Origin of the sequence: Phreatobacter sp. AB_2022a, from assembly GCF_026847585.1 — a bacterium.
In the GTDB taxonomy this organism is placed as follows: Bacteria; Pseudomonadota; Alphaproteobacteria; order Rhizobiales; family Phreatobacteraceae; genus Phreatobacter.
In genome coordinates this window covers 1-57,349 of sequence record NZ_JAPSET010000026.1, presented here as the reverse complement: position 1 = coordinate 57,349, position 57,349 = coordinate 1, and the positions used below count along the sequence as shown (strand labels likewise).

Annotated in this window: 47 protein-coding genes (1 of these 47 cut by a window edge); 30 read left to right on the top strand and 17 right to left on the bottom strand. The window is 69.2% G+C overall.

The features are described from left to right. The 11 genes from OZ671_RS18955 to OZ671_RS18905 all read left to right on the top strand — a co-directional run. Positions 1-797, top strand: the 3' portion of a protein-coding gene (locus OZ671_RS18955; protein WP_268862192.1) for an ABC transporter permease. It extends 106 nt beyond the left edge of the window; 797 of the gene's 903 nt are visible here — the last part of the coding sequence; its start codon lies beyond the left edge, outside the window; it ends in the stop codon at positions 795-797. After that, entirely contained in the window at positions 794-1,588 is a 795-nt protein-coding gene (locus OZ671_RS18950) for an ABC transporter ATP-binding protein (RefSeq protein ID WP_268862191.1), read from the top strand. Before OZ671_RS18955 ends, OZ671_RS18950 begins: the two co-directional genes overlap by 4 nt. A gap of 15 nt (positions 1,589-1,603) precedes the next feature. After that, positions 1,604-3,160, top strand: a complete 1,557-nt coding sequence (hutH, locus tag OZ671_RS18945; RefSeq protein WP_268862190.1) for a histidine ammonia-lyase — start codon at positions 1,604-1,606, stop codon at positions 3,158-3,160. 34 nt (positions 3,161-3,194) lie between these two features. Further along, positions 3,195-3,803: a carboxymuconolactone decarboxylase family protein gene (locus tag OZ671_RS18940; RefSeq protein ID WP_268862189.1), complete on the top strand. Its 609-nt coding sequence runs from the start codon at positions 3,195-3,197 to the stop codon at positions 3,801-3,803. Then, on the top strand, positions 3,796-4,902 hold the full coding sequence (locus OZ671_RS18935; RefSeq protein ID WP_268862188.1) for a pyridoxal phosphate-dependent aminotransferase: 1,107 nt from the start codon (positions 3,796-3,798) through the stop codon (positions 4,900-4,902). The genes OZ671_RS18940 and OZ671_RS18935 overlap by 8 nt, the downstream gene beginning before the upstream one ends. After that, on the top strand, positions 4,899-6,305 hold the full coding sequence (locus OZ671_RS18930) for an FAD-binding oxidoreductase (protein ID WP_268862187.1): 1,407 nt from the start codon (positions 4,899-4,901) through the stop codon (positions 6,303-6,305). Before OZ671_RS18935 ends, OZ671_RS18930 begins: the two co-directional genes overlap by 4 nt. A 241-nt stretch (positions 6,306-6,546) precedes the next feature. Continuing rightward, positions 6,547-7,767 (top strand): NAD(P)/FAD-dependent oxidoreductase, encoded by a 1,221-nt coding sequence (locus OZ671_RS18925; RefSeq protein ID WP_268862186.1) that lies wholly within the window; start codon positions 6,547-6,549, stop codon positions 7,765-7,767. Positions 7,768-7,865: 98 nt separating this feature from the next. Next, a complete protein-coding gene (locus OZ671_RS18920; RefSeq protein WP_268862185.1) occupies positions 7,866-9,143 on the top strand; it encodes an aromatic ring-hydroxylating oxygenase subunit alpha in 1,278 nt (425 codons plus the stop codon). A 3-nt stretch (positions 9,144-9,146) separates the two neighbouring features. After that, positions 9,147-9,638 carry an aromatic-ring-hydroxylating dioxygenase subunit beta gene (locus OZ671_RS18915; RefSeq protein ID WP_268862184.1) on the top strand — a complete coding sequence of 164 codons (492 nt, stop codon included), beginning with the start codon at positions 9,147-9,149 and terminating at the stop codon, positions 9,636-9,638. A gap of 15 nt (positions 9,639-9,653) precedes the next feature. After that, the gene (locus tag OZ671_RS18910) at positions 9,654-10,487 is read left to right on the top strand and encodes an enoyl-CoA hydratase/isomerase family protein (RefSeq protein WP_268862183.1); all 834 of its coding nucleotides are present in this window, start codon (positions 9,654-9,656) and stop codon (positions 10,485-10,487) included. Between the two features lie 4 nt (positions 10,488-10,491). Next, a complete protein-coding gene (locus tag OZ671_RS18905; RefSeq protein WP_268862182.1) occupies positions 10,492-11,238 on the top strand; it encodes an SDR family NAD(P)-dependent oxidoreductase in 747 nt (248 codons plus the stop codon). On the opposite strand, the gene OZ671_RS18900 is transcribed toward OZ671_RS18905, so the two are convergent. Then, positions 11,239-12,141, bottom strand: a complete 903-nt coding sequence (locus tag OZ671_RS18900; RefSeq protein WP_268862181.1) for an alpha/beta hydrolase — start codon at positions 12,139-12,141, stop codon at positions 11,239-11,241. A 194-nt stretch (positions 12,142-12,335) separates the two neighbouring features. Here OZ671_RS18900 and OZ671_RS18895 point away from each other — a divergent pair, with 194 nt between their 5' ends. Beyond that, a complete protein-coding gene (locus OZ671_RS18895; protein WP_268862180.1) occupies positions 12,336-13,085 on the top strand; it encodes an NAD(P)H-dependent oxidoreductase in 750 nt (249 codons plus the stop codon). A 39-nt stretch (positions 13,086-13,124) separates the two neighbouring features. Here OZ671_RS18895 and OZ671_RS18890 read toward each other — a convergent pair whose 3' ends face one another. Further along, a complete protein-coding gene (locus tag OZ671_RS18890) occupies positions 13,125-13,718 on the bottom strand; it encodes a TetR/AcrR family transcriptional regulator (protein WP_038301876.1) in 594 nt (197 codons plus the stop codon). Positions 13,719-14,048: 330 nt separating this feature from the next. Here OZ671_RS18890 and OZ671_RS18885 point away from each other — a divergent pair, with 330 nt between their 5' ends. Genes OZ671_RS18885 through OZ671_RS18850 form a run of 8 tightly spaced genes read left to right on the top strand, consistent with a single transcriptional unit; the run spans position 14,049 to position 22,284 of the window. Beyond that, complete coding sequence (locus OZ671_RS18885) at positions 14,049-15,350, top strand: phytoene desaturase family protein (RefSeq protein ID WP_268862179.1); 1,302 nt, start codon at positions 14,049-14,051, stop codon at positions 15,348-15,350. Further along, on the top strand, positions 15,350-16,195 hold the full coding sequence (locus OZ671_RS18880; protein ID WP_268862232.1) for an ABC transporter ATP-binding protein: 846 nt from the start codon (positions 15,350-15,352) through the stop codon (positions 16,193-16,195). The genes OZ671_RS18885 and OZ671_RS18880 overlap by 1 nt, the downstream gene beginning before the upstream one ends. Next, positions 16,192-17,004: an ABC transporter ATP-binding protein gene (locus OZ671_RS18875; RefSeq protein ID WP_268862178.1), complete on the top strand. Its 813-nt coding sequence runs from the start codon at positions 16,192-16,194 to the stop codon at positions 17,002-17,004. Before OZ671_RS18880 ends, OZ671_RS18875 begins: the two co-directional genes overlap by 4 nt. Positions 17,005-17,009: 5 nt before the next feature. Continuing rightward, entirely contained in the window at positions 17,010-18,944 is a 1,935-nt protein-coding gene (locus tag OZ671_RS18870) for an AMP-dependent synthetase/ligase (RefSeq protein WP_268862177.1), read from the top strand. Continuing rightward, on the top strand, positions 18,941-19,813 hold the full coding sequence (locus OZ671_RS18865; RefSeq protein WP_268862176.1) for a branched-chain amino acid ABC transporter permease: 873 nt from the start codon (positions 18,941-18,943) through the stop codon (positions 19,811-19,813). The genes OZ671_RS18870 and OZ671_RS18865 overlap by 4 nt, the downstream gene beginning before the upstream one ends. After that, a complete protein-coding gene (locus tag OZ671_RS18860; protein ID WP_268862175.1) occupies positions 19,813-20,859 on the top strand; it encodes a branched-chain amino acid ABC transporter permease in 1,047 nt (348 codons plus the stop codon). Before OZ671_RS18865 ends, OZ671_RS18860 begins: the two co-directional genes overlap by 1 nt. Before the next feature lie 55 nt (positions 20,860-20,914). Further along, on the top strand, positions 20,915-22,072 hold the full coding sequence (locus OZ671_RS18855; RefSeq protein ID WP_268862174.1) for an ABC transporter substrate-binding protein: 1,158 nt from the start codon (positions 20,915-20,917) through the stop codon (positions 22,070-22,072). Positions 22,073-22,077: 5 nt separating this feature from the next. Continuing rightward, complete coding sequence (locus OZ671_RS18850; RefSeq protein WP_268862173.1) at positions 22,078-22,284, top strand: hypothetical protein; 207 nt, start codon at positions 22,078-22,080, stop codon at positions 22,282-22,284. An 84-nt stretch (positions 22,285-22,368) separates the two neighbouring features. Here the strand turns inward: OZ671_RS18850 and OZ671_RS18845 are convergent, their stop codons facing one another. Then, positions 22,369-23,568 carry an acyl-CoA dehydrogenase family protein gene (locus OZ671_RS18845; RefSeq protein WP_268862172.1) on the bottom strand — a complete coding sequence of 400 codons (1,200 nt, stop codon included), beginning with the start codon at positions 23,566-23,568 and terminating at the stop codon, positions 22,369-22,371. A 198-nt stretch (positions 23,569-23,766) separates the two neighbouring features. Between OZ671_RS18845 and OZ671_RS18840 the strand changes: the two genes are divergently transcribed. Together OZ671_RS18840 and OZ671_RS18835 are read left to right on the top strand one after the other, a co-directional pair. Then, positions 23,767-24,549 (top strand): enoyl-CoA hydratase/isomerase family protein, encoded by a 783-nt coding sequence (locus OZ671_RS18840; RefSeq protein WP_268862171.1) that lies wholly within the window; start codon positions 23,767-23,769, stop codon positions 24,547-24,549. Between the two features lie 35 nt (positions 24,550-24,584). Beyond that, positions 24,585-24,929 carry a winged helix-turn-helix transcriptional regulator gene (locus tag OZ671_RS18835; protein ID WP_268862170.1) on the top strand — a complete coding sequence of 115 codons (345 nt, stop codon included), beginning with the start codon at positions 24,585-24,587 and terminating at the stop codon, positions 24,927-24,929. 16 nt (positions 24,930-24,945) lie between these two features. Here OZ671_RS18835 and OZ671_RS18830 read toward each other — a convergent pair whose 3' ends face one another. The 6 genes from OZ671_RS18830 to OZ671_RS18805 all read right to left on the bottom strand — a co-directional run bounded on the left by OZ671_RS18830 (position 24,946) and on the right by OZ671_RS18805 (position 36,468). Further along, entirely contained in the window at positions 24,946-26,298 is a 1,353-nt protein-coding gene (locus OZ671_RS18830; protein ID WP_268862169.1) for a S8 family serine peptidase, read from the bottom strand. Between the two features lie 11 nt (positions 26,299-26,309). Further along, complete coding sequence (locus tag OZ671_RS18825) at positions 26,310-28,856, bottom strand: nSTAND1 domain-containing NTPase (RefSeq protein WP_268862168.1); 2,547 nt, start codon at positions 28,854-28,856, stop codon at positions 26,310-26,312. 2 nt (positions 28,857-28,858) lie between these two features. Next, positions 28,859-30,598: a trypsin-like serine peptidase gene (locus OZ671_RS18820; protein ID WP_268862167.1), complete on the bottom strand. Its 1,740-nt coding sequence runs from the start codon at positions 30,596-30,598 to the stop codon at positions 28,859-28,861. Next, positions 30,599-33,373, bottom strand: a complete 2,775-nt coding sequence (locus OZ671_RS18815) for a phospholipase D-like domain-containing protein (RefSeq protein WP_268862166.1) — start codon at positions 33,371-33,373, stop codon at positions 30,599-30,601. A 52-nt stretch (positions 33,374-33,425) separates the two neighbouring features. Beyond that, on the bottom strand, positions 33,426-35,177 hold the full coding sequence (locus OZ671_RS18810; RefSeq protein WP_268862165.1) for a peptidoglycan-binding protein: 1,752 nt from the start codon (positions 35,175-35,177) through the stop codon (positions 33,426-33,428). A 487-nt stretch (positions 35,178-35,664) separates the two neighbouring features. Further along, positions 35,665-36,468, bottom strand: a complete 804-nt coding sequence (locus tag OZ671_RS18805) for a cobalamin-binding protein (protein ID WP_442957102.1) — start codon at positions 36,466-36,468, stop codon at positions 35,665-35,667. 178 nt (positions 36,469-36,646) lie between these two features. Here OZ671_RS18805 and OZ671_RS18800 point away from each other — a divergent pair, with 178 nt between their 5' ends. The 5 genes from OZ671_RS18800 to OZ671_RS18780 all read left to right on the top strand — a co-directional run bounded on the left by OZ671_RS18800 (position 36,647) and on the right by OZ671_RS18780 (position 43,905). Further along, the gene (locus OZ671_RS18800; RefSeq protein ID WP_268862164.1) at positions 36,647-38,902 is read left to right on the top strand and encodes a TonB-dependent receptor family protein; all 2,256 of its coding nucleotides are present in this window, start codon (positions 36,647-36,649) and stop codon (positions 38,900-38,902) included. 2 nt (positions 38,903-38,904) lie between these two features. Then, positions 38,905-42,798 carry a cobaltochelatase subunit CobN gene (gene cobN, locus OZ671_RS18795; RefSeq protein WP_268862163.1) on the top strand — a complete coding sequence of 1,298 codons (3,894 nt, stop codon included), beginning with the start codon at positions 38,905-38,907 and terminating at the stop codon, positions 42,796-42,798. After that, positions 42,795-43,274, top strand: coding sequence for a MotA/TolQ/ExbB proton channel family protein (locus OZ671_RS18790; protein WP_268862162.1), 480 nt, complete (start codon positions 42,795-42,797; stop codon positions 43,272-43,274). Before cobN ends, OZ671_RS18790 begins: the two co-directional genes overlap by 4 nt. Then, positions 43,271-43,618: a DUF2149 domain-containing protein gene (locus OZ671_RS18785; RefSeq protein ID WP_268862161.1), complete on the top strand. Its 348-nt coding sequence runs from the start codon at positions 43,271-43,273 to the stop codon at positions 43,616-43,618. Before OZ671_RS18790 ends, OZ671_RS18785 begins: the two co-directional genes overlap by 4 nt. Before the next feature lie 74 nt (positions 43,619-43,692). After that, a complete protein-coding gene (locus OZ671_RS18780) occupies positions 43,693-43,905 on the top strand; it encodes a DUF4287 domain-containing protein (protein ID WP_268862160.1) in 213 nt (70 codons plus the stop codon). A 34-nt stretch (positions 43,906-43,939) separates the two neighbouring features. Here the strand turns inward: OZ671_RS18780 and OZ671_RS18775 are convergent, their stop codons facing one another. Beyond that, entirely contained in the window at positions 43,940-44,974 is a 1,035-nt protein-coding gene (locus OZ671_RS18775) for a Bug family tripartite tricarboxylate transporter substrate binding protein (protein WP_268862159.1), read from the bottom strand. Positions 44,975-45,288: 314 nt separating this feature from the next. Here OZ671_RS18775 and OZ671_RS18770 point away from each other — a divergent pair, with 314 nt between their 5' ends. Next, positions 45,289-47,112, top strand: a complete 1,824-nt coding sequence (locus OZ671_RS18770) for a methyl-accepting chemotaxis protein (protein ID WP_268862158.1) — start codon at positions 45,289-45,291, stop codon at positions 47,110-47,112. 167 nt (positions 47,113-47,279) lie between these two features. Here OZ671_RS18770 and frc read toward each other — a convergent pair whose 3' ends face one another. After that, positions 47,280-48,542: a formyl-CoA transferase gene (frc, locus tag OZ671_RS18765; RefSeq protein WP_268862157.1), complete on the bottom strand. Its 1,263-nt coding sequence runs from the start codon at positions 48,540-48,542 to the stop codon at positions 47,280-47,282. Between the two features lie 139 nt (positions 48,543-48,681). Here frc and OZ671_RS18760 point away from each other — a divergent pair, with 139 nt between their 5' ends. After that, positions 48,682-49,665, top strand: a complete 984-nt coding sequence (locus tag OZ671_RS18760; RefSeq protein ID WP_268862156.1) for a GlxA family transcriptional regulator — start codon at positions 48,682-48,684, stop codon at positions 49,663-49,665. A 47-nt stretch (positions 49,666-49,712) separates the two neighbouring features. Here OZ671_RS18760 and OZ671_RS18755 read toward each other — a convergent pair whose 3' ends face one another. Continuing rightward, complete coding sequence (locus OZ671_RS18755) at positions 49,713-51,173, bottom strand: catalase (RefSeq protein ID WP_268862155.1); 1,461 nt, start codon at positions 51,171-51,173, stop codon at positions 49,713-49,715. Positions 51,174-51,242: 69 nt separating this feature from the next. Continuing rightward, positions 51,243-51,884 carry an HD domain-containing protein gene (locus OZ671_RS18750; protein WP_268862154.1) on the bottom strand — a complete coding sequence of 214 codons (642 nt, stop codon included), beginning with the start codon at positions 51,882-51,884 and terminating at the stop codon, positions 51,243-51,245. A 110-nt stretch (positions 51,885-51,994) separates the two neighbouring features. Here OZ671_RS18750 and OZ671_RS18745 point away from each other — a divergent pair, with 110 nt between their 5' ends. Continuing rightward, entirely contained in the window at positions 51,995-52,969 is a 975-nt protein-coding gene (locus tag OZ671_RS18745) for a GlxA family transcriptional regulator (protein WP_268862230.1), read from the top strand. A gap of 144 nt (positions 52,970-53,113) precedes the next feature. Here the strand turns inward: OZ671_RS18745 and OZ671_RS18740 are convergent, their stop codons facing one another. The 4 genes from OZ671_RS18740 to OZ671_RS18725 all read right to left on the bottom strand — a co-directional run. Then, positions 53,114-53,356, bottom strand: a complete 243-nt coding sequence (locus OZ671_RS18740; protein WP_268862153.1) for a hypothetical protein — start codon at positions 53,354-53,356, stop codon at positions 53,114-53,116. Positions 53,357-53,440: 84 nt separating this feature from the next. Beyond that, on the bottom strand, positions 53,441-54,829 hold the full coding sequence (locus OZ671_RS18735) for a sensor histidine kinase (protein WP_268862152.1): 1,389 nt from the start codon (positions 54,827-54,829) through the stop codon (positions 53,441-53,443). Continuing rightward, positions 54,829-55,503, bottom strand: a complete 675-nt coding sequence (locus OZ671_RS18730; RefSeq protein ID WP_268862151.1) for a response regulator — start codon at positions 55,501-55,503, stop codon at positions 54,829-54,831. Before OZ671_RS18730 ends, OZ671_RS18735 begins: the two co-directional genes overlap by 1 nt. Before the next feature lie 36 nt (positions 55,504-55,539). After that, on the bottom strand, positions 55,540-57,349 hold a 1,810-nt coding region (locus OZ671_RS18725; protein ID WP_268862150.1), incomplete at its 5' end, for an NHLP bacteriocin export ABC transporter permease/ATPase subunit.

Here is a 57,349-nt window from a genome sequence, read left to right as displayed (position 1 = left end):
CGGTCGAGGGCAGCTTTCCGCTCGGCGCAGCCGTCGTCGCCGTGCTGATCGTCAATTTCGGCTGGAATCCGTGGGTCGCGACACTGGTCGCCGCCGCCGCCGGGTTCTGCGCCGGCTTCGTCACGGCCTATCTCAATGTGCGCTTCAACATCCTGCACATCCTCTCGGGCATCCTGATCTCGATCTCGCTCTATTCGATCAATCTCAGGATCATGGGCGGACCGAACAAGCCGCTGCTCGGCGCGAACACCATCTTCTCGGTGGCGCAGGGCTTCGGCCTGCCGCCCTATGTGCTGACCCCGCTGCTGGTCGGAGCGATCGTCGGCGCGCTGAAGCTCACGCTCGACCTGTTCCTGAGGACCGGCATCGGCATGAACATGCGGGCGGCCGGCGCCAATCCCGCCATGGCGGCGGCCAATGGCGTCAATGTCGGCCGCATGAAGCTTCTGGGGCTCGGCATGGCCAACGGCCTCACCGCGCTTGCCGGGGCCATGTTCGCGCAGAGCTTCGGCGCTGCCGACGCCTATATGGGCATCGGCGTCATCATCATCGGCCTCGCCTCGGTCATCGTCGGCATGTCGCTGCTGCCGGTGCGGTCCATGGCGCAGGCGACGCTCGCCTGCCTTGTCGGCGCGCTGCTTTACCGCTTCGCGGTCGCCTTCTCGCTGAATGCTGAATTCCTCGGCCTCAAGGCCTCGGACGTGCAGTTCGTCACAGCCGTCCTCGTCGTCGTGACGCTGATCAGCCAGGGGTCGCGGGCCGGCGTGAGCCGCCTCATCCGGAGGAAGGCAGCATGATCGACGTCAGCGACATCAGCGTTACTTTCGGCAAGGGCACGCCGCTCGAATCGACCGCGCTGCGCGGGGTCAGCCTCGCCGTGCCGCAAGGCCAGTTCCTCGCCATCATCGGCACCAACGGCGCGGGCAAGTCGACCTTCCTCAATGCGATCGCCGGTCTTGTCAGGCCGGATCGCGGTTCGGTGTCGGTCGACGGCAACAACGTGACCGACTGGCCGATCTACCGGCGCTCGCGGCTGATCTCGCGGGTGTTCCAGGATCCCAAGATGGGCACCTGCGAGGATCTCACCATCCTCGAAAACTTCGCGCTCGCCCATGGCCGCACGCATCCGCGCGGCTTCCGTCTCGCCATCGACAATACGATCCGCAAGGACGCGCGCGAGCGGCTGGCGCTGCTCAAGCTCGGCCTCGAAAACCGGCTCGACGACAAGGTCAGCCTCCTCTCCGGCGGCCAGCGCCAGGCGGTAAGCCTGCTGATGGCGACATCGGGTGAGACGCGCGTGCTGCTGCTCGACGAGCACACCGCGGCGCTCGACCCGAAGACCGCCGATTTCGTGATGGAGCTGACGCGCAAGATCGTGGCCGAGCTGCGCCTGACCTCGGTCATGGTGACCCATTCGATGGCGCAGGCGCTGCACTATGGCGACCGCACCGTGATGTTCCACCGCGGCCAGGTGATCTTTGACGCCGCAGGCGCCGAGCGCGCCGCCATGCAGGTCTCCGACCTTCTCGCGCTGTTCAAGCGCGACCAGGGCGAGGAGCTGAGCGACGACGCGCTGCTGCTGGGCTGAAGGAAGGAATAAGACATGGAACAGCAATCCAGCCGGACGGCGGATCTGACGATCGAGCCGGGCGCGGTGCCGCTCGACATCTGGCGGCGCATTCTGAAGGCGCCCTGCACGGTGCGTCTTTCCGCTGGCGCCCGCGCGACCGTCGAGGCCTCGCACGCGGCGATCCTGGACCTCATCGGCGCGGGCCGGCCGATCTATGCGGTCAATACCGGCTTCGGCAAGCTCGCGGCGGTGCGCATCGCCGACGACCAGCTCGAAGACCTGCAGCGCAACTTGATCTTCTCCCACAGCGCCGGTACCGGCGAACCCTTGAGCGACGACCTCGTGCGCCTCATCCTGGTGATGAAGGCGACCGCGCTCGCGCAGGGCCATTCCGGCGTGCGCTGGCAGGTGGTGGAGGCGCTCCTCGCGCTCGCCAATGCTGGCGTCTATCCCTGCATTCCCGCCAAGGGGTCGGTCGGCGCCTCCGGCGATCTCGCGCCGCTGTCGCACATGGCGGCGGCGCTGATGGGCATGGGCGAGGTCAGGTTCGAGGGCAGGCTGCTTCCGGCTGCGGAAGGGCTGCGCCATGCGGGCTTGAGCCCCATGCGCTTCGGGCCGAAGGAAGGCGTCGCGCTGATCAACGGCACGCAGGTCTCGACCGCCCTCGCGCTGGCCGGCCTGTTCGCGGCCGAGGACCTGCTGCGCAGCGGCCTCGTCGCCGGCGCGCTGTCGCTCGAAGCCTGCCGCGGCAACGACACGCCTTTCGACGCCCGCATCCAGGCGGTGCGCCGCCATCCCGGCCAGCAGGACGTCGCGGCGGTCTATCGCAGGCTCGTCGCCGACAGCGCGATCCGCGAGGCGCACCGGGCGCAGCTGAAGGTGCAGGACCCCTATTGCATGCGCTGCCAGCCGCAGGTGATGGGCGCGTGCCTCGACAGCCTGCGTCATGCCGCGACCGTGCTCGAGATCGAGGCCAATGCGGTGAGCGACAATCCGGTGGTGTTTCCGGCCGAGCGCGAAGTGCTCTCGGGCGGCAACTTCCATGCCGAGCCGGTGGCCTTCGCGGCCGACATCATCGCACTCGCGGTCTGCGAGATCGGCTCCCTGTCCGAGCGCCGGCAGGCCATGCTGCTCGACGTATCGCTGTCCGGCCTGCCGGCTTTCCTGGTCGAGAATTCGGGCCTGAATTCGGGCTTCATGATCGCCCAGGTCACGGCCGCCGCGCTGACCAGCGAGAACAAGATGCTCGCCCATCCGGCTTCCGTCGATTCGATCCCGACCTCGGCCAACCAGGAAGACCATGTCTCCATGGCCTGCCACGGCGCCTATCGCCTGGCGCAGATGACCGAGAACCTCAATGGCATCCTGGCGCTGGAATGGCTGGCCGCCGCGCAGGGCGTCGAGTTCCATCGCCCGCTCGAACCCGCGCCCGCGCTGGGCGCGGCGATCGGCCGGCTCCGGCGCGAGGTCGCGCGGCTCGACCAGGACCGCTATTTCGCGCCCGACATCGCCGCGGCGAAACGGCTGATCGCGGCGGGGGCGCTGTCCGATCTTGCCGGCACGCCGCTGATCCGGACGGCTCTGGCCTGACGGCTGCGGGCGACCTCGAGGGACATTCAGGACCATGTGGATCAGGCACATCCCCTATGGCGAGGCCGAAGGCCGGCTGAAGACGCTGTATGACCGGGTCAAGGGCCCGGACGACAATGTCGACAACATCATGCTGGCGCACAGCCTGCGACCGCACAGCATGGAGGGCCACATGGCCCTCTACAAATACGTGCTGCACCACGCCTCCAACACCACGCCCAAATGGTTCCTGGAGACGATCGGCGTGCTGGTCAGCAGCCTCAATGCCTGCGACTATTGCGTCGAGCATCATTTCGCCGGCCTGAAGCGGCTGCTGCGCGACGACGACCGCGCGGCGGCGATCCGCCGCGCTCTTGCGGCGGGCGCCTATGACGAAACCTTCACCGCCGCCGAGGCTGCGGGCCTGCGCTATGCCGAGACGCTGACGCTGCGTCCACGCGAGCGGGAGACGGTGAAGGCTTGCGTCGAGGCGATGCGCAGCCATGGCGTCGACGACGGCCGCATCCTCGAGATCAATCAGGTCGCCGCCTATTTCAACTATGCCAACCGCACGGTGACGGGGCTCGGCATCACCACCGACGGCGACATTCTCGGCCTCTCCCCGAACAACAGCAACGATCCGAACGACTGGTCCCATGCCTAAATCAACGGCTGACGAAGTGATCGTGCCGCGCATCCGCCGGCTGGCGATCGTGCCGCCCGCGGCGACCCCGCCCGACCGCGGCGAGAGCCTGCCGGTGCGCAGCCTCCATCTCAACGAGGCGCCGTTTCCGCCGGCCCCCGCGGTGATCGCGGCGATGCAGCAGGCCGCGGCCGGGCTCAACCGCTATCCCGACCACGATGGCGCCGAGCTGATCGCCGAGCTTGCCCGGCGCACCGGCGCGCCCGCCGAGACGATCGTCATCGGTTCGGGCTCGAACGAACTGCTCTATGCCAGTGCCGACATCGCGCTCGACCCGGGCGACGAGGCGGTGGCGCCGGTGCCCGGCTTTCCGACCTATGCCAAGACCATCAGCCTGCGCGGCGCGACCCATGTCGGCGCGCCGGTCCGTGCCGACGGCGTCGTCGACGTGGCGGCGACGCTGGCGGCCGTCACCGACAGGACGCGGCTGGTCTTCGTGGCGACGCCGCACAATCCGACCGGCGGCCTGATGGGCGCAGGCGAGATCGAGCATCTGGTGCGGGCCCTGCCGGATCATCTGCTCCTGCATTTCGACGAGGCCTATTACGAGTTCGGCCGGCATGCCGGCGCGGCTGAAAGCCTGCCGCTGATCGCCCGCCGGCGAGGCCCGTGGATCGTCACGCGCAGCTTCTCCAAGGCCTATGGCCTGGCCGGCGCGCGCGTCGGCTATGGCATCACCTCGGACCGGGCGCTCGCCGACGCCTACCGCAAGATCCGTGTCAATTTCAGCGTCAATGCGGTGGCGCTCGCCGCCGCGCGTACCGCGCTCGGCGAGACCGATCACCTTGCCCGCCTGCTCGACCATACCGCGGCGGAGCGGCAGCGGCTGAGCCGCGGCCTTGCCGAGCTCGGCCTCAAGCCGCTGCCGAGCGCCGCCAATTTCGTCAGCGTGCTGACGCCCGCGCCGGCAAGGCTCGCGGCGGCGCTGGCGGAGCGCAACGTCTTCGTGCTGCCCTTCCCCTGGCCGGGGACCGAGGGGGCGCTGCGCATCACGATCGGCAGTCAGGCGGATACCGATGCCGTGCTGAACGGCCTGCGCGACGCCTTGGCATCGCGATGACGGCGGGCCTCAAGGCCCGGCTGCGCGCGCTCGTCGGCGAGACCGGCCTCGTCGACACGGCGGCCGATGTCGCCGGCTATCGCGGCGATCTCGCGCTGACGACGCAGGGAGAGATCGTCTGCATCGTGCGGCCGCGTACCGCGGCGGAGACCGCGGCCGTCGTCAGGGCCTGCGCGGAAGCGGGCATCGCCATGGTGCCCCGCGGCGGCGGCACCGGACTTGCGGGCGGCGCGGCGCCGCCGTCCGACCGTCCGGCCGTGGTCGTGTCCTTCGAGCGGATGCGGGCCATCCGCAGCATCGATCCGGTCGGCGACATCATGATCGTCGAGGCCGGCTGCACGCTCCACGATGCGCGCGAAGCCGCCGCTGCGGCGGACCGGCTGATCGGGCTCGACCATGGCGGGCTCTCCAGCCAGATCGGCGGCAATCTCTCGACCAATGCCGGCGGCAACAATGTGCTGCGCTACGGCATGGCGCGCGAGCAGGTGCTGGGCCTGGAGGCGGTGCTCGCCGATGGCGAGGTGCTCAGCCAGCTCGCACCGCTGCGCAAGAACAATGCCGGCTACGACCTGAAGCAGCTCTTGCTCGGCGCCGAGGGCACGCTCGGCCTGATCACCGCCGCGGCGCTGAAGCTGAGGCCCCGGCCGGCCGTGCGCGTCACTGCCTGTCTCGGCCTTGCGACGCTCGACGCCGTGCTCACCCTGTTCACCCGGGCCCGCGCCGGCTTCGGCGAGGCCGTCACGGCCTTCGAGCTGATCCCGCGCGCGGGGCTCGACCTGCATTTTTCCCATATCGGCAGCAGGCGCGAGCCGTTTCCGACCGAAACGCCCTGGGCCGTGCTGATCGAGGCGGACAGCGCCAGCCCCCATTTCGACCTTGCCGGCGCGATGGAGGCCTTTTCGTCGTCGGCGATCGAGGACGGGATCGCCCAGGACGGCACGATCGCCGCCTCGGAGGCGCAGCGGCAGGCCCTGTGGACGATCCGCGAGGGCATTGCCCTCGCCATGATCGAGACGCCGGGCAGCCTGAAGAACGATGTCGCCGTGCCGGTGCCGGCGATCGGGACCTTCGTCGTCCGGTCGGCCGCGGCGGTCGCGGCGCTGGCGCCGGGCTGCCGTCCCGTGCCCTTCGGCCATGTCGGCGACGGCAACATCCACTTCAACGTCCTGCCGCCGGAAGGCATGCCGGCCGCGGCCTTCAAGGCGCGCTGGGCCGACCTCACGCAAGCGATCGAAACGGTTGCGCTCGGCCTCGGCGGCACGGTCAGCGCGGAGCACGGCATCGGCGCGATCAAGCGGGCGGCGCTCCGGCGCATGCGCAGCACGGCCGAGCTCGACGCGATGCGGCGGCTGAAGGCGGCCTTCGATCCGCAAGGCCTGCTCAATCCGGGCAAGATCCTCTAAGGCGCGATCAGTCCCGGCCGGTCCGCGCCCCAGCGCCGGCCGGCCCTGGTTCGAGGCTCTGCGCCGCGCTTCCTGCGCAGCCGAACTGCCACGACTCCTTCTCTGGCGGTTCCAGCCGCGCACGCTCGACCGCCGAAGAGCCTGTCGGCCGCTTCGGCTTGACGCGCGTCGGCTAATAAAATAAACCGGACATATGTCTTATTAATTGCCGTAGATCAAAGCAGGCCGGGAAGGGGGTGTCATGACCGGCAGGGCCATCATCGTCGGAGCAGGCCAGGCGGGCAGCGAATGCGCCCTGCGGCTGCGCGCGCTCGGTTTTGCCGGCGAGGTGATGCTGTTCGGCGACGAGGCCTTCCCGCCCTATCAGCGGCCGCCCCTGTCGAAAGGCTTTCTCGCCGGTGAGCTCGCGGCCGAGCGGCTGTTCCTGCGCGGGGAGGCGCAATATCGCGAGGTCGGCATCGGCCTGCACCTGGCGACGGCCATAGGAGCGCTCGACACCGGCGCGCGGACCATCACGACCACCGACGGCACGACGCATCGCTTTTCCCATCTGGTGCTGGCGACCGGCGCCCGTCCGCGCCGCCTGGACCTGCCCGGGGCCGGGCTCGCCGGCATCCATCATCTGCGCGGGATCGCCGATGTCGAGCGGCTGCGGCCCGGCATCCGCCCGGGCGCGCGCCTCGTCATCCTCGGCGCGGGCTATGTCGGGCTCGAAGTCGCTGCCATCGCGGTCAAGCTCGGTCTGGCCGTGACGGTGCTGGAGGCCGCCGAGCGGGTCCTCGCGCGGGTGACCAGTCCCATCGTTTCGGCCTTCTATGCCGATGTGCATCGTGCCGCGGGCGTCGATTTGCGCCTCGGCGCCCGCCCGGTCGCCTTTCAGGGCAACGGACAGGTCACCGGCGTGCGGCTCGCCGACGGCGCGGTCATTGCCTGTGACAACGTCCTGGTCGGCATCGGCGCCGTGCCGAACACGGAGCTCGCCGCAGGCGCGGGGCTCGCCGTCGAGGACGGCATCCTGGTCGATGCGGCCATGCGCGCGAGCGCATCCGGCGTCTATGCGATCGGTGACTGCGCGCGCGCCGTCAGCCCCTTCGCCGGCGAGCGGGTGCGGCTCGAATCCGTGCCGAACGCGCTGGAACAGGCCCGCATCGCCGCCGGAACCATTTGCGGCGGCGCGCCCGGGGCGCCCGAACCGCCCTGGTTCTGGTCCGACCAGTTCGACCTGAAGCTGCAGACGGTCGGGCTCGGAGCCGGCAGGCATGACGAGATCGTGCTGCGCGGCGCGCCCGACAGCCGAGCCTTCTCGGTCTTCTATCTCAGGGAGCGCGAGCTGGTCGGGCTCGACGCGGTGAACAGCCCGGTCGCCTTCAATGTCGGCAAGCGGCTGGTCGGCCGCGGCATCAAGCTCGATCCCGGCGAGCTCGGCGATGCCGGCTTCCCGCTCAAGTCGCTGCTGAACTAGCCGAGTGGCGGAGTGGCGCGGCTTCATTTGTCTTGTTATAAACCGAACGACCGTTTTAATTATTGCCGCAACCGCGGCGCCACCCACAGGGTCGAGACATGTCCATTGAGACGGCACCGATGACGTCAGGCGCGCCGGCGCGCCGATGGGATGAGCTGATCGAGCCGGACCGCGTGCACGGTTCGCTTTATGCGGACGAAGCCATCTTCCGCGAGGAGCTGGAGAAGATCTGGTTTCGCGGCTGGGTCTATGTCGGGCATGTCAGCGAGGTGCCGGAGATCAACGACTATGTGACCAAGTCGATCGGGCCCATGCCGGTGCTGATGGTGCGCGACCGGACGGGTGCCATCAACCTCCTGCTCAACCGCTGTCCGCATCGCGGCAACCAGGTTTGCGCCATCGAGCGCGGCAACCGGGCAAGCTTCACCTGCCCCTACCATTCCTGGACCTTCTCCAACGACGGCCGGCTGATGGGCTATGCCTATCCCGACGGCTACGAGGGCGTCGACAAATCGGCCCTCGGCCTCGGCCGCGTCGCCCGAACCGGCATCTACAAGGGTTTCGTGTTCGGCTCGATGGCGGCCGACGGGCCGAGCCTCGAGGAGCATCTCGGCGGCGCGCGCGAGGCGATCGATATCCTCGTCAGCAATTCGCCCGAGGGCGAGGTGGAGATCACCGCCGGCTTCCTCAAGCACAAGGCCAAGGCGAACTGGAAGTTCATCCTGGAGAACGAGGTGGACGGCTATCATCCCGCCTTCGTGCACACCTCCATCTTCCAGGTGGCGGAAAGCGGGATCGGCAATCTCTACGGCCCGGACTCGACCGCGGTGACGCGCGACTTCGGCAACGGCCACACGGAGGTCGACCTGCGTCCCGAATTCCGGCGCATCGGCCAGCCGCTCGGCTGGTTCGGCACGAACGAGAAGCGGCTGCCCGACTATGTCGCGCGCATGAATGCCGCCTACGGCAATGACAGGGCGCGCGAGATCATGATCGCCGGCACGCCGCACACCATGATCTTCCCGAACCTGTTCATCGCCGAGATCCAGCTCTTCGTGCTCCAGCCGATGGCGGTCGACGAGACGATCCAGCATGTCACGGCGCTGCAGTTCAAGGGCGCGCCCGACCTCAACCGGCGCATGCGCCAGCAGACCATGGGATCGGTCGGGCCGGCGGGCCTGCTGCTTGCCGACGACACCGAAATGTACGAGCGCAACCAGCGCGGCCTCGCCGCACGCAACCCGGAATGGCTCTACCTGAAGCGCGGCCGCCACCGGGAGAGGCATGACGAGCAGGGCTATCTGATCGGCCACTCGACCGATGAGGTGCCCTCGCGCGGCATCTGGCGCCACTACCGTTCGCTGATGGAGGCGTGAGTCATGGCCGCAGACGCCGACAAGACCGAGCTGATGCACGAGGTCACCCAGTTCATCCATCGCGAGGCCCGCCTGCAGGACGCCCACGAATATGACGACTGGGAGGCCCTGTGGACCGACGACGCGGTCTACTGGGTGCCGGCCAATGGCGAGGACATCGATCCCGAGCGCGAAATGTCGATCATCTACGACAACCGGTCGCGCATCGCGCTCAGGATCAAGCAGTTGCATACCGGCAAGCGCCATTCGCAGACGCCACGCTCGCGGCTCGCCCGCGTCGTCTCGAACATCGAGCTGCTGGACAGCGGGGCGGCGGAGATCCGGGTCGCCGCCAATGCCATGGTGTTCGAATCCAACATGCGCGGCGAGACGCTGTGGGCGACCCGCAACGAATATACGCTGCGCCGGATCGACGGCGCCCTGCGGATGGCGCGCAAGAAGGTGGTCCTGGTCAACAACGACAAGGCCCTGTTCACCCTGTCCTTCCTGATCTGAGCCGTGGGGTCCGTGATGACTGACGATATGGCCAACGAGGCGCCCCGCAAAACCCTGATCGGCGAAGGGCCGGTGCTGCTCGATCTGGCCGGCGGCATCGCCCGTCTGCGGCTCAATCGGCCGGACGCTTCCAACGGGGTCAGCATCGCGCTGCTCAAGGCGCTCTACGAGGCGGTCATGGCCTGCCACGGCAATCCGGACATCCGCGTGGTCGTGCTGGCCGGGGAGGGGCCGAATTTCTGCGCCGGCGGCGACGTGCGAGAATTCGCCTCCAAGGGCGAGGCGCTGCCCGACTTCCTGCGCCAGGCGACGAGCTATCTGCAGATCGCCGCCGCCGCCCTGATCCGCCTCGAGGCGCCGGTCATCGCCCGCGTCCAGGGTTTTGCCGCCGGCGGCGCCGGGCTCGGCCTCGTCTGCGCGGCCGATCTCGTGGTCGCCGCCGATACTGCGCGCTTCATGGCCGGCGCGACCCGCGTCGGCATGGCGCCCGACGCCGGCGTTTCCGTGACGCTGCAGCGGCTCGTCGGCTTCCGCCGCGCGGCGGAGATCCTGTTCACCAACCGGATCGTCGGCGCCGAGGAGGCGCTGGCGATCGGCCTCGTCAGCCATGTCGTGCCGGAGGCCGAGCTCGATGGACGCACATTCGCGCTCGCCCGCGAGCTTGCCGCCGGCGCGCCGCGCGCGCTCGCCGCCACCAAGCGGCTCCTGTGGAACGGCGTCGGGCTCGGGGTCGAGGCCTGCCTGCCGGAAGAGGCGCGCACGGTCTCGGAACTCTCGGGAACCGCCGACGCGCGCGAGGGGCTCGCCGCGGTCATCGGCCGGCGCCCGCCGCTTTTCACCGGACGCTGACGCGATGACCGTCGCGGCCTTCGTGGAACGGCTGCGCGGCCAGCGGGCGCTGGTCACCGGCGGCGCCAGGGGCATCGGCGCGGCGATCGGGCGCCGCCTTGCCGCCGAGGGCGCGCAGGTGGTCATCGCCGATCGCGATGGCACGGCAGCGCGAGAGCTCGCCCGCGAGATCGGCGCGGCCGCCATGGTCCTCGACCTCACCGACCTCGACGCCGTCGCCGGGGCGATCGCCACGGCGGATCCGTTCGCCATCCTCGTCAACAATGCCGGCGCCGACCAGCATGCCTTCTTCACCCGGACCGGGCCGGCCGACTGGCGGCGCCTCATCGGGATCAATCTGGAAACGGCTCTCGCCTGCACCCATGCCGTGCTGCCGGCGATGCAGGCGGCCGGCTATGGCAGGATCGTCACCATCGCTTCCGAGGCCGGCCGGCAGGGGTCGAAGGGCGGCGCCGTCTATGCCGCGGCCAAGGGCGGGCTGATCGCGTTCACCAAATCGATCGCCCGCGAGAATGCCCGCTTCGGCATCACCGCCAATGTCGTGGCACCCGGTCCGATCCGCACGCCCATGCTGGACGCGGCGGTGGCCGGCGGCGGCGCGGGCCTGCGCGAGGCGATGGAACGGGCCACCCTGCTCGGACGCCTCGGCGAACCGGACGAGGTCGCCGCGGCGGTCGCCTTCCTCGCCTCGCGCGAGGCGAGCTATGTCACGGGCGAGACGCTCGGCGTTTCCGGCGGCATGGGCTGCTGACTAGGGCGCGGCAAACCGGCCGTGCAGAAAGGCCCCGGCAGCCTCGATCGACGCCTGGGCCTCGGGGATGTCGCCGGCGAAGACCTGGAACTGGTGGATCATCCGGTCCCAGATCGTGAGCTCGACCGCAACCCCCGCCGCGCGGGCCCGGTCGGCGAAGACGCGGGAATCGTCGAGGATCGTCTCGTGGTCGCCGACGTGGATGAGCATCGGGGGCAGGCCTGAGAGATCGGCATGGATGGGAGAGGCGAGCGGATCGCGCGGATCGCCGCCGCGGCCGAGATAGGCGCGTGCCATCAGAAGGATCTTGTCGCGCTGGGTGAGCGTGTCGACGGCCGCGCGCGTCTCGTAGGTCGCGCCGCTCGCCTCCATGTCCGTCCAGGGCGAGAACAGGGCGGCGGCGGCCGGCAGGGCCAATCCTTCGGCGCAGGCCTTGAGCAGAACGGCGACCGCGAGGCCGCCACCGGCCGAGTCGCCGGCAAGCGCAATGCTGCCGGTGGCGAAGCCCTGCTCCAGCAGCCAGCGATAGGCGGCCAGGCCGTCGTCGACCGCGGCCGGGAACCGGTTCTCGGGCGCGAGCCGGTAGTCGATGCCGAGCACGGCCGCGCCCGCCGCGCGCGACAGCCGCCGCATCAGGTCGCGATGCGAGCGCACCGAACCGATCTGATAGCCGCCGCCATGCAGGAACAGGATGGCGCGCCCAGGATCGGCGCCTTCGGCAATGATCCATTCGGCCGGCATGGCGCCGATGGCGAAGGGCCGGCCGGCCTCGACCGCAGGTGCGGCCAGCATGGCCTCGTAGTCGGCGCGCATCTCGGCCATCGTCGTCTCGCGTGACCAGCGGCCGAAGACCGCGGCGATGCGGGACTTCACGCGTTCCACCGGTGCCGTCTCAGCCGTCATCGCCGCATGCTCCCTGTGCCAGGCCGTCGTTCCGGCGTCCAGTCGATGCGATCAAATAAAACCGGACGATTGGATTTCTTATATCGGTTATTTGCGGGCGACGCGAGCCATCCGACATGCCTCATTTGACCGAGTGGCTCGCCTCGGCTCTTCAGATTAAAAACCGGATGATTGGATTTTTATTTGAGGCCACGATGAAGATCCTGCTGGTCTACGCGCATATGGAAGAGCGTTCGTTCAACGCGGCGATGCGGGCGGTTGCGCTGGAGCGGCTGCAGGCGAACGGCCACGAGGTCCAGCTGTCGGACCTGCATGTGATGAATTTCGATCCGGTGCCGCGCGCCGGCGACTTCGCCGCGCCCAGCGATCCCAGCTATATCCGCTACGACATCGAGCAGCGCCATGCGGTGGCGACCGGCGGCCTCAGCGCCGACATCAGGGACGAGCTCGACAAGCTCCTCTGGTGCGACTGCCTGATCCTGCAGTTCCCGCTGTTCTGGTTCTCGCTGCCGGCGATCCTGAAGGGCTGGATCGACCGTGTCTTCGTCAACGGCGTCGTCTATGGCGGCGGCAAATGGTACGACCGCGGCGGGCTCGGCGGCCGGCGCGCCATGCTCGCCTTTTCGACCGGCTGCTTTCCCTCCATGTGCGGCGCCGACGGCATCAACGGCGACATGGACATCATTCTCTGGCCGATCCAGAACGGCGTGCTGCGCTTTGCCGGCATGCAGGTCCTGCCGCCCTTCATCGCCTGGTCGGTGGCCTATCGCGATGCGGCCGGCCGACACCAGGCGCTGGAGGATTATGGCCGCCATCTCGACGGGCTCGAAACGGCGACGCCGCTCGCCTTTCACCACCGCGACGATTTCGGCGCCGACTGGCGCCTGAAGCCGGGAATCGCGCCGAAGGCGGTCGGCCAGGCCGGCGCGAACAGGGACCGGTGAAGCCGCGGATGAAGAGATCCGCGGGTGCCGCCAGGCTGGTCAGGCGCCGGTGAAGCCGCGGATGAAGAGATCCGCGGTCATTTTCGAATAGTCGGCGGGCGAGACCGGACCCTTCGGGTCGTACCAGGTGAAGGTGTAGTTGATGATGCCGAACAGCATCATCGTATAGGCCATCTTGTTGCGCGGGGTCAGCCGGTTGTGGCTGTCGATGCGGATCAGGATGTCGGAAAAATAGCTGGTCAGCTTGCGCTGCTTGGCGACGATCGAGCGCTGCTGCTCCTCGTTCAGCTCGCCGAGGTGGTTGAGCAGGATGACCTGCTCGTTCTGCGAGTCGGCATTGACCAGCACCATGACGTCGATCACCGCCCGGCACTGCTCGAGCGGATCCTGGTGAGCATTGACCGCTTCCTCGAGCTTGGCGGCGAGCTCACTGATGTGGTCCTCGAGAATATGAAGAAGGATATCCTCCTTCGATTCGAAATAATGGTAGAGCGCGCCGCGCGAGGATTCGCAGGCCTCGGCAAGGTCGATGATGGTCGTGCCGGCATAACCCTTCTGCGCGAACAGGCGGGCCGCCTGCTTGAGAATGTTGTCGCGGATCTCCGGATATTTTTCCGACTGGGTGCGCGCCATGCTCCGATGCCTCTGACGACCTTTGTCGTGACATATCCCGAACAAACCGCCCGTTCAACTTATTAAAGGACGGAACCCGGCGCAGTGCGCAGCCACGGCGGGACGTCGGCATGCCCTCCAGCCGCGCCAGAAAGCATCGCCCTTTCGCGATCGCGGCGGCCGTTCGGCGCCAGCCGTCCCTCTGCCTTTCGGGTGAATGCGCAGAAATAAATTGAACGGCTGTCCGGGTTATATTAGGGTCATTCCAACCAAGAACGAGGGCGCCTGCGGGAGCCTCTCGTCCAGGAGCCCGCATACGGGCCGAGCCATGCGGCAATTCGGGAGGATGGCGTGCAGGCAGCGACTTCATTCGACGCGGTAGTGATCGGAGCCGGCGCCGGCGGCTGCTGCGCCGCCGCGCGCCTGGCCCATGCGGGCCTGCGCACGCTCTTGGTCGAGGCCCGCGACGTGCTCGGCGGACGCGCCTCGACCGAGATCATCGACGGCCACAAGGTCAATGTCGGCGCCATCGCGCTGGAGTTCGACGGCGTCTTCGAGGAGACCTTCCGCACTGTCGGCGCCGACCTGCCGATCCGCATGCCGAAACCCGCCAACGCCTTCTATCTCGACCGCAAGGTGGTCGATGTCGGCAAGGGCGGCTGGGGGCTCCTGCTCGGCGGGCTGACCAAGCAGGCCGCGCGCATCCTCGATCAGTTCGCCCAGGCGCGCACCGGCAGCCTGCCGGACGGGCGCCTGTCGACCAAGGACTGGCTGTCCGGCTACACGAAGAACGAGACGGTCCACGCGATCTTCCGCAACCTCTGCGCGGCGATCTTCGCCTGCAATGCCGACGAGCTGCCGGCCCGGGCCTTCCTGACCTATTTCACCGCCAAGGGCGCGTTCAAGAAGTTCGGCTTTCATCCCGACGGCACGATCGGCGCCTGGAAGGCGCTGGCCGGGGCGGTCGAGCGCAATGGCGAGGTCTGGCTCGATGCGCCGGTCGAGCGGATCGAGGTCGCCGACGGCGCGGCCCGGGCCGTCGTCATTCGCCGCGACGGCGAAAGCCTGCGCATTCCGGCGTCGATCGTGATCAGCAATGCCGGTCCCAAGGCGACGGTCGCGCTCGCCGGCGAGGCCGCCTTCCCGGCGGACTATCTGCGCCGGGTGCGCGAGGATCTGAAACCCGCCGCCAACATCGTGTTCAACTTCGCCTCGCGCGAACCGCTCATCGCTGCGCCCGGCATCGTCACCTTCGGCAAGACGCGCCGCCTGTGCAACCTCGCCAACCTGACGGCGACCTGCCCGGAGATCGCGCCATCGGGCTGGCACCAATATGTCGCCTATGCCGTGCCCGTGCCCGCGCTCGGCGATTTCGACGCAGAAGCCGAGACGGCGCTTGCCCATCAGGACCTGCGCGACCAGTTCCCCGGCTTCGACGACAAGGTCAAGATGCTTTCGGTCAGGGTGATGCGCGACGACTGGCCGGCGCAGCGTTCGTGCGCCGGCTACGACCTGCCGCGCGAGACCGGCATCGAGGGCTTGTGGTGCGTCGGCGATGCGGTGAAGGACTATGGCAACGGCGGCACCCAGGCCTGCGCCGAGACCGCCAAGCTCGTCGTCGACGCGATTGTTGCGCGGCGCGGGCAGCCATGATGGCGGACGGACAGACCGGGGCCCGGCAGGTGGCGGGTGGCGCGCCGGGCGCGCTGCTGGAGATCACCAATCTCCAGGTCGTCTATGACGGTGCCATCGAGGCGGTGCGCGACGTCTCGCTGAAGGTGCCGAGCGGCGCGGTCGTCGCGCTGCTCGGCTCGAACGGCGCCGGCAAGTCGACCATCCTGAAGGCCATTTCCGGCCTGCTCGGTGTCGAGGACGGCGAGATCGAGAAGGGCACGCTGAGCTTCGCGGGCCACCCGCTCCATCGGCTCGGGCCCGAGGACATCGTGCGCGCCGGGCTCGTCCAGGTGCCGGAGGGCCGGCGGCTGTTCGCCAATCTGACGGTGGACGAAAACCTGACCATGGGCGGCCACCTGCAATCCGCCGCGGCGGTCCGGACGCGGCGCGACCAGGTGTTCGACCTGTTTCCGCGCGTCGCCGAAAAGCGCGGCGAGATCGCCGGCTATCTCTCCGGCGGCGAGCAGCAGATGGTGGCGGTCGGTCGCGCGCTGATGGCGGCGCCCAAGCTGCTCGCGCTCGACGAGCCCTCGCTCGGCCTCGCGCCGCTCATCATCGACAAGATCTACGAGATCATCGTGCGGCTGCGCGCGGAGATGGGCATGACCATCCTGCTGGTCGAGCAGAGCGCCGCCCATGCGCTCGCCGTCGCCGACTACGGCTACATCCTGCAGAACGGCCGGGTCGTGCTGGACGGCGCGGCCGACCGGCTGGCCGGCAATGCCGAGGTGCAGGAATTCTATCTCGGCTTTGCCGGCGGCGGCGCGCGCCGGAGCTTTCGCGAGGTGAAGCACTACAAGCGGCGCAAGAGGTGGCTGTCGTGACCGATGCCCTCCTGAGGCTCGACGCCGTGTCGAAATCCTTCGGCGGCCTCGCCGCGGTGAGCGATGTCTCCTTCGCCGTGCGGCCGGGCGAGATCTTCTCGGTGATCGGGCCGAACGGCGCCGGCAAGACGACGCTGTTCAACCTGATCTCGGGCGTGCTGCCGGTGACGAGCGGCCGGATCACCATGGCCGGCCGCGACCTTGCCGGCGTCAGGCCGTGGAATTTCGTCACGCTCGGCATCGGCCGCACGTTCCAGAACCTCGCCTTGTTCAAGCACGGCACGGTGGTGGAGAACATTCTCGTCGGCCGTCATCGTCTGATGAAGACCTCGGTGCTGGATGCGGTGTTCCATTACGGCCGCTGCCGCCGGGAGGAGATCGCCGCGCGCCAGCGCGTCGAGGAGATCATCGAGTTCCTCGAGATCGAGGCGATCCGCGACAAGGTGGTGGGCACGCTGTCCTATGGCCAGCAGAAGCGCGTCGAGCTCGGCCGCGCGCTCGCCTCCGAGCCGAAGATCCTGCTGCTCGACGAGATCGTCGCCGGCATGAACCAGGAGGAGACCGAGGACATTGCCCGCTTCATCCTCGACATCCGTGACGAGCTCGGCATCGCCATCCTGCTGATCGAGCACGACATGCATCTCGTCATGGATATTTCCGATCGGATCCATGTCCTGAATTTCGGTCGCAGCGTGACCGAGGGCGCGCCCGCCGAGATCCAGCGCCATGCCGGCGTCGCGGAGGCCTATCTCGGCTCGGGCAGGGCCTTCCACGCCGGACCGGCCGCCGCGGAAAGGCTTGCAGGATGACCGCGATGACGACCATCTCGACCGATGGCGCCGAGCGGCTCGTCGCCGCCCCCCGCGCCGCCTTGTCGGCCGATCACGATCCGTTCCTGCCGGCCCATCTGCGCGCCGGCAACACGACCCTGCCGCGCCTCCTGCGCCGCCATGCGAAGGCGCAAGGCACGACGCTCGCCCTGCGCGAGAAGGAGCACGGCGTCTGGAAACGCTACGACTGGGCGCACTATGACCGGCAGGCGCGGCGCTTCGCGCTGGCGCTGATGTCGTTCGGCCTGAAACGCGGCGACCGCATCGCCATCGCTTCCGAGAACAGCCCGGAATGGTATTATGCCGATCTCGGCGCGGAGATGCTGGGCGTCATTCCGGTCGGCATCTATCCGACCAATCCCTGGCCCGAGCTGCAATATATCGTCGGCCATTGCGGGGCGAAGCTCGTCGTCTGCGGCGACCAGGAGCAGACCGACAAGGTGATCGACGCCAAGGCGAACGGGCCGGGCCTGGCCGAGGTCGGGCTGATCGTCACCGTCGACATGAAGGGCCTGCGCGGCTATCCGGGCGAGAGCCTTGTCGCCTGGGACGCGTTCCTCGCGCGCGGCGACGCCTATCTCGCCGCGCAGCCGCAGGCGGCCCTGGAGCTCGACCGGGCGATCGAGGCGACCGAGCCGGACGACGTCTGCCTGATGGTCTATACGTCGGGCACGACGGGGCCGCCCAAGGGCGCGATGCTCAGCCATCGCAACATCATCTATTCCACCTACAACTACGCGGCGGCCGTCGGCATGACGGGCCGGCGCTACGAGGCGGTCGGCTACCTGCCGCTCTGCCATGCCGCCGAGCGCTGCTATTCGATGGCCATGCAGCTCGTGCTCGGCGGCGTCGTGAACTTTGCCGAAAGCATCGACACGGTCGCCGCCAATGTCCGCGAGATCGCGCCGACCTTCTTCATCGGCGTGCCGCGCATCTGGGAGAAGCTGAAGGAGAATTTCGAGTTCCGCCTCAGCGAGAGCGGCCGGCTGCAGCGCTGGATCGCGCGGCGCGTGCTCGCCACCGGCCGCCGGCTCGACGACCGGCGCCGGCAGAGCGGGCTTTCGGCCGTCGAGCGGCTTCAGGCGCTTGCCTGCCACCTCCTCCTGTTCCGCAACATCCAGCGCCATGTCGGGCTCGACCGCAGCCGGCACCGGCTCTGCGCCGGCGCATCGGTTTCGCCGGAGACGCTGCGCTTCTTCTCGGTCATCGGCCTGCCGGTCTCACAAGGCTATGGCATGACGGAATCCGCCGGCTGCCTGTTCATCCAGACGGGCGCCCATCATGCGCTCGGCGGCTGCGGCCTGCCGATCGCCGATGCCGGCTACCGGATCGCCGAGGACGGCGAGGTGCTGCTGTCGGGCCCCGGCGTCTTCCGCGGCTATTTTCGCGACGAGAAAGCGACCGCGGCGACGATGGACGGCGCCTGGCTGAAGACCGGCGACATCGTCCGCATCCTCGACAATGGCGAGCTCTCGGTGGTCGACCGCAAGAAGGCCATCATCATCACCAGCGGCGGCAAGAACATCGCGCCCTCGGAGATCGAGAACGCGATGAAGGACAGCCCCTTCATCAAGGAGGTCATCGTCGTCGGCGACGGCCGCAAGTTCCTGGCGGCGCTGATCCAGATCGACTTCGACACCGTCGGCCGCTGGGCCAGCGAGAACGGCCTCGCCTATACGACCTACAGGTCGCTCGCCCGGCTGCCGGCGGTGCGCGACCTCGTCCAGGGCATCGTCGACGGCGTCAACGCGCGGTTCGCGCGGGTCGAGAACATCCGGAAGTTCATCATCCTGGAGAAGGAGCTCGATCACGACGACGGCGAGCTGACGGCGACCCAGAAGGTCCGGCGCGCGATCATCGACGCCAAGTTCGCGGCCGAGCTCGAACAGATCTACGGCCCGGCGGGAGGCGCATCATGACCTATCTGACCGAGCTGCTCGCCTCCGGCCTCGCCATCGGCGCGATCTACGGCCTCGTCGCGATGGGCTTTGCGGTCATCTACAAGTCGACCGGCCTCGTCAACTTCGCCCAGGGCGAGATCGCCATGGTCGTCGCCTATGTCGCCTGGACCATTTCGACCGTGGTCTCCGGCAATCCCTTCGTCGTCGCCGTCGGCGCCATCCTGTTCGCCTGCCTGTTCGGCCTTGCCATCGAGCGGCTGGTGATCCGGCCGATGATCGGCGAGCCGGTGTTCTCCACCATCATGGTGACGATCGCGGTTGCGGTGATCCTGCGCTCCAGCATCGTGTTCATCTGGGACGCCGTGCCGCACGGGCTCGATATCGGCGTCGGCAAGGAGATCGTCGAGGTCGCGGGCGCGCGCATGCGCTCGGCCCAGCTCGCGGTCCTGGCCGTGCTGATCGCCGTCATGGCCGGCTTCTGGCTGTTCTTCCGCCATTCGCGTTTCGGCGTCGCCATGCGTGCGGTCGCAAGCGATGATCGCACGGCCATGCTCATGGGCGTCAGCGCCGCCCGGGTGCAGGCGGTCGCCTGGGCTGCGGCCTCGGTCCTCGCCGGCATGGCCGGCGTGTTCTTCGCGCTCATCTACGAGCTCTCGCCCAGCATGTTCGCGCTTGGCCTGAAGGCCTTTCCGGCGACCATTCTCGGCGGCCTCGACGCGGTCATCGGCTCGGCCTTCGGCGGCCTGATCATCGGCGCGGTCGAGAACCTTGCCGGCGGCTACCTGAAGCCGGCCGTCAAGGAGATCGCCGGCTTCGTCATCATCGTCGTCATCCTGATGATCCGTCCCTTCGGACTGTTCGGCGAGAAGAGGATCGAGAGGCTCTGATGCGCAGCGGCACGTTCAAGGAAACCATCGGCGAGCAGATCGACCTGACCGATTCCATGCTGGTCAGGGTCTGGTGCGGCATCGCGGTCGCAGCGCTCGCCCTCGCGCCCTATCTCCTCAACGCCTATCACCTGTCGCTCCTGACCATCATCGCGATCACGGTGGTCGGCACGCTCGGTCTCAACGTGCTGACCGGCTGGACCGGCCTCATCTCGCTCGGCCATGTCGGCTTCATGGTGCTCGGCGCCTACGCCTATGCCATCGCGACCCAGAGCTACGGCCTCGACCCGCTGATCGGGCTCGTTCTCGCCGGCCTGGTGCCGGCGCTCGCCAGCCTCGTCGTCGGCATTCCCTCGCTGCGCCTCACCGGGCTCTACCTCGCCATCACCACGCTCGCCTTCGCCTTCATCGTCAATCACCTGATCCTGGAATTCGATGGGCTGACGCGTGGCGCACGCGGCATCTTCGTCACCCGCCCGACCATTCTCGGCATCTCGTTTGCAAGCGACCAGGCCTTCGCCCATCTCTGCCTCGGCTTCGCCGGCCTGGCGCTGATCGCCGCCTTGAACCTCAGGCGCAGCCGCATCGGCCGCGCCTTCGTCGCGGTGCGCGACAACGATCTCGCCGCGCGCGCCATGGGCATCAATCTGCACGCGACCAAGCTCGTCGCCTTCGCCACCTCGTCCTTCATCATCGGCCTTGCCGGTGCGCTCTACGGCATGTTCCTCAGCTATGTGACGATCGAAGGCTTTCCCTTCCTGCTGTCGATCGAGGCGCTGGCGATCCTGATCGTCGGCGGCATCGGCACGACGCTCGGCGCGGTGCTCGGCACGGTCTTCATCGTGCTGCTGCCGGAACTCTCCGGCAGCCTGTTCGCGCTGATGGGCGAGGAGACGGCACGGGCGCTCTCCACCGGCGCGCACGAGCTGAAGAGCATGCTCTACGGCGTCGCCATCATCCTGTTCCTCAGGTTCCAGCCGCACGGGCTCGCCGGCCTCTGGCGCGACGTCAAACGCCTGTGGGTCCACTGGCCGCTCCGCTACTAGGGCAGCTTCGACAATCGACAAGGGTCGCAAACGACCGCCACCGGGAGGAACCGACATGAGACTGAAGAGGACTTTTGGGGCGGCGCTCGCCGCGCTCGTCATGACCGCAGCGGCCGGCCTTGCCAATCAGGGCGTGACCGACAGCGAGATCGTGCTCGGCGAGGTCGAGCCCCTGTCCGGCCCGCCGGCCCTGCTCGGGGTCGCGCACAATCTCGGCGTCCGCCTCGCCATTGCCGAAGCCAATGCGGCCGGTGGCGTCAACGGCCGGCGCCTGCGCCTGGTCGCCGAGGACGACGGCTATGTCTCGACCCGCACCATCCAGTCGCTGCGCAAGCTCATCGCGGTCGACCGCGTCTTCGCGCTCACCGCCGTGTCCGGTTCCGGCCAGGCGATCGCGGCGCTGCCGGTGCTCGAGCAGTCGGGCATTCCGGCGATGATCCCGATCGGTCCGGTCACGCAGCTCTACGAGCCGCCGCGCCCGAACGTCTTCGTGCTCGGGCAGGCCTATGACGAGGGCGTGCGCCAGCTCGCGCTCTATCTCGCCGACAAATATCCCGGCAAGAAATGGGGCATCGTCACCCAGGACGACGACTATGGCGTCGCCGTGCGCGAGGGCTTCAACCGGGCCCGGCGCGAGAAGAACATGCAGGTCGTGTTCGAATCCGTCTATCGCCGCGGCCAGCAGGACTTCTCCTCGGAAATGCTGCGCGCCAAGGAGGCCGGCGTCGAGGTGTTCATCGCCGGCGGCATCATCAGCGAAAACGTCGCCATGCTGAAGGAGATGGAGAAGCTCGGCATCAAGCCGGTGACCGGCATCTTCTGGCCGGGGCGGGTGGAGGCGGTGCTGAAGCTGATCGGCCCGGCGAGCGACGGCCTCTACGCCGTCGACTATGTCGCGCCGCTGGCGAGCGCCGCCGGCCAGCGCTTCATGGAGCTCGCCCGCAGGCACCTGAACGACCGCGAGGTGCAGCAGATCAACCGCTATACCATGACCGGCTATGCCAGCACGCGCGTGCTGCTCGCGGCGATCCAGCGCTGCGGCCGCCAGCTCACCTGGGCCTGCACCATCGCCGAGCTCGGCAAGACGCGCGAGCTCGACCTCGGCGTGATGGCGCCGGTCAGCTTCGGCGAGCGCGAGCGCTTCTCCAACCAGCGCGTCAACATCATGCGGGCCGATTTCCCGAACCTGACCTTCCGGCCCGTGGGCGAGTAGCGAATTTGGCGAGTGGCGAATGGGGGCGCGGCGGACATCACCGGCTCCCTTTCCATCCGCCATTTCGCTATCTCGCCATTCGCTTCACCATCGCCGAGCTCGGCGTGACGGCGCCGGTCAGCTTCGGCGAGCGCGAGCGCTTCTCCAGCCGGCGCGTCAACATCATGCGCGCCGATGTCCCGAACCTGACCTTCCGGCCCGTGGGCGAGTAGCGAGTGGCGAATGGGGAATGGGGGCGCGGCGGACATCGCCGGCTCCCTTTCCATCCGCCATTTCGCTATCTCGCCATTCGCCCCTCAGATCCTCTTGGCGATCTCCTCGTGCATCACCTCCGTGGCGCCGCCGCCGATCATCAGGATGCGGGCGTCGCGGGCCATGCGCTCGATCGGCGTGCCGCGCATATAGCCGGTGCCGCCATGGAGCTGCAGGCAGCCGTGCACCACCTCGTGCAGCACTTCCGGCGCGAGCGCCTTGATCATCGACACCTCGCGGCTGGTATCGAGGCCGGCCTGTTCCTGCGCCGCGGTCTGGTAGGTCAGCGCGCGCGCCGCGCCGGCCTTGGCGACGAGCTGGGCCAGCGTCTGGCGCGTCGCCTGCAGGTTCCACAGCGTGCCGCCGAAGGCGGTGCGCGTGCGGACATAATCGAGGGTCAGCTCGATCGCCTTGGCGCTCTCGCCGGCGCAGATGCCGCCGATGCACAGGCGCTCGTTCTGGAACGTGTTCATGATCGCGTAGAAGCCGCGGTTCTCCTGGCCGAGCAGGTTCTCGGCCGGCACGCGCATGTCCTCGAAGGCGAGCTCCGCCGTGTCGGAACAGAGCCAGCCATGCTTGTCGAGCTTGCGCGCGACGCTGAAGCCGGGCGTGTCCTTTTCGACGATGAACAGCGAAATGCCGCGGCTGCCCTTGGATGAAGGATCGGTGCGGGCGGCGACGATGAAGATATCGCCATAGACGCCGTTGGTGATGAACATCTTGGCGCCGTTGATGATCCAGTGATCGCCGTCGCGGCGGGCGGTGGTCCTGAGGCCGGCTACATCGGACCCGGCCCAGGGCTCGGTCACAGCCACCGCGCAGATCCGCCGGCCGGCAATGATGTCGGGGAGATAGCGGGCCTTCTGCGCGGCATCGCCGCTGATCGAGATGTGCGGGCTCGACATGTCGGTATGAACCAGCACCGAGGAGGTGAAGCCGCCAAAGCTCGACCGGCCGAGCTCCTCGGCGAAGACCACCGAGGCGAGCGGACCCATGGCGGTGCCGCCATCGGCCTCGGCATGGCGCATGCCGAGGAAGCCGAGCTCGCCCATCCTGAGGAAGACTTCGCGCGGGATCTTGCCGGCCGCTTCCCAGGCCTCGCCATGGGGCACGACCTCGGTCTCGACGAAACGGCGCACCTGGTCGCGCAGCATCAGGAGCTCGGGCGACAGGCCGACCGGATCGGAGAAGCGGAAATGCCGGTCGAAATCGGCGCTCCGGAGGTTCGCCTGGGCCATGGTCATCGCGGCGTTCCTTGTCCTTGTGCCCGCTTGCGGGACGCCCCGCGCAGGTGTTAGCTAAAAAGAAGATGGACGGTCGGTTTATTAATAGGAGTGGCACTCGACAGGTCAAGCGGACCGAACGGGGGATGACCGCGGCCCGGCCTTCGTCCATTGTCCGAGGCGACCGTCCGGGCTGCCGGACACAGGAGCACTTTCACCATGGCCGACCAGACCTCCCTGCTGCTGGATGAGCGCGACGGACCGGTGCGCGTGCTGACGATGAACTTCACGCAGCGGCGCAACGCGCTGGCGGTGCCGCTGCGGATCGCGCTGATCGCGGCGATGGAGGCGGCGCTTGCCGATGCCGACTGCCGGGCGATCGTGCTGACCGGCGCCGGCGGCCACTTCTCGTCGGGCGGCGACATTTCCGGCATGGAGGGCGTGACGGGGCCGGGCGGCCGGGAGCGGCTGAAGCTCGTCCACCGGCTAGTGCGGCTGATGGTGACGGGCGAGAAGCCTGTCATCGCCGCGGTCGAGGGCTATGCGGCCGGAGCGGGCCTCGCGCTCGCGGCGCTCTGCGACCTGGTGGTGGCCGCGCGCGACGCGCGCTTCCAGTGCTCGTTCAACAAGATCGGCCTCGTGCCGGATTTCGGCGCGGCCTGGATCCTGCCGCTCCGCATGGGCCTCGGCCGGGCCAAATATGTCATGCTGCGCGGCAAGGCCTTCGGCGCCGAGGAGGCCGAGCGCTGGGGCCTCGCCGAGGCGGTGGTGGAGCCGGGCACGGCGCGGGCCGAGGCCGTCGCGCTCGCCCATGAGCTGGCCGGCCTCTCACCGCTCTCCAACGGGTTTTCCAAGGCATTGCTGTCGCGCATGCCGCGCGACCTCGACGAGATGCTCAAGGCCGAGGCCGATGCCCAGGCCGTGCTGTTCACATCGGAAGACTTCGACGAGGGCCGCCGCGCCTTCCTGGAGAAGCGCGCGCCGCGGTTCAGCGGGCGCTGAATCGGCCACGCCGAGGCTGGTGCGGGGTGGAGATCATGCGTGAACCGGCAGAACCGAATTGCGGCCTCGGACCGGCGCTTCGCGTCATCGGCGGCAAGTGGAAGGCGACCATCATCTGGGAGCTGCATGCCCGGCCGCTGCGCTTCGGGGCGCTGCGCCGTGCCATTCCCGGCATCAGCGAAAAGATCCTCGCCGAGCAGTTGCGCGAACTGGAGGCGGCCGGCGTCGTCAGGCGCGAGGAGCTGAGCGGCAAGGTCCTGCATGTCGAATATTCGCTGACCGAACCGGGGCTGCGGCTCAATGCGGCGGTGCATGCGCTCGCCGAGTGGGGCACGGCGCACGCCATGCCGCGCGCGGCGCCGACTGCCGCGGCGGGCTGAGCTGGCTCGGCGAGGGTCAGCCGAAATCCGCCGGCGGCGCCAGGGCGAGTCCCGAGCCCTGCTGCTCGGTGTCGACATCGGCAAGGCGGCGCGCGCGGGCCCGCAGATTGGCCGCGACGTCCTCGGCGGTGACCCGTCCGTTGCGCGCCTTCAGGGCATCCCACCAGAGTGCGGCGAGGCCGGCGACATAGGGCGTGGCAGCGCTCGTGCCGTCCAGCGCGGCGAGGCCGCCGCCGGCCCTGGCGCCGACCACGCCGACGCCCGGGCCGACGAGCACGGGATTGATGTTGGAGAAGGTCGGTATCTTGCCGTCGCGCCCGACGGCGCCGACCGAGAGGACGCCGGCCGCCGCCGCCGGGATGCCGGTCCTGACGCTGTAGGGCCTCTCCTTGTCGCGCCGGCTCTGGTTGCCTGCGGCAGCAACGATGAGGATGCCGGGATCGTCGATGGTGGCCGCCCGCAGCACGTCGATCTGCCGCTGCAGCTGGTCGACCGCATCGCGGTAGCGCACCAGCGTTTCCCAGATGGCGGCGGACTCGTCCCAGCCCGCGAGGGTCAGCCGGCGGAACATGGCCTCGAAGTCGAAGCTGAGCGACATCGAGACGATATTGGCCTTCTCGCGGTGTGCCCAGGCGAGTGCATTGACCACGGCGGCGGTCGAGCTGCCGCCGGCGCCATCGAAGACCTTGGCGACGAGAGCCCTGCGGATCGCGGGCGCGACACCCAGCCTGACGCCGTCGGCCGCACCGCCGAAGATCAGGCTGGCGCAATGCGTGCCGTGGCCGTCGGCATCGGCGGCGGTGCCGCCGACGAAGCTCTCGGTGACGATGTCCATATCGGGCGGGAAGGCGGGATGAGCACGGTCGATGCCGCTGTCGAGCACGGCGACGACGACGTCGCCGGCCCTGCCGGCAAGATGGGCGCCGTCCGCGCCGACGGTGGCGAGGCCCCAGTCCTGCCCGGCCGCCTTGGCCGCGGCGACGCGCGGCGGTCCATCCGCGGCCGCGCCCTGCGCGGTGATGGCGGCGACCGGGAAGGCGCGGGAGACGATGTTCTGCGGGTCGCGGACCGCCTCGCGCAGCTGGGCCGGGCTGAGCTGCGCCCGTTCGGCGGTCATGCGCGGCCGGTCGCTGCTGAGAATGATCAGGCCGTCGGCGCCCGCGCCGGCGGATGGCGGCAGGAGCGCGTCCCGCATCGCCTTCGCTTCGAACAGGATGCGACCGCCTGCGCTGGTGCCATCGAGGCCGGAAACCTGGCGGTCGAAGCCGCCGCCCGATACGCGGGAGCGCATGGTGGTCATGCCCTGCAGGCCGCCGGAGGCGGCCGGCGTCACGCCTTCGATGCGCAGCACGACATAGTCGTCATCCATGGCCCGGTTTCCTAGGGGTCGAGGTCGATCCAGACTTCCAGCGTGCCGGCGCGCGGCGGCGTCGGGAAGCTGAGGAGGGCGGTCTGCGCCAGGGGCTGGTTCTTGTTGTAGGAGGCGAGCAGGCGCGCGACCTCGGCCGCCATGGGCGCGTCGGCGGCGAAGAAATAGCGGACCTCCGCGCGGCCGCGCGGCACGTTCTCCTGCTGGGGGGCCGGCGCCTGGAAGCCGGCGCCGTCGAGCCGGTCGCGCATGGCGCTCACCTGCTCCGGCCGCCCGCCGGCATACTGGATGAACACGCTCGTGCAGTATTGCCGCGCCGCCTCGACCTCGGCCCAATATTGCGGCCCGCGGCTGCGCGGCACCGCGAAGACATTCCCCACGACCTTTACCGCGGCGCCGCGCGGCACGATGCCGATCTGGGGGGCCATGGTGTAGTCGGCATCCGGCTTGTCGGCCCGCAGCCGGACGTTCGTGTTGAGCGTCAGCGTGGTGCCGGCACGCATGTTGCCGGCGGAAGGGAAGGGCGCGACCTTCTCCTCGCCGGGATAGCCCAGCCACAGATAGCCGCGGCAGGAGGGGTTCTGCGCCGGCGCGCTGATCGACCGCTGCCGTGTCGCCACGACCTGGGACCGCTGGTCGCTGCCGCTGGTCGGCGCGTTGCTGCGCAGATGCAGCCGCGCGAGCTCGCTCTCCTGCGCATCGCCATATTCGCGCAGGAAGCCGTGGAGCGGTCCGATATCGCTGACATTCAGGCTGTCGAGGCTGCGGCGAAGCTCTGCCTGGATCTGCATGAGCCGCGCCCGCGCGGCGGTCACGGCGTTTTCGGAGGCGATCAGCTGGGCCGTGTGGCGGGCCTGCCAATAGATGACGCCCGAGGCGACCAGGCATGCCGCGACGGCGAGGCCGGCGAGCTTGAGGAACAGGACGGTGCTCCTGGTCTGCCGCTCCACCTTGGCGCTCTCCGCGATCAGCGCGTCGAGCACTTCGGACTGGCCTTCGAAAGCGCGCGCTTCGACGAGGGCGTTGCCCGACAAGAGGTAGCCGGGAGCCTTGGCCTCGCTGGCCCAGAGCTTCGCCACCTCGCGCAGCTGCACCAGCTTGCGGTGGGTCTGCCGCTGGCCGTCGAGCCAGGCGCGCAGCCGCGGCCAGTTCCGGATGAGAGCCTCGTGGGCGACGTCGAACCAGTCGTCGGCCGCCACCGTGCCGCGCTCCTGCCGAAGCAGCCCGGCGTCGCTGAAGGCCGTTAGAACACTCTCCACGCTGTCGGCGTCGCGGCCGGCGTGAAGCTCGCCGCGGCGGCGCGGCTGGCGCACGAAGTCGTGGTCGAGGCCAGGCGTCACCAGCTGCAGAAAGATCTCGCGGACGACGTCTTCCTTGTCGGCGAGCGGCAGGGCCTGATAGACGCGCTCGGCCGCGCGCTGCAGCGCCTCGCGCGGCGAGCCGACGCGCTGCTCGACCTCCTCCGAGATCCAGTTGGTCTTGGAGCGCCGGGCTTCGCGCCACATTTCGTCGAGGGTGAACTGCAGGAGCGGCAGCCCGGACGGTTCGCCGGCGATCGACCGGACGAGCCGGTCGCAGACGCCTTCGGCAAAGCGCAGCCCGGCGCGATCGGCCGTGGCGATGACGGCACGCTTCAGGTCTGCCGGGGCGATCGGCGGCGGCAGGAAGCGGTTGTCGGCGTCGGCGGCCAGCGCGCCGAATGCCGGCAGGCGCTTCACGTCGTCGAGGAAGTCGTCGCGCAGGCCGACCACCAGTTTCGCCTGCGCGCCGAGATGGGCCATGGCGCGCGCAAAGGCGTCCCGCGCCCGGATCGAGGTCGCGAGCGTCAGGATCTCCTCGAACTGGGTGACGACCAGCAGGACCGGCCGCGGGAAGGCGGCGGCGAGCTCGGCTCCGAGCGTTTCCGGCTGCGCTTCCAGCCGGTCGCGCAGGTCGCGCAGGGCGGTGCCGCCGGCCGCATCGCCGACGATGAGCTGCGCGAGCCGGTCGAGCGGGTCGCTGCCGGGAGCCGGCATGCGGATCAGCTCGAGCCGCCCGCCGTCGCCGACGAGGCCCCGCTCGTGCAGGGCCGGGAGCAGGCCGGCCCCGATCAGCGAAGCCTTGCCGCTGCCGCTCGGACCGACAACCACGGTGACGGCGCGGGCCTCGACCTGGTCGGCGAGCTTCTGGGCGACGGTCTCCCGGCCATGAAAGATGGTGGCGTCGATCTCGTCGAAGGACTTCAAGCCCTTGAACGGCGAGACGTCGCCGAGCGCCGGCAGCGCGGCGGTATCGAAGCGGGCAAGCTGCGGGCCGGCGGTCTCGCCCGGCGAGATGCGGCCGAGCCGGACCAGCTCGGTCGACCAGAAGTCGAGCGCCGACTGCGCAAGCTCGCGATCCTGGCTCGACGACAGCCGCTTGCCGGTGGCGACGGCGCGGCGGATGAAACCGTCGATGGCGCGCGTATCGGTGCTGCCCTCGCTGCTCCTGGCGCGCCAGGCCCGCATCATCGCGAGATTGGCCGCCTGAAGCTCTTCGAGGGTTTCGAATCCCGTATAGGTCGGTGCGGCTGCGGTCATGGTCATGTGTCCTGCGCAAAGGCCAGCAGCGCCTTCATCGGCGCGCCGAGCTGCGACATCTGCCGGGCGCGATCCAGGAGGTCGCGATCGACGAACCAGAAGGCGCGCATGGTGCGCCGGCGGAAATTGCCGAAGAGGCGCGGCGTATCGGACCAGCGGCCATCGGCGATGCTGCGGTCGAGCTCGTCGCCGTAACCGACGAGCTCGGTAAGCAGGGTCGACGACAGGTCGGCATCGCAGAGAAGGCGGATCTGCTGCAGCGTCGGTGCCCAGCGCTCGACGAACATGTCCGGCGCCTGGATGGCGTCGTCCCGGACATGGTCCTCCAGCACCATCTGGTCGTTCTCGCTCGCCTGCCACTCGCCGTGCTGCTGGACGCGGCGGTTGAGGTCGTCGCGGATCTGAATGACCACCTCCGCGTCGAGCTCGATCTGCCGCGCCCCGGCCGTGCCGGCGAGCGGGCCGGCGCGGACGGCACTGGTCAGAAGCCTGTGCATGCCGTTGAAGTCGATGCGGTCGGCCTCGCCCCGCAGGCTCTCGTTGAGCATCTGCATCTGAGTGCGCACGATGCGCCGGATGCGCAGCACCTTGGCCCGCGGCTCGTCCTCCGGCTTGCCGCTCAGCGCGGCGGCGGTGCGCGCCATGTCCTCGAGCCACTGGAGCTGGGCAAGGCTGCCGCGGGCACCGGCGAGCGGCAGCTTCTGCGCCTGCTCGCGCGGCTCGTCGATCTTGACGCTCAGGTCGTCGGCGAGCGCCACCAGCTCGTTCACGCGCGGCTCGCCATTGGCGGGGACGCAGGCGATCAGCGGCGGCAACGTGCCGGTCTGCACATTGTGCAGGAATTCATGCAGCTCCTTGTAGATGTGCAGGCGCTCCAGCGTCTCCGACAGCCCTTCCAGAATCTCGGCGGACTCCTCCAGGAGACGCTTCACCGCAGAATCGTCCTCGGCCGTCCGGCGCAGCGCATTGAGCTGGTCGTGCAGCCGGTCGAAAGCGGACTGCGCGGTCATCGGCGCCAGGGCAGGGCCGAAGCCCGCGGCCTGGAGCGCTGCCTGGATCAGGCCGATCGGCACGCCGCGGCGATAGTCCTTGCCGCCCCAATTGTGCATGGCGATCAGCTCCCAGCTATCGTTGAAGCAGGGCGAGCCGGACGAGCCGGGCAGGGCCACGGGCGAATAGATGAGCCGGTTCTTCAGGCCATTGGACAGGAAGCCGAGCACGCCTTCGCCCTGGGCATTGATGGCGGCCGGCTCGCCGGCCGGATGCTGCACCACATAGACGCGCTCGCGGGCGATCACCGGCTGTCTGGCCGGCAGGCCGATCCAGCCGCGGCGCTGGCCGAAGACCGTCATGTCCTCGCTGACCGGCACTTCCAGTTCGAGCAGGGCATAGTCGAGCTCGTCGAGCGTCGGTTCGTCGGCCGCGCCGGGCACGCCATATTCCCAGGCCGAGGCCGGGCTGAAGGCGAGGCAGGCACGGACCGCGACCGGCTTGCCGGGCGAGACGCTGCCGTCGTCGCGGCGGTCGACGTCGAAACGGCAGGACACGGGCTTCCGCAGAGCCTTGTCGCCGCCAGCCAGGGCCTCGGCCAGCAACAGGACATGATGATTGGTCAGGACGAGGTTCGGCCCGACCAGGAAGCCGGTGCCCTCGGCCCGCCCGTCGATATCGACGCGGCAGACTGCGGACAGCGCCCGCATCTGGCGCTGGACATAGCCGAGCCTGGGGGTGAAGACGCACACTCACAGATCTCCCGACAGAAGTTCCGACAGGCTGACGCGGCGATAGCCGGCGGGCGCCGACGGGCCCTCCGCCGGCAGGACGGTGCTTTCGGCCTTTGCGGATTTTTTCGGCGAGATCGGGCGGGCCCGATCCCAGTCGATCGTGAAGGCATCCGCGTAATAGGCGGCAACCTCCTCGTCGTGGACGATGAGAGAAGCGTCGCGGTTCAGCGTGACGCCTTCGCCGCTCCAGTTGTGGCTGCCGATCAGCACGCGCCGGCCATCGACGATCATGCCCTTGGTGTGATGGTTGTCGATCTGGCGCAGCCGGCCGGCAATGTCGACGCCCCGGGCCTTGAAGTGCCAGGCCGCATGGGCTGGATTCGACAGGTCGCTGCCGCCGCTCCGGAGGATCACCCTGGCGTCCGGCAGGCGCTTCAGCTTGTCGGCGAGCGCGGCGATCAGCTCGTCGATATAGCCGCGCTCGACGTTCGGGCTCGACGGCATCGCGATGTAGGGGATCTGGAACCAGAGGCGCTCGCGGGCCGATCGGATCAGGTCCAGCACGGCCTCGGCATAGACCGCGCCGCGGGCATCCGGCGTCAGCAGCGGGCGCACGCGCAGCCGCCGCTCGATGACTTTCGGCGCGAGCAGGCCCGCCGGCGGCCTGCGTTCGAGTGCGGCGGCCTCGCCGACGGCTTCGGCGATATCGACATGACGCTGTCCGGGGGCCGCCTCGGCGATCACCTCGCTGGCGAGCGCAGCGGCGCGCACGAAATCCTGTCCGATATGCGCCCGGAAGCGCCGGGCGAGCGTCGGGCTCGTCAGAACGATGTGCCATTCGCGATTGCCCGGCAGGTCCTTGACCGTGGCATTGGCGCGCATGGCCTCGGTGACGACCGGCTGGCTCGAGCCGCGCTTCCAGTTGCCCGAGGAGAGCCAGATCGTGTCGTCTTCCCGGACCGAGACCTTGATGTGGTAGGCACGGGCGACGAGGCCGCGCGTCCCTTCGCGCGGCACGATGGCATGGAAGCGGCCGGCGAAACGGTCGCGCCAGGCCGCGAAGACCTCACCGCGGTCGAAGTCGCCATCCTTCACCGCGCCTTCGGAGAAGGTGACATTGTCCATCACGACGCGGAAGTCGATGCCGGCCTCGAGCCGCGCCTCGATCGCCGCGCGGATATGGTCGCCGTGGAATTCGTAGATGGCCGAGACCAGATGGCCGCTCGCCGCCGCCAGGAAGCGCTCGAGCTCGTCCCACGAATATTCCGGACCGACATGAAGCCTGGCGCGCATGGGTTCGACGACCGTCTCGAAGGAGAAGTCCTCACCGGTGCGGGCATCATCGTCATAGGCAATGGTGCTGATCGCCTCCGGACGGATGATGGTGTCCACCTGTTCCAGTCGATCCGCCGTGTCGTAGCGCACAGGATAGCCCATGAAGGCGGCGGGACCGGCGGTCGCGGCGTGCCCGAGCTCAGCAGGCCGGACCGAGGCCGCGATGCAGGGCGTATCGCCGATGGCGTCGCCTTCGTCGAGGAAGCCGGCGCGCACCGCGAGGACGCCGGCCGGCCTCTGCTTCCAGAAGGCGGCGACCGCCTCGTCGAGCGTCGTCATCGCGTCCGTGCCGGCTGCGGCCACGGGCGCGCCGGTGCTCATGACCGGCGTGCCGAGCCCGACCGTGACAGTGAGCGGAATGGTCCAGGTCGTCGTGCCGTTCGCCGATGCGGCGGGCACGACGGTCGCTGCTGCGGCGGCCACCGTCCGACCGTCCCGGTTCGGGCCCGGGCCGGTTTCGATCATCGGCGGCGCCAGCCAGCGGCGGCGCGCGACATAGTCCTTCAGCGCGGCGACCGGCACGGCGAGATTGCGCTGGCGCCAGATGCCGGCGAAATGCAGGCCGACGGCGGCGCCGGCCGCGGGATCGAGGACGAGGCCGCCGGAACAGCCGCCGAGCGTCGTGCAATCATGCGACGCCGCGCCGTCGAACGCGGCCATGGCAAGGCCCGGCGCGATGCGCTTCACGTCGTACTGGCTCTGATAGAGCCGGCGCATCAGATCCTGGTTGGGGATCGCGGCCGGATCGCCTTCGGCCGGATAGCCGATGGTGCAGACGAAGCCGTCGGGTGCCGCTTCGGCCGCGGCGAGAGGCACGGCCCGCGGGGCGGTGCCGGCGGCGTTGCGCCGTACGCGCAGGAAGGCGATGTCGTTCGGCCCGGCGGCGGGTTCGATGTAGAGCACCTCCTCGACCTTGAAGGCGCGCCGGTCGTCGCCGTCCTCGTCGCCCTTCTGGTGGCGCGTTCCGAGCGCCGCGCCGATCGGCCGGCCGCTGGCGCCGGCGATGAAGTCGAAGCTCCGCCCGTTCCACTGCGCGATCAGCGCGGCGACGTGACGGTTGGTCACCACGACGTCCTCGGCGATGAACCAGCCGGTGCCGAGATAGTCGATGCCGCCGGCAAAGCCCGACACGTCGATCCGCCCGACCAGCGGCAGAATGCCGGCCACCTTGGCGCTGTCGCTCTGCAGGGACGTGACCAGGGTCCTGGCTTCCGGCGCAAGCGGCGGCAGGTCGCCGAAGTCGATCCCGTCGGCCGTGACGAACAGCACCGGCCGGTGCTCGCTGACGATGGTTTCGATGGCGAGCGTGACCTGGCGCGGATCGGTTCCCGCGCCCGTGCTTTCGAGCGTCGTGGTGGCCGCCGACAGCAGGCGGCGGTCGAGCTCGGCGGCGTCGGCCGGCCGGCGCCGGCGCAAGGCGTCGAGAAAACGACGATTGGCATCGTCCAGCTCGGTCATGTCCGACATCGGTTCGCCCCCCTTGCCGATGCTTCAAGCCAGCGCCCGCGGCCTAGACCTTGAAGCCGGTCATCACCCCGCTTGTGGCCATCCGCTCGACCGCCGCTTCCACCGTCCTGATCCGTTCCTTGAACCGGGCGAGGCCGAGCCTGCGGAGCGCCTTTTCGGGCGCGGCGCTCGCCATGGCGGCGCTCAGCTCGTCGTAGCTCGCCCGTCCCTGATGGCGGATGTCCATGATCCAGAGCGCGGTGCGCCAGTCGCTGCCGTCGAAGCCAGCCACCTTGGTCTTGGCGGTCTTCAGAAGCGCCTTCGCGCTGTCGATGAAGACGCCGATCTGCAGCTCCTTGGCCTTGGCGTCGGTGCGCAGCCAGTTCATCAGCCGCGCGGCGGCCGACAGCTCGTTGGCGTCGATCTCGGTCGGCGAGCCGTTGAGATAGGCCATCAGGCCGGCGAGCTGCGGCTCGCGGCGGCCGTTCGGTCTGACCACGACGGTCACCTCTTCGAGATCGACCGGCCCGTGGCCATTGGCGAGGTGCACGGTCCGGCGCCCCGATGCATTGGCGCGCAGCGACAGTTCCGGAAAGTGCTTGTCGGCATCGGGCAGGTCGAGCAGGGCCCGCAGGTAGAGGATGAAATTGGCCTCCGGCGTATGCGCTGCGAGCTGCGGCGCGCCGAAGGTGAAGGCGGCGCGGTCATAGGTGTTGATGGTGGCGAAGCGGGCGCCGCTCTCGGCGGTCAGCGTCGGCTCGATGAAATGCGCCCATTGGCCGAAGGCCGCGGCGAAATCGACGGCCTTGTAGCTGCCGAAGCGCAGGCTGTCGGTGATCGCGCTGCTGCCCTGGAACAGGCCGACGCGATTCATGTCGTCGGTATAGCTGGTCGAGGAGCCGATGATGAACGACAGGCCGGAGGCCGTCCGGGCGCGGAACGTCCCGCCGCTGCGGTTGATGTCGACGACGCCGTCGAAGGTGCCCGCCGCGGCCGGCAGGCGGATCGGCCCGGAGCCGGTCTGACGATGCGCCGCGGCGAAGATCGCTTCGTCGTCCGGGCTCGGCCGGACCGGGAAGGCGAGGCCGAGCGTCGCCGCGGTATTCGGCCCGACAATGCCGTCGACCTCGAGCAGCTTGACGATCTGGAAGCCGACCACGGCCGCATGGGTCATCGGGCCGAACTCCCCGTCGATCGGGCCGGGGTCGATGCCGACGGCGGCCAGCGCGCGCTGGACGGCGACGATGGCCGCGCCCTTCTGATTGGGCGTCGTCAGCCAGAGATAGCCGGCAGGCAGTTCGGGTTTCGGTTTCGGCCCGCGTCCCGGACGCGTCTTGGGCGGCGGCAGCGTCCCGTCGGTCTCATAGTCGACGCCGGGCAGCAGGCAGCCGATGCCCCAGGGGCGCTGCGCCGCCTTGTTGAAGATGCCGACCCCGAAGGCGGCGCCACGTGCTTCCAGGGTCCGCTCATGGTCGCCCATCGATATCGCGACATGGCCGATGCGGCCGGCGGTCGGCGCGCGGATCAGGACGGCGCCGGGAATGGCGAGCGCATCCTTCCACGGAATGACGCGGCCCCGTGTCCGCGCTTCGCTGTACCAATGGCCGGAATAGGGTTCGGCCTTCGAGACCCTGGCGGCGCGGCCGGCGCCGAAGACCAGTCCATAGGCCTGGTAGGTGCACCAGGACGCGAATTCGGCGCAGTCCCAGGGGCCCTTCCAGTTGGGATTGTCGAGCGGCACCACCGCGCCGAGCACATAGGTCTGGCGGATCCGCGATAAGCCGACCTCGATGATGTCCTGTCCGTTGCCCGACATCGTCGTTCTCCCTGGTCCAGGATGCGTGGTGGGGCCGCGGCGGAGGCGGCCCCGGCTTGCCCGTGCAGATCGATACGTGTTGGCGGGCGGGACCGGCGAGGCCGCTCCCGCGGTGAGCCCCGGCAGGCCGGCACGTCCTGAACGGTGCGCCAGCCCGCCGGGGAGTGCCGCACATCCCCCGCCGAGGACCTGCAGCAAACCCTGGCTTGCCTGTTACAGACGGCCGCGTGATTGGAGCGTGAAATGGTCCAGGCCGATCCGTTCCATCGATTGTATGATCGGCGTGGCCCGCGGCCGGAATGGCGGCCGGCAGGCCGGCCCTGGCTGACGCCGCCGATCCGCTCGAGCCGGACCTGTTCGTGTGGTCTCGATCGCGGCGAGGGCGCGCGCCCGGACGGGCGCACCAGCGAGCTGTGCGTGAGTGGAGCGTGAGCAGGCCCGGCGCTCGCGGTCGGGAGCGCCTGGACAGCGTGGGCCGAAAACGGGTTCAGCCGGTCTCGCGGAGGGCCGCGACGATCGCATCAAGCCCGTCCGTCAGGGCGGCCGGGCCGGGCTGCAGGATCATCGACGACTTGATCTCGACGATGCGGCCGTTCCTGACGGCCGGGATCGTCGCCCAGCCCGTACGCTGGCGGATCCGGTCGACCGCTACTTTCTTGCCGCACCAGGAGGCGAGAATCACGTCCGGGGCGGCGGTGGCGACGGCGTCGGCGGACACGATCCGGTCCCGCGCGGCGTGCTGGCGTGCGCGGTCCGCGAAGACATCCTCGCCGCCGCTTATCGCGATCAGTTCGGAAACCCAGCCGATACCGCTGATCAGCGGCTCGTCCCATTCCTCGAAATAGACTTTCGGGCGCCGGCGGCCGGCCGCCGCGGCGCTGATCGCAGCGAGCCGCGCTTCATAGCCCTGCGCGAGCGCTTCCGCGCGTGAGGCCGCACCGACCAGCGCACCGACGGTGCGGACCATGGCGAGGATGCCGGCAATGTCGCGCTGGTTGAAGGCATGGACGGCAAGGCCGGCACGGATCAGGTCGGCGGCGATACCGGCCTGCAGGTCCGAGAAGGTGAGGACGAGATCGGGCGTCAGCGCGAGGATCTTCGGAATGTCGGCCGAGGTGAAGGCCGCGACGCGCGGCTTGTCCCGACGGACCTCCGGCGGCCGCACGGCATAACCGGAGACCCCGACGATGCGGTGCTGCTCGCCGAGCAGGTAGAGCGTCTCGACGGTCTCCTCGGTCAGGCAGACGATCCGGCGGGGCGGGAAGCAGACCATGAGCACCAGTCTGCACATGATCGGAGGTGCGGCACCAGAGTCTTCGGTGCTGGCAGGAATGCTCGCCCGCGTCGCGTCCGCCGCGCCCACCGGTTCGGCTATCCACAGTGCCCCGTCGCGAACCGGCTGCCGCCTTGTAAATGTAATGTTATACAGTTACAAAAATTGTCGAAGGCAAGCCCCCTGGAATGTTCCAATGACAAGTGCAGAACCGGATTCGAAGATCGCCGCCCGTTTCCGGAACCGCTGCTCGCTGGCGGCCATGGCAGCCTGCCTGCTGGGCGCGGGCGACCTGCGCGCGGAAAACGGACCCGCCGGCACGGTGCTTCTGGAGACGATCGAGGTCGAGGCCCCGCGTGGCGGGGGCGAGCGGGCGGAAGGCGCCAACCCGCCGGCCTTTTCAGCCCAGCAGGAGCGCTTCAACCGCCGCCCCGGCGCGGAAACGGTGGTGTCGACAAGCCAGTCCCGGCCCGGCAAGAAGGCCGATCTCGCCGACATCCTGACGGGCACGCCCGGCGTGCACCTGTCCGACAACGGCAACTTCATTTCCATGCGCGGCAGCGACATCGCCACCGAAGGCTCGCGCAATGGCCGCGGCATCCGCGCCTATCTCGACGGCTTCCCGCTCGGGCGGACCGAGGCCGGCTTCACCAATCCGCTGCTCGATCTCCGTGCGGCCGACTATGTGGAGGTCTATCGGGGCGGCAACAGCCTGCGCTACGGCGCGATCGCCACCGGCGGCGCGCTGAACGTCGTGTCCAGGACCGGACGGTCGGCGCCCGGCAATGCAATATCCGTCATGGGCGGCAGCTTCGGCACGCTCCAGACCCAGATCGAGCATGGCGGCGCGCGCGACAATCTCGACTGGTACTTTCAGGGCAATCTGTTCCGCTCGGACGGCTTCCGCCAGCATACCGGCGAGCAGAATTATCGGTTCAGCGGCAATATCGGCTGGCGGCCGACCGAAGACGTGGAATCGCGCACCTTCTTCGCCGCCGGGCGGACCGACCGGGAGCTGGCCGAGCCCGTCCCGCTGAACCGGCTGCATGCCCAGCGGCAGGTCGCGCCGCCGAACTCCTATCTCTTCAACGAGAGGCTGAATTTCACCTATCAGCGCCTCGCCAACCGGACGGTCGTGCGGCGCGACGCCACGACCTACGAACTCGGCGCCTATGTGCTCAACACCGCGCTCGACCATCTGCCGTCGCCTTTTGCCGGCATCATCGCCTATGGCTGGCGCGAGGCCGGCGTATCGGGACGCGTCGAACACCGCACCACCCTCGCCGGACTGCCGACGGAGATCGTCGGCGGCGTCCGCGCCGGCTATACGTCGGGTGATTTCAACCGCTTCCAGCACGCCAATGCCGGCACGGCGCGCACCCGCCAGATCTTCGATTGGGGCTTCGGCTCGTGGCTGGTGGAAGCCTATGGCGAGGGCGCCGTCGAGATCGCGCCGGGTCTGCGGCTGTTCTCCGGGCTGCAGGCCGTCCACACCACCCGCGTGCTGAACGACCATTACCGCGGCGGCGCCGTGCCGGCGCTCGGGCCCGGCGCCCCCGGCGGGCCTCAGCCCGGCCGTCTCGACACCCTCCTGAACTATGACCGGCAGTACCAGGCGCTGAACCCGAAATTCGGCGTGAACTGGGAATATCGGCAGAACCATTTCGTCTTCGCCAATGTCACGCGCAGCTTCGAAGTGCCGAGCGGCGCCGATCTCGGCAATGTCCTGGAGGCGCAGAGCCGTACCGGCCGGGCGCTGCCGGCGGTCAGGCCGCAGACGGCCTGGACCTGGGAAGCCGGCTTTCGCGGCGGCTGGGACAGGTTCAAATACGACGTCACCTTCTACCACATGCGGCTCAGCAACGAGATCCTCACGCGCTGCGCCACCGAGATCAGCCCGGCCTGCACCACGACGATCGCCTTCAATGCCGATCGCACCATTCACAACGGCATCGAACTGGGGCTGCGCACCGCGCCGCTGGTCGACAGCTTCGTCAGCGGCGACCGGATCTTCGCCAACGGCACCTGGACCTATACCGATTTCCGTTTCGACAACGATCCGCGCTTCGGCAACCGCCGCATGCCGGTGATCCCGGCCCATTCAGTGTTCGGCGAGCTCGGCTACGAGCACCCGTCCGGGATCTACGGCTCGGTCAATGTCCGCTACCAGAGCGCCCGCAACGCCACCTTCGACGGCTCGGGCGGGCCGGCCTTCGTCGTGCCGGCCTATGCGCTGCTCGGCGCGAAGGCCGGCTGGAAGTCGCCCGACGGCCGCTGGTCGGTCTTCGTCGAGGGCCGCAACCTCGGCAATACCGCCTATGTTTCGGACTTCTCGGCGACACCCACCGTGCCGGCGACGCAGCAGGGACCGGCCATCGTGCGCGCGCCCTCGCCACAGGTGCGGCCGGGAGAGGGCCGTGCCGTCTATGCCGGCATGACCGTGCGGTTCTGACCATGCGGTGGCTCGTCCTGCTCGTTCTCGCCCTGGCCATGCCGCGGCCGGATCTCGCCCCGACGGCGCTGGCCGGGGAGGCTGCGGGGCGCAGCCGCATCGTGCGGGTCGTGACGGTCGACTTCGTCCTGCCGGGGCGGCTCGACCGGCTGGAGCGGCTGGGCCGGACGGCCGGGCTCGCGCTGGAGCGGGCCTATGTGGAAACCGCCGCGGAGCCGCCGGCGGCCATGGTCGCGGGCGCGGCCCTGATCGTCATCGACACGCCGCGGCCGAACGACGTCGCCGCCGTCGATGCCCGCATCGGCGAAGCGCTGCGCGCCAGCCGCACGCCCTGGATCCGCGTCGGCGGCGGCGAACCCGCCTTCGGCAATCTGCCGCCGCAGCATGGGCGGCGCCTCATCGCCTATTATGCGGCCGGCGGCGAGGCCAATCTTGCCGCGTTCTTCGCCTATGCGGCTGCGCTTGGCCGGGACGGCAGCCCCGCGGCAATTCCGGCGCCCGTGCCGCTGCCTGCGGCGGGTTTCTATCATCCGGCGGCGGCGGGGCCTTTTGCCTCCTTCGACGACTATCTGCGCTGGGGTGAGACCCGCTGGCCGGCCGATGCGCCGCGCCTTGCGATCGCCATTCATCGCGGCACCGTGGCCGGCATGGAAACGCGCGTCGTCGACGCGCTGGTCGCGGGCGCCGAGGCGCGCGGCATCATGCCGCTCGTGTTCTGGACCGGTGACGCCGGGCCGGGCGCGCTCGGCGGCCAGATCGGCCCGGCGCGGCCGGACACGCTGCTGATCGCGACCCACCTTCAGAACGGCCCGGCCCGGGCTGCGGAGTTCCTGGCGCTGGACGTCCCCGTCATCCAGGCCGTCAGCCATCGCGAGGGCGGCATCGCCCATTGGCAGCGGTCGCAGAGCGGCATCGCCCAGCGCCTGGTCGCCCCGTTCCTCGCCATGCCGGAAGCTTGGGGCGTGAGCGATCCGATGGTGATCGACGCGGTCGAGAACGGCGAGCCGGTTCCGATCCGGAGCCAGATCGAGGCTCTCCTCGCCAAGGTCGCCCGCCTCGCCGCGCTGCGCCGCAAGCCGGCGGGCGAGAAGCGGCTGGCGCTGATGATCTGGAACTACCCGCCAGGCGGGCAAAACCTGTCCGCCTCGCATCTCAACGTGCCGCGCAGCCTCGAGCGGCTGACGGCGGTCCTCGCCCAGGCGGGCTACGATGTGCCGCCAAGCGGCGAAGCGCCGCTCATCACGGCGGTGCAGTCCATGCTCGCGGCGCTCCGCGAGCCCGGGCGACTGGCCGGCCTCGTGCGCGAGGGCCTCGCCGGGACGCTGCCGGTCGCGCGCTACCGTGCTTTCCTGGACGCCCTGCCGGCAGAGCGCCGGCGCGAGCTCATCGCGCGCTGGGGCGAGCCGGACCGGGCGGCTGGCGTGATCGATGCCGCGGGCGAAAAGCACTTCGTCATCCCGCGCCTGCTGCTCGGCAAGCTCGCGATCCTGCCGCAGCCGCCGCGCGGCGACCGGACGGGCGCCGCCTATCACGACACCCGGGAGCCGCCGGGCCATTGGTATCTTGCCGCCTATCTCCATCTCCGCGACGGGCTCGGCGCCGATGCGCTCATCCATTTCGGCACGCACGGCACGCAGGAATGGACACCCGGCAAGGACCGGGGGCTCGCCGCGGGCGACTATCCCTGGCTCACCGTCGGCGACCTGCCGGTCTTCTACCCCTATATCCAGGACAATGTCGCCGAGGCGATACAGGCGCGGCGGCGGGGCCGGGCGGTCACGATCAGCCATCAGACGCCGCCCTTCGCGCCTGCCGGGCTCTATGCCGAGCTGAACGATCTGCACGCCAAGATCCACGAATACGCCCAGCTGGAGCAGGGCGCGGCGCGCGAGCGGACCGGCGCCGAGATCCGGCGGCTCGTGGCGGCGAGCGGCCTCGCCCGCGACATGGGCTGGGCGGATGACGCCGTCGCCCGCGACTTTCCCGGCTTCCTCGCCGCGCTTCACGATCACCTGCACGCGCTCGCCGGCCACGCCATGCCGCTCGGCCTCCATACGTTCGGCGCCGCGGCGGCGCCCGAGCACCGGCTGTCGACGATCATGCAGCAGCTCGGCCGGCCGCTTTACGCCGCGGCCGGCGCCGATCCGGACGAGGTTCCGACCGGCGATGCCGGCGCCTTGGCCCGATCCGCTCCCTATCGGCTTCTCGAACGCCATCTGCGCGGCGGCGCGCCCGTGTCGGACATCGCCGATCCGGCCTTGCGCGCCATGCTGGACCGGGCCGTCGCGCTCGACCGGCATCTTGGCGAGACGGGCGAGCTGGAGGCGCTGCTGCACGGCCTTGCCGGCGGGTTCGTCGCGCCGGGCCCCGGCGGCGATCCCGTGCGCAATCCCGACGTGCCGAGCGGCCGCAACCTCTTCGCGTTCGAGCCGGACAAGGTGCCGACCCGCGCTGCCCACGAGGCCGGCGAGGCGGCGTTCCGCCAATTGCTGGAGGCCCATCGCACGGCCCATGACGGCGCCTTTCCGGACAAGCTCGCCTTCAGTCTGTGGTCGGGCGAAACCATGCGCCATCTCGGCATCGTCGAGAGCCAGGTGATGCATGCGCTCGGGCTGCGGCCGACATGGAACGCGGCCGGGCGTCTCGTCGCGATCGACGTCGTGCCGCGCGCCGAACTCGGCCGTCCGCGCATCGACGTCGTGCTGCAGATGACCAGCGTCTACCGCGACCAGTTCGACGGCTTCGTCCGGCTTCTGGCGGGCGCCATCGACAAGGTCGCCGCACTGGACGAGCCGGACAATCCGGTCGCGCGCAACAGCCGGCGGATCGCCGCACGGCTCGTTCAGGCCGGCGAGACGCCGCAGCGCGCGGCCGAACTCGCCGCGCTGCGCATCTTCGGCAATGCGCCGGCGGATTACGGCACCGGCCTGCCGGAGCAGGCGCTCAGGTCCACGTCCTGGCAGAGCGAGGCGCCGCTGGCCGAGGCCTATCTCGCCCGCCTGCAATATGCCTATGGTGGCCGCCATTGGGGCGTCGCCGCAGGCGCCAACGTCTTCGCCGAAAATCTGCGCGGCGTTCAGGGCGCGGTGCTGTCGCGTTCCTCGCGGCTCCACGGCGTGCTCTCCACCGACCACCCCTTCGAATATCTCGGCGGTCTGGCGCTTGCCGTGCGCCATCTCGACGGCCGGAGCCCGCAGCTCCATATCGCCGACCTGCGCGATCCGTCCTCGCGCATCACCGCGGCCGGCCGGTTCCTGGCCGACGAGATGCGCGCCCGCACGCTGAACCCCCAGTGGATCGCCGGCCTCAAGCCGGAGGGCTATGCGGGCACGGTGGAGATCGTCAAGACGATCAACAATCTCTGGGGCTGGCAGGTCGCCGACCCCGCCACGGTCCGGCCGGACCAGTGGCAGCAGGTGCACGACACCTTCGTGCGCGACAGCCGGGACCTCGGCCTTGCCGGTTGGTTCGAAAGGCACAATCCGGCCGCGCAGGCCCAGATCATCGAGCGGATGGTGGAGGCGATCCGCAAGGGCTACTGGAATGCGCCGGACGAGACGCGCCGGGACCTTGCGGCGCGCTGGCGGGAGCTTGCCGAGGCGCATGGCGTCAGCACCGGCGAGGCCGCCACCCGCGCCTTCGCGGCGGAGATGGCCTCGGCCGGCTTCGGCACGGCGCCGGCGGCGACAGCCTCCGATGGGGCCGGCGCAACCGATGTTTCGGCCGCCGCGCCGGTCCGCGGGCAGGAGCTCCGGCCCGTCGCGCCGCAGCCCCGAAAACCCTGGCCTTTCGCCGCCCTGGCGGGTGCGGCGCTCATTGCCCTCTCCACCCTGGCCGGCGCCTGGATGCAGCTTCGCGCCGGTACCGCGCAGCATCGTCAGCAGGATCACGCATGAACGGAATCGAAGCCGGACTTTTCGAGCTCTCCAAGCTTTTTCTCCTGCCCGTGCTCGTCCTGATCCTCCTGTCGCTCGCCTATGCCTTCGGCATGCTCGGCGGCTTCGCCGTCGAGGCATGGCAGCGCCGGCGCGGCACCTGCCGTCCGGCTCTCGCGGCATTCCAGGCGGCGAGCCGGGCGACGAGCGACGACATGGAGCTCTGGATTCTCAAGCGGCTGGAATGGCTGCGCATCGTCTCGCGGGCCGCGCCCATGCTCGGCCTCGTCGCCACCATGATCCCGATGGGGCCGGCGCTGCTCGCGTTGAGCGCCAACGATGCCAGCGCCGTCGGCGAAAACCTGGTGGTCGCCTTCTCGGCGGTCATCCTGGCGCTGGTCAGCGCCTCCATCACCCATCTCGTGCTGACCATCAGGCGACGCTGGCTCCTGGAGGACCTCAGGGCCATCGAGCGCGCACTGGAGGCTCGGCCATGAGGTTCCTCGACGACAGCGAGGCCGACGATCCGATCATCTCGATCGTCAACCTCATCGACGTCTTCCTGGTGGTCGTGGCGGTCCTCATGGTGGTGATCGTGCGCAACCCGCTCAATCCATTCGCCAGAACCGACGTGGTCGTGGTGGAAAATCCCGGTCGCAGCGACATGCGGATCACGGTGCGGGAGGCGGAGCAGCTGACGCGCTACGAGACGTCGGGCGAGATCGGCGAGGGGCGTGGCGTGCGCGCCGGCATCACCTACCGGCTGCCGGACGGACGGATGATCTATGTGCCGGAGCGCGCCGGTGCCACCGACCGGCCGCGCTCCGGCGCCGCGCAATAGGCTTGCGTGCCGTCCCCCTGGTCTTTGCGGGCGTGCGCCCTATCTGTCAGCCGACAGATCAGGGGACACGCGTCATGCCCGATGCCAAAGTCAAAGGCCCGGCTTCCTATTTTCCGTCCATCGAGAAGACCTATGGGCAGCCGATCAGCCACTGGCTGTCCCTGCTCGACGGCATGAAGGACAAGAAGCACATGGAGGCGGTGGCCGCGCTCAAGTCCGAGCACGGGCTCGGCCATGGCCACGCCAATGCGCTGGTCGCCTATCACAAGGCGAAGAACGGGGCCTGACCGGGCGGGCGCCGTCGGTGGCTGGCCGGCGCGCTCACTCGATCCTGACCTTGGTCTCCTCGACCACTTTTCGCCAGAAGACGATCTCCTCGCGCAGGATCCGCGCGAAGTCGGCCGGTCCCTTGTCGACCACGTCGAAGCCGACCTCGGCGAGCCGGCGGCGCGCCGCCGGCTCCTGCAGGAACTGCGAGATCTCGCGGTTGATCGTCGCGACCACGTCGTCGGGGGTGCCGGCTGGCGCCATGATGCCGACCCAGGTATCGCCCTCGATCTCGGGAAAGCCCTGCTCGATCATGGTCGGCACCTCCGGCAGCAGCGGCGAGCGGGCCTTGCCGGTGACGGCGAGCGCCTTCAGGCGGCCGCCGGCGATCATCGGCCCGGCGGAGGCCATGGTCGTCCAGGCGCTCGGGATCTGGTTGGCGACGACGGCCTGGATCGCCGGGCCGGCGCCAGGAAAGGTCACCGCCACGAAGTCGAGGTTCTGGGTGACCTTCAGCCGTTCGGCGAGCAGGTGGCCCTGCGTGCCGAGCCCGCCATGGGCGTAGTTCTGGTTGGGTTTCGCCTTCAGGTCGGCGACGAATTCCCGGGCGTTGCGCGCGACATGGGAGGGCGGGACCGAAACCACGTGGGTCGAGGAGACGGACAGGTTGACCGGCACGAAGTCGGCGACCGGGTCGTAGGGCAGGTTGCTGAAGATCGACGCGTTCACCGCATGGGTGCTGAGCGCGAAGAGCAGCGTGTAGCCGTCGGCGGCCGCACGCGCCGCCTGCGCGGTGCCGCGATTGCCGGTCGCGCCCGAGACGTTCTCGACGACGAATTGCTGGCCGAGCTTCTGTGACAGATGCTGGCAGGCGAGGCGGGCATAGACGTCGACCGTGCCGCCGGGCGCGAAGGTGACGATGGCGCGCACGGGGCGGCCAGGATAGGCCTGCGCCGCGGCGATCCGCGGCGCGGCGAGGATGGTGGCGGAAGCCGCAGCAAGACGGGCGAAACGCCGCCGGCTGATGGCGGCGTCCGCCGTCAAGGTGCGCCGCGGCAGCGATCCGCCGCGATTTGAAGATCCAGGCATGCGCAAGTCCCCGTCAGCATGGCCGAAGCCCCTACGGCGAGCATGACTCAGGTGGAGGCGTTTCGGAAGGCGGGCACGGCGCGTGGGGCCGGCCGTGGCGGGACCTGTGCGGTCGAGGCGGACAGTTGCGGCGACGGCCGAGGGACCCGCGGCCAACGTCCGGCCCTGCGCGCCCGCATCGGCTGCAAGCGAAGGAAACTGCGGCGGAAAGCGCGCCATTAACCATTTCTAGGAGCCTGCCTGCGGATAGTCGGCCGGCTGCCGCGCCGCACCCGGCGCCCGTCCAGCTCCCTCCGGTCCTGCGAGCCTGCGCAATGACGAAAAGCCCGAAATCCGCCGCGATGTCGCTGAAGGCGATGTTCTCCATCCTGTCCGCGGTGACGATCGTCGCGATCTGCGCATTGGCCGTCGTCTGGTTCATGTACAAGGCGACGACCGACGAGCTGAAGCGCGCGACCGAAAGCCGATACACATCGTTCCTGCTCGCGTCCGAGCTGCGGCAATCATCCGACGATCTGACCCGGCTTGCCCGTACCTATTCCGTGACCGGCGATGCCCGCTACGAGGCGCAGTACAATGCCATCGTGGAGATCCGCGACGGCAGGCGGCCGCGGCCGCTGAATCCGGAGCGCATCTATTGGGATTTCGTCGCCGTCGATGGCGCGAAGCCGCGGCCGGACGGTGCCGCGCGGCCGCTCACGGCGCTGATGCGGGAGGCCGGCTTCACCGAGGCCGAGCTGCAGAAGCTGGCGCAGGCGGAGCGGCTTTCCAACAATCTCGTCAAGCTCGAAACCACGGCCATGAACGCCGTCAAGGGCCTCTTCGCCGATGCCGCGGGCGCCTTTACGGTCCGCCGCGAGCCGAACCTGGAGCTTGCGCGCAACCTCCTGCACTCGCCGGATTATCACCGCCTCAAGGCCGAGATCATGCGGCCGGTCGACGCGTTCTTCACGCTGCTCGACGAAAGGACTGCCGGCGCCGTGGCGACGGCCAATGCGCGCGCGGCCTGGCTCGGCGCGCTGAGCACGATCCTGATGGCCTCGGTGGCGCTGGTCCTGCTGGTCACCGGCGGCCTGCTGCTCGCACGGGTCATGCGGCCGATCGACCGGATGGCGACGGCGATGAACGCCATGGCCTCGGGCGATCTCTCCGTGACGGTGCGCGGCGCCGAGCGGCGCGACGAGGTCGGCCGCATGGCGAAGGCGCTCGCCGTGTTCCGCCAGAATGCGCTCGACGTGCGCCGGCTCGAGGAGGAGAAGATCGAGCAGGAAGCGCGGGCGGAAGCCGAGAAGCGCGCGGCGATGAATGTCCTGTCGGCCAGTTTCGAAGCGGACGTGATGGGCGTCGTCAACAATGTCTCGGCCGCGGCAGCCCAGTTGCAGCAGAGCGCCTCGGTCATGTCTTCGGCCGCGAGCGAGACCAATCTTCAGTCGATGACCGTTTCGGCCGCGTCCGAGCAGGCCTCGGCCAATGTCAGCACGGTGGCGGCGGCTGCCGAAGAGCTTTCGGCCACCATTCGCGACATCGGCGCCCAGGTCGCGGCCTCGACAAGGGCTTCGGCCGAGGCGGCCGGCCAGGCGCGCATGGCCGGCGAAGTGGTCGGCGGCCTGTCGGCCGCAGCCCAGCGCATCGGCGAGGTGATCGGGCTGATCAATACGATCGCGGCCCAGACCAATCTCCTTGCGCTCAATGCGACGATCGAGGCGGCGCGCGCCGGCGAGGCCGGCAAGGGCTTCGCGGTCGTCGCCGCCGAGGTGAAGAGCCTCGCGGCCCAGACCGCCAAGGCGACGGACGAGATCTCGAGCCAGGTCACGGCCGTGCAGGCGGCGACCGACGAGGTGGTCAAGGTCATCAACCGCGTGACCGAGACGATCCGCCAGGTGGACGAGGTGTCGGTCATCATCGCCGCGGCGATGGAAGAGCAGGGCGCCGCGACCAACGAGATCGCGCGGAACGTCCAGCAGGCCGCCGCCGGAACGCAGGAAGTGTCGGCCAACATCACCAGCGTGAAGCGCGCCGCGGCCGAGACCGGCGATGCCGCCGGCGAAATTCTCGGCGCCTCCAACAACCTGGCGGTCCAGGCGACCGCGCTGCGCCAGCAGGTCGAAAGCTTCGTCCAGCGCGTCAAGGCCGCCTGACGGAAAGGCGCGGCCGCCTCAGCCCGCAGGTCATCGGCCGATCGAAGAACGGGGTGGCGCAAGCGGAGATCGCCGATGCGCCGCGCGGCCGGCTGCCGGAATGAGAGAGCCGGCCGCCGATAACATGCCGGGGCAGGGACCGCCGCGGACATGCGCTTCGCGGCCCGTCACGCCGCCTCGCCGATCGACCCGGATGCCCTGATCCGGTCGATCCGCGCCGCGTCCAGCCCGAGCACGTCGGCGAGGATCTCCTCGGTATGTTCGCCCAGCAACGGCGATCTTTCGATCTCGACCGGGCTGTCGGAGAGCTTCACCGGCTGGCCGATCGTGACATAGTCGCCGCGGGTGGGATGGGCGACGCGCACGAGGGTTCCCGCGGCATAGAGCGCCTCGTCCTCCAGAAGCTCCTTCATCGAGAGGATCGGCCCGCAGGGAATGTCGCGCGCGTTGAGCAGCGCGGTGTTCTCGGTCTTGGTGCGCTGCATCGTCCAGTTCTCGATGGCTGCGAAGATTTCGTTGAGGCGGGGCAGCCGCGCGGCCGGCTTTGCGTAGTCCGGATGGTCGATCCATTCGGGTTTGCCGATGACCTGGCAGACCTGCTTCCAGACCTGGGCCTGGACGATGAAATAGATGCAGGCGTTCGGATCGCTCTCCCAACCCTTGCACTTGAGAATGCGGCCGGGCTGGCCGCCGCCCGAATCGTTGCCGGCGCGCGGCACCGCGGCGCCGAACGGGATGCCCTCACCATGCTGGCTGTATTCGGTGAGCGGGCCGCGGGCGAGGCGTTGCTGGTCGCGCATCTTCACGCGGCAGAGGTTGAGCACTGCGTCCTGCATGGCGGCGAGGACGCGCTGTCCCCTGCCGGTCGCGACGCGCTGGTAGAGCGCGGCGAGAATGCCCATGGCGAGATGGATGCCGGTGCCGGAATCGCCGATGCCGGCGCCGGTGACGAGCGGCAGGTCGTCGCGGAAACCCGTCGTCGACGCCGCGCCGCCGGTGCACTGGGCAACGTTCTCATAGGCCTTGAAATCCGCAAACGGGCCGGCGCCGAAGCCTTTGACCGAGGCGACGATGATGCGCGGATTGATCCGATGGATGGTCTCCCAGGAGAAGCCCATGCGGTCGAGCACGCCGGGCGCGAAATTCTCGACGAGCACGTCGCAGACCTTGATGAGCTCTTCGAGGATGAATTTGCCGTCGGGGTGCTTGGTGTCGACGGTGATGGAGCGTTTGTTGCCGTTCATCATCGTGAAATAGAGGCTGTCGACACCGGGAATGTCGCGCAATTGCGAGCGGGTGATGTCGCCTTCGCCCGGGCGTTCGACCTTGATCACGTCCGCGCCGAACCAGGCGAGAAGCTGCGTGCAGCTGGGTCCCGATTGAACATGGGTGAAATCGAGGACGCGCACGCCGTCCAGCGCCTTGCTCATGGTTTGCTCCCTCGCCACTTTCGCCGAATTGGCATTTGGCATGCCAATACGCTAGAGGAGGCATGGTCCTGGCGGCAATTGCTTTTGGATGGCAGATTCAGACAAACTGCAGACAGGAACCGCCAGCCGGGAGGCGCTGATGCAAGTCCGCCCGTCCACCCCCGGCCCCGTGAGGGTCACGATCGCGGTGCCGCCCGGCGCGCAGACGCTGGACGTTGCCGGGCCTCTGGATGTCTTCCGCGAAGCGACGCGCCAATCCAAGGGCGATGCCGGCTATGCCGTGCGCATCCTGTCGCTGGAGCGGTCAATCCCGCTGCGCACTGATGGCCTCACGCTGGTCCCGGACACCTCGATCTGGGCGGCCGACGAGCCGATCGACACGCTCCTCGTCGCGGGAACGCCTGCCGTCGCCGAGCTCTCCCAATTCACCGATTTCTACGCCTGGCTGCGCCGACGCGTGCCGGCGATGCGGCGGTTCGGATCGGTCTGCACCGGCGTGTTCTTCCTGGGCGAGGCGGGGCTTCTGGCCGGGCGCCGCGTGACGACACATTGGGAGGACGTGGCCGGTCTTGCCGCCCGATATCCCGACGCCATCCTGCTGCCCGATCAGATCTTCGTGCAGGACGGACCGCTCTATACGTCCGCGGGCGTCACTGCCGGCATCGACCTCGCCCTCCGGCTGGTCGAGGATGATTTCGGCCGAAATCTCGCGATGGTGGTGGCGCGCCGTCTGGTGGTGTTCCTGAAACGATCCGGCGGTCAGTCCCAGTTCAGCCAGCATCTCGTCGCCCAGTTCGCCTCGGAAGGCCGGATCGAGCGCATCCAGCACTGGATCCTGGATCATCTGACGGCCGATCTCGGCGTGCCGAGGCTCGCTGCCCGCGCCGGAATGAGCGAGCGGAATTTTGCGCGGCTGTTCCTGTCAGCCTCCGGCGCGACGCCCGCCGAATTTGTCGAGGCGGCGCGCGTCGAAGCCGCGCGGCAATTGCTGGAGGATGGATCCTTGGCGCTTCAGACCGTGGCGGTGCGCTGCGGCTTCGGCAGCATCGATACGATGCGTCGGTCCTTTCGGCGGCGGCTCGGCGCGACGCCGCACGAATACAGGCAGCGCTTCCAGGCGTGACAGGCACAGGAAGGCGGGAGGCGGCCTGTCGCCGCCTCCCGACGGCCTCACGCCGTATCGTTCTGCGCGAGCCTTGCGACGGCCTCCGCGACGCCTCGGCCATAGGCCGGATCGGCCTTGGCGCAATTGTCGATGTGGCGCTGCTTGATCTCGGCCCTCGCGTTCCCCATGGCGCGCGCGGTGTTGTCGAAGAGCACCCGTTGCTGCGCCTGCGTCATCTTGCGGAAGAGGTCACCGGGCTGCTGATAGTGATCGTCGTCGACACGGTGGTCCCAGTGGGCGGCTGCACCGTCGATCTCCAGCGGCGGCTCGTTGAGATCGGGCCGGTAGGACCATTCTCCCCGGCTGTTGGGAAAGTAGTTCGGGGTGCGGCCGAGATTGCCGTCGGTGCGCATCGCGCCGTCGCGGTGATAGCTATGGAATGGGCATTTCGGCGCATTGACCGGGATATGGTTGAAGTTGACGCCGAGGCGATAGCGCTGGGTGTCGCCATAGGAGAACAGCCGGGCCTGCAGCATCTTGTCCGGCGAGAAGCCGATGCCTGGCACGATATTGGCGGGCGAGAAGGCGGCCTGCTCGACCTCGGCGAAGTAGTTCTCCGGATTGCGGTTCAGCTCGAAATAGCCGGCCTCGATCAGCGGGAAGGCCGCCTTGGGCCAGACCTTGGTCAGATCGAAGGGGTTGAAGGCGAGCCCCTTGGCCTCCTCGTCGCGCATCACCTGGATGAACAGCGTCCAGCGCGGGAAGTCGCCACGCTCGATGCTTTCGAACAGGTCACGCTGGTGGGTCTCGCGATCCCTGCCGATCAGGGCCTCGGCCTCCGCGTCGCTCAGGTTGGCGATGCCCTGCTCGGTGCGGAAGTGAAACTTCACCCAGCTGCGCTCGTTCGCGGCGCTGAGGAAGCTGAACGTATGGCTGCCGAAGCCGTGCATGTGCCGGAAGCTTTTCGGAATGCCGCGCTCGCTCATGACGATGGTGACCTGGTGCAGAGCCTCCGGCAGCAGCGACCAGAAGTCCCAGTTGTTGTCGGCCGAGCGCATGCCTGTGCGCGGGTCGCGCTTGATCGCGTGATTGAGATCGGGAAAGCGCAGCGGGTCGCGGAAGAAGAAGACCGGCGTGTTGTTGCCGACCACGTCCCAATTGCCTTCCTCGGTATAGAACTTGAGGGCGAAGCCGCGGATGTCGCGCTCGGCGTCGGCCGCGCCGCGCTCGCCGGCAACCGTGGAGAAACGGGCGAACATCGGCGTCACCTTGCCGATCTCGGAAAAGATCCCGGCCCTGGTGTAGCGCGTGACGTCGTGGGTGACGGTGAAGCTTCCGAAAGCCCCGGCGCCCTTGGCATGCATGCGCCGCTCGGGGATCACCTCGCGATCGAAATGGGCGAGCTTTTCGATGAGCCAGATGTCCTGCAACAGCGCCGGGCCGCGCGGGCCGGCGGTCAGGATGTTGACATTGTCGCCGACCGTGGCGCCGGTGGCATGGGTCAGGTGCGGCCGCTTGTCGGTCATGGCCGGAATCCTTCTGAAAAGCGCTGCACGGACGCCGGGGTCCGCGCAGCGCTGGGAATGCGGGATGGCTCAGCCGTGCCAGTGCGAGCAGCGAATGACGCTGCAGAAATTGCCGCGATGGAAATGCGGCTCCTTGTCGGCGATGACGTCGGCCTTGACGTTGCCGAAGGTGGTGTCCGGCTTGTGCTTGATGCCGTCGTAGAAGGCCTGGATGATATCCTCCTTGAACTGCGGCGTGCGCGGGAAGGCGCTGACGACGGCTTCGCGCTCGGCGGCGGAATACTGGTCATAGGTGAGCCCGAGGACGTCCATCTCGACGCCCGCGGTCACCAGGGCGACGACCGGGTGCATGTGCTGCGGAACGCCCGGCGTGGTGTGCAGCGCGATCGCGGTCCACACCGTATAGACATCGGCCTCGGGCACGCCGTGGCTGCGCAGGAAGTCGCGGGCGGCATGGGCGCCGTCGACCTCGAACCGCTCGTTCGCACTGCTATGGCTCGGCATCAGTCCGATGTCGTGGAACATCGCGCCGGCATAGAGCAGCTCGCGATCGAATTTCAGGTCGCGATGAACACCCGCCAGCGCGCCGAAATGGTAGACGCGGCTGGAATGATTGAAGAGCAATTCGGTTTCCGTATCGCGGATGAATTCGGTGATGGCGCGCGCCAACCGGCTGTCGGGAATGGCGGCATCTCTCGTAACGAGTGGCATGGCTTTCTCCTGCATTTGGCACTCGCCGGGAGGATAGGGATGAGCTATGTCTGTCTGCAATTGACGTGATGCGTCTAAAACAGACAAAAGCGGACCGAAGCGGACGTGAAATGCGGATAGCGGCAAGAACGATCGTGATGGTGGCGCTGCCCGGCGTGCAGTTGCTCGATGTTTCCGGACCTCTCGACGTGTTCGCCGAGGCGAATGCGCAGGCGAGTCGCGAGGCCTACCGGCTGATCGTCGCCGCGAGCGAGCCGGGGCCGATCCGCAGTTCGTCCGGAGCGCGGCTGATGCCGGACGGGATCATCGACCGCGATATCGACGAGCCCATCGATACGATCCTCGTCGCCGGCTGCCCGAATGCCGCCGATATCTCGGCGGATCGGCTCGTCGATTGGCTGCGGCGGCGGGCGCCCGCGGTCCGGCGCTTCGGTTCCGTCTGCAGCGGCGCCTTCTTTCTCGCCGCCGCGGGTCTGCTCGACGGCCGACGCGTTACCACGCACTGGGCGGTGGCCGAGCGGCTCGCAAAGCGCTTTCCGGCGGTGACGGTGGACGAGGACGCGATCCAGGTCAGCGACGGGCCTCTGCGTACCGCCGCGGGCGTGACCGCGGGGCTCGACCTGGCGCTCGCCCTGGTCGAGGAGGATCTCGGCCGCGAGATCGCCATGCGGGTGGCGAGCCAGCTCGTCATGTTCTTCAAGCGGCCGGGCGGCCAGATGCAGTTCAGCCGCAAGGGTGAGGCGGTGCCCGCCGGGCGGGCGGCGCTGCAGGAGCTGCAGCGTTGGGTCGCCGCCAATCCCGCGCTCGACCACAGCGTGGCAAACCTTGCTGGGCGTATGGATCTCAGCCCGCGCCACTTTGCGCGGCTGTTTCGCAGCGAGGTCGGCATCACGCCGGCGAGCTGGGTCGAGGAGGCCCGCGTCAGCGCCGCCCGGCGGCTTCTCGAGCAAGGCCACGAGGCGCCGAAACAGGTGGCGGTTCAATGCGGCTTTGCCGATGCCGACACGCTGCGGCGCGCCTTTGCGCGGCATGTCGGCGTGACGCCGGCGGAATATCGCAAGCGTTTCGCCGGCATCGCGGCCTGACCATCCGCCGGATGGCTGGGGCAAGAACTGGCCGGCCTGCGCATCGGCGTAGCCCCGGGGCAGGCAGCGCGAGGTTCTTGCCGCAACAAAAACCCCCGGCGCCGCGAGGAGCCGGGGGCTTGAGAGGATCGCCGGGCATGGCGATCAGTACATGACGTGAATGCCGACCTTCGGATCGTCCTTGACGAAGGCCCCGCCGATGGCACCGGCCGCCGCGCCGACGGCGCCGCCGATCACCGCGCCGGCCGGCCCGAACAGGCCGCCGCCGAGGATGCCGATCTGCGATCCCGCCGCGCCGAAGCTGATGGCGTTCTTGAAGCCGCCGCCGGCCACGGCCTCGAGGGCTTCGTCGCTGATGGCGATCTTGGTTTCGATCCTGCTGGTCATTGTCCGTCTCCTTGGTTTCGGGCCTGGCCCGTTCAACGATCGCTGTCGTTGAGGAGACTTTCGGCGCATGCGCTTACACCGGCCTTACAGCTTCGGCGCGGCGGTTGGCGCCGCCGGCGCGGCCGGCTGCGCCAGCGGCAGCCGGACGAAGAAGGCCGTGCCCTCGCCGTCCTCCGAGCGCAACGCGATGGAGCCGCCATTGGCCTCGGCGACGCGCTGAACGATCGCCATGCCGAGGCCGGCGCCGGAGCCGCTGTTGCGGTTGCGCCGCCAGAAGCGCTTGAAAATGTGCTCGTGAAGCTCCTTCGGAATGCCCGGCCCGTCGTCCTTGACGGTCAGGCTGCCATCCGCTGCGATCACGACGTCGATGGTCGTGCCGGCCGGCGTGTGCCGGATGGCGTTTTCGACGAGGTTGCGCAGCATGTGCCAGACATCCTGCTCCCGGGCGCGCACGCGCACCGCCGTGGCGCCCTCCGGCTCGACCAGGCCGAGCGTCTGGCCTTTCCTGATCGCCTCGGGCGCCAGCGCCGTCACCACCGACCGGCCGGCTTCCAGGATGTCGGTCTCGCCGGGAGCTTCATTGGCCTGCTCCAGCCTCGCCATGTCCAGGAGCTGGCCGACGATGCGCGCCATCAGCCGGGCATCGGCGACCGCCGCGGCGCGCGTGTCGGAGGGCGGCAGGGTCTGCAGGCGTGCATCCAGCACGGCGAGCGGGGTGCGCAGCTCGTGGGCGGCATCGGCGGTGAATTCCTTCTGGAGACGGTAGCTCTGCTCGATGCGCTCCAGCGCGACGTTGAAGGCATCGGCCAGCGGCCGGATCTCGGTCGGCAGGCCGGCGGCGGTCAGGCGGATGTCGGTCTGCCCGGGACTGAGCTGCTGCACCTGGCGCGACGCCCGCAGCACCGGCCGGAAGAAGCGGCGGACGAGCAGCGCGTCGAGCACGAGCAGGACGGCGAGCAGCGGCAGGGTGATCGCCAGCGCATTGCGCAGGAAATTCTGCAGCACGTCGTCGTGGATTACGTCCTCCTGGCTGACATTCCAGCCGAGGATGACCCAGAACGGCCTGTTGTCCTCGGTCACCGGAAAGGTGACGGCGCGGTAGTGCTTGCCGCCGCTTTCGAAGGTGAAGAACTGCGCATCGGCATCGCGCCGCAAAGCGCCGAGAAGGTTCTGCGCGAACGGCGTGGAGGCGAGCCGCGGAGTGCCGGTTTCGTCGACGACGGCATAGCCGAATTCGCCGCTTTCGCCTTCCCGCGAATAGCGGCCCGGCGCGAGCTTCAGGCTGCCGTCCGGCGCCAGGACGAGGGCTTCGGCGATCAGCCTGGCCCGGTCGGTCAGCACCTTGCGCTCGAAGAAGGCGGCGCGCTCCCTGAGCATGGCGTTGATGACGAGCGGCGCGATGAGCGCGGCGAGACACAGGACCACCGCGTGGACGAGGAAGACCTTCGACAGAAGGGTGTGGCGGGCGAGCATCAGGCCGCCGCGGTCAGCATGTAGCCGACGCCGCGCACCGTATGGATGGCGACGCGGGCGCCCGAGTCCTGCAGCCGCTTGCGCAGCCGGTGGACATAGACCTCCACGGCATTGGAACCGAATTCGTCGTCGAGACCGAAGAGCTGGTTCTCGACCGTGCTTTTCTGCACGACCTTGTCGGCGCGGCGCATGAGCAGCTCCAGCAGCTGGGCCTCGCGGGCGGAGAGCGGCAGCGTCCGGTCCTCGACGCTCGCCTGTTTTCCCTGCGTGTCGTAGACGAGGTCGCTGACGGTCAGCTGCGAGCCGAGGATGGCGCCCGGCCGGCGCAGCAGGGCGGCGACGCGCGCCTTCAGCTCCTCGAAGGCGAAGGGCTTGATGAGGTAGTCGTCGGCGCCCTGCTCCAGCCCCTTCACGCGCTCCTCGGTGGCGCCGCGCGCGCTCAGGATCAGGACGGGCAGGGGCTGCTGCAGGCTGCGCACGTGACGCAGCACCTTCAGTCCGTCGCCATCGGGCAGGCCGAGATCGAGGATCATGGCGGCATAGGTTCGCGTCTCCACGACGGCGATCGCGTCCTCCACGCAGTCCACGCGATCGACCGAATAGCCGCTCGCCTCCATCTGCCCGGCGATGAGGCCGGCAAGGTCGTCATTGTCTTCGATCAGCAGCAGTCTCATGGCCTGGTTCCCCCTGGATGCCCGGCGTCCCATGGTTCACGCCATCTGGCGGCGGATCAGATCGGCGAACAGGCCGCCGGCCGCGGCCAGCGTCTCGTAGCGGCCCTGTTCCACGATGCGGCCCTCCGACAGCACGATGATCAGATCGGCGTCGCGCACCGTGCTGAGCCTGTGGGCCGCCACCACACGCGTGATGTTCAGGCGCGCGAGGGTCGCCATGACATGGGCCTGGGCGGCGTTGTCGAGCGCGCTGGTCGCCTCGTCCAGCAGCATGATGCGCGGGCGGCGGGCGATGGCGCGGGCGATGAGCAGGCGCTGCCGCTGGCCGCCGGACAGGGTGGCGCCGCTGTCGTCCACATGGGTGTGCAGGCCCATGGGCATGGCGGCGATATCGTCGGCGAGCCCGGCGAGGCTCGCCGCCTCGAAGGCCTCGGCAAGGCTCAGCGGCGCGGTGCCGGCAATGTTCTGGTAGAGGCTGCCGGCCTCGATCCGGCTGTGCTGGAGCACGACGCCGAGCTGACGCCGCACCGCGCCGACGTCGAGCTCGCCGAGGTCATGGCCGTCGAGGAAGACGGTGCCGCTGTCCGGCCGGTCGAAGCCGAGCATGAGGCGCAGGAGCGAGGACTTGCCGGAGCCCGACGGCCCGACCAGGGCGACGAAGGCGCCCGCGGTAATGCTGAGCGAGACGTCGCGCAGCGCCGGCTGCCCGCCGGGATAGGTGAAGGTGACGTGCGCCATCTCGATGTCGCCGTTGAGCCGGCCGGGCTGCAGGCGTCCGCCGGCGTCTTCGGCCGGTTCGGCGAGGATGGGCCGGGCCCGCTCCCAGAGCGGCACCACGGTCGCCAGCGCCGGGATGATGCCGGCCAGCGACAGGGTCGCGGAGACGAACTGGCCGCACAGGCCGGAGAAGGTGACGTAGTCGCCGAGCGACATCTTCACGCCGCCGAAGCCGACGAGGCCGATCAGCGCGGCCATGACCAGGATGTTCCAGCCGGCGCCGAAGGCTGAGACGCTGCTGCCGACCACATTGGCGCGGAAATGCAGGGCCTGGTCCAGGGCGAACAGGCGGGTCCAGCGGGCGAGGAAGCGGTTCTCCGCGGCGGCGGCCCGCAGCTTCGCGATGCCCTGGAAGATCTGCACGGTGAGGGTCTGCATCGTGCCGCCATTGGCGAGGATGCGGCGCTGCAGGCGCATGTCGAACAAGGCGGTTCCGGCGAGGATGGCAAGCTGGACCACGCAGACGGCGAGTGCGAGCAGGGCGGCGCGCAGGCCGTAGCTGAAGAGCACGAGGAGATTGACGAAGGAGAAGAGGGCGCTGATCAGCGCGGTGGTCGTCGCCGCGCCGATGGTCCGGCGGATCTGATTCACGGCATCGGCGCGCATGGCGAGATCGCCGGCGCCGTAGCGGCGGAAGAAGCCGGGCGGCAGGCGCAGCAGGCGGTTCCACAGGGCCGCCTCGACGGACGAGCCGAGGACGGATTCCACCCGCAAGACCGTTAGCCCGCGCACCAGCTCGAACCCGATGACACCGACCGAGACCGCCAGCAGGGCGAGGATGAGCTCGACGATCTCGCCGCGCACGCCGTCGGGAATGACCGACTGTACCAGGAGGCCGGACAGGAACGGCGTCGCCATGGCGAGCAGGCTCGCGAGCAGGCTGACGATGCCGACCAGGGCCATCTCGCGCCGCGCCGTGCCGAACGCGAAGCGGACGAGGGCACGGCCGGGCCGGTCGCCGGTCTCGCCGAAGCCGCGATAGAGGACATGCGCGCGCGCCGCGAGTGTCGCGGCGAGGGCCTCGTCCACGACGACGGTGCCGGGCGCGTCCGGCCGGACCAGCCGCCAG

What these genes read in the sequence shown, in the direction of transcription:
- OZ671_RS18950 (WP_268862191.1), top strand. Translation starts at nt 794, where the DNA reads ATGATCGACGTCAGCGACATCAGCGTTACTTTCGGCAAGGGCACGCCG.
- hutH (WP_268862190.1), top strand. Translation starts at nt 1,604, where the DNA reads ATGGAACAGCAATCCAGCCGGACGGCGGATCTGACGATCGAGCCGGGC.
- OZ671_RS18940 (WP_268862189.1), top strand. Translation starts at nt 3,195, where the DNA reads ATGTGGATCAGGCACATCCCCTATGGCGAGGCCGAAGGCCGGCTGAAG.
- OZ671_RS18935 (WP_268862188.1), top strand. Translation starts at nt 3,796, where the DNA reads ATGCCTAAATCAACGGCTGACGAAGTGATCGTGCCGCGCATCCGCCGG.
- OZ671_RS18930 (WP_268862187.1), top strand. Translation starts at nt 4,899, where the DNA reads ATGACGGCGGGCCTCAAGGCCCGGCTGCGCGCGCTCGTCGGCGAGACC.
- OZ671_RS18925 (WP_268862186.1), top strand. Translation starts at nt 6,547, where the DNA reads ATGACCGGCAGGGCCATCATCGTCGGAGCAGGCCAGGCGGGCAGCGAA.
- OZ671_RS18920 (WP_268862185.1), top strand. Translation starts at nt 7,866, where the DNA reads ATGTCCATTGAGACGGCACCGATGACGTCAGGCGCGCCGGCGCGCCGA.
- OZ671_RS18915 (WP_268862184.1), top strand. Translation starts at nt 9,147, where the DNA reads ATGGCCGCAGACGCCGACAAGACCGAGCTGATGCACGAGGTCACCCAG.
- OZ671_RS18910 (WP_268862183.1), top strand. Translation starts at nt 9,654, where the DNA reads ATGACTGACGATATGGCCAACGAGGCGCCCCGCAAAACCCTGATCGGC.
- OZ671_RS18905 (WP_268862182.1), top strand. Translation starts at nt 10,492, where the DNA reads ATGACCGTCGCGGCCTTCGTGGAACGGCTGCGCGGCCAGCGGGCGCTG.
- OZ671_RS18900 (WP_268862181.1), bottom strand. Translation starts at nt 12,141, where the DNA reads ATGACGGCTGAGACGGCACCGGTGGAACGCGTGAAGTCCCGCATCGCC.
- OZ671_RS18895 (WP_268862180.1), top strand. Translation starts at nt 12,336, where the DNA reads ATGAAGATCCTGCTGGTCTACGCGCATATGGAAGAGCGTTCGTTCAAC.
- OZ671_RS18890 (WP_038301876.1), bottom strand. Translation starts at nt 13,718, where the DNA reads ATGGCGCGCACCCAGTCGGAAAAATATCCGGAGATCCGCGACAACATT.
- OZ671_RS18880 (WP_268862232.1), top strand. Translation starts at nt 15,350, where the DNA reads ATGGCGGACGGACAGACCGGGGCCCGGCAGGTGGCGGGTGGCGCGCCG.
- OZ671_RS18870 (WP_268862177.1), top strand. Translation starts at nt 17,010, where the DNA reads ATGACGACCATCTCGACCGATGGCGCCGAGCGGCTCGTCGCCGCCCCC.
- OZ671_RS18865 (WP_268862176.1), top strand. Translation starts at nt 18,941, where the DNA reads ATGACCTATCTGACCGAGCTGCTCGCCTCCGGCCTCGCCATCGGCGCG.
- OZ671_RS18860 (WP_268862175.1), top strand. Translation starts at nt 19,813, where the DNA reads ATGCGCAGCGGCACGTTCAAGGAAACCATCGGCGAGCAGATCGACCTG.
- OZ671_RS18855 (WP_268862174.1), top strand. Translation starts at nt 20,915, where the DNA reads ATGAGACTGAAGAGGACTTTTGGGGCGGCGCTCGCCGCGCTCGTCATG.
- OZ671_RS18845 (WP_268862172.1), bottom strand. Translation starts at nt 23,568, where the DNA reads ATGACCATGGCCCAGGCGAACCTCCGGAGCGCCGATTTCGACCGGCAT.
- OZ671_RS18840 (WP_268862171.1), top strand. Translation starts at nt 23,767, where the DNA reads ATGGCCGACCAGACCTCCCTGCTGCTGGATGAGCGCGACGGACCGGTG.
- OZ671_RS18835 (WP_268862170.1), top strand. Translation starts at nt 24,585, where the DNA reads ATGCGTGAACCGGCAGAACCGAATTGCGGCCTCGGACCGGCGCTTCGC.
- OZ671_RS18830 (WP_268862169.1), bottom strand. Translation starts at nt 26,298, where the DNA reads ATGGATGACGACTATGTCGTGCTGCGCATCGAAGGCGTGACGCCGGCC.
- OZ671_RS18825 (WP_268862168.1), bottom strand. Translation starts at nt 28,856, where the DNA reads ATGACCGCAGCCGCACCGACCTATACGGGATTCGAAACCCTCGAAGAG.
- OZ671_RS18815 (WP_268862166.1), bottom strand. Translation starts at nt 33,373, where the DNA reads ATGACCGAGCTGGACGATGCCAATCGTCGTTTTCTCGACGCCTTGCGC.
- OZ671_RS18810 (WP_268862165.1), bottom strand. Translation starts at nt 35,177, where the DNA reads ATGTCGGGCAACGGACAGGACATCATCGAGGTCGGCTTATCGCGGATC.
- OZ671_RS18805 (WP_442957102.1), bottom strand. Translation starts at nt 36,468, where the DNA reads ATGTGCAGACTGGTGCTCATGGTCTGCTTCCCGCCCCGCCGGATCGTC.
- OZ671_RS18800 (WP_268862164.1), top strand. Translation starts at nt 36,647, where the DNA reads ATGACAAGTGCAGAACCGGATTCGAAGATCGCCGCCCGTTTCCGGAAC.
- cobN (WP_268862163.1), top strand. Translation starts at nt 38,905, where the DNA reads ATGCGGTGGCTCGTCCTGCTCGTTCTCGCCCTGGCCATGCCGCGGCCG.
- OZ671_RS18790 (WP_268862162.1), top strand. Translation starts at nt 42,795, where the DNA reads ATGAACGGAATCGAAGCCGGACTTTTCGAGCTCTCCAAGCTTTTTCTC.
- OZ671_RS18785 (WP_268862161.1), top strand. Translation starts at nt 43,271, where the DNA reads ATGAGGTTCCTCGACGACAGCGAGGCCGACGATCCGATCATCTCGATC.
- OZ671_RS18780 (WP_268862160.1), top strand. Translation starts at nt 43,693, where the DNA reads ATGCCCGATGCCAAAGTCAAAGGCCCGGCTTCCTATTTTCCGTCCATC.
- OZ671_RS18775 (WP_268862159.1), bottom strand. Translation starts at nt 44,974, where the DNA reads ATGCCTGGATCTTCAAATCGCGGCGGATCGCTGCCGCGGCGCACCTTG.
- OZ671_RS18770 (WP_268862158.1), top strand. Translation starts at nt 45,289, where the DNA reads ATGACGAAAAGCCCGAAATCCGCCGCGATGTCGCTGAAGGCGATGTTC.
- frc (WP_268862157.1), bottom strand. Translation starts at nt 48,542, where the DNA reads ATGAGCAAGGCGCTGGACGGCGTGCGCGTCCTCGATTTCACCCATGTT.
- OZ671_RS18760 (WP_268862156.1), top strand. Translation starts at nt 48,682, where the DNA reads ATGCAAGTCCGCCCGTCCACCCCCGGCCCCGTGAGGGTCACGATCGCG.
- OZ671_RS18755 (WP_268862155.1), bottom strand. Translation starts at nt 51,173, where the DNA reads ATGACCGACAAGCGGCCGCACCTGACCCATGCCACCGGCGCCACGGTC.
- OZ671_RS18750 (WP_268862154.1), bottom strand. Translation starts at nt 51,884, where the DNA reads ATGCCACTCGTTACGAGAGATGCCGCCATTCCCGACAGCCGGTTGGCG.
- OZ671_RS18745 (WP_268862230.1), top strand. Translation starts at nt 51,995, where the DNA reads ATGCGGATAGCGGCAAGAACGATCGTGATGGTGGCGCTGCCCGGCGTG.
- OZ671_RS18740 (WP_268862153.1), bottom strand. Translation starts at nt 53,356, where the DNA reads ATGACCAGCAGGATCGAAACCAAGATCGCCATCAGCGACGAAGCCCTC.
- OZ671_RS18735 (WP_268862152.1), bottom strand. Translation starts at nt 54,829, where the DNA reads ATGCTCGCCCGCCACACCCTTCTGTCGAAGGTCTTCCTCGTCCACGCG.
- OZ671_RS18730 (WP_268862151.1), bottom strand. Translation starts at nt 55,503, where the DNA reads ATGAGACTGCTGCTGATCGAAGACAATGACGACCTTGCCGGCCTCATC.